The sequence below is a fragment of the Kitasatospora sp. NPDC087271 genome, from assembly GCF_044744605.1.
Classification (GTDB): Bacteria; Actinomycetota; Actinomycetes; order Streptomycetales; family Streptomycetaceae; genus Kitasatospora.
This window is the reverse complement of sequence record NZ_JBIUYQ010000001.1, coordinates 742,388-800,058: the sequence shown is the minus strand read 5'-3', so window position 1 is coordinate 800,058 and position 57,671 is coordinate 742,388. Positions and strand designations below refer to the sequence as shown.

The window sequence follows — 57,671 nt, the reverse complement described above, 5'->3', positions numbered from 1 at the left end:
TTCGCCTCGGGCTTCCTGGAGGCCGGCTACCGGCGCTTCATCGAGCGCCGGCTGCGTGAGGAGTTCGGCTTCGTCGGGACGCCGATCTCGATCTCGGTGCGGGTCCGGGAGAAGCGCAAGAGGAAGTAGGACGTCGTGATCCACCGGCAGTAGTCGGTGGGTGCCGGCAGCAGGTGTGGGCGAGGGCCCCGTCACGGTGGTGGCGGGGCCCTCGTCGCGTGTACGGGGTCGTGCGGGCGCCGTGCGGGCGCCGTGGGGGTGGTGCGCAGGCGGGCGGTTCAGTGGTGGTCGCCGTTGCGGCCCGGGGGGAGGGAGAGCATCTGGCGGTGGCGGCCGCCGGTGGGCGCGGCGGTGGCGACGCCGGTGGCGGTGCCCATGGCCGGGGCGGGGGCCGGGGGCGGCGCGGGCATCGCGTGCGGGATCGGGCCGAGGTAGCCGGCGGCCACCCAGCCCTGGCCGTTGGTGAACTGGGGCGGCGGGGGCGGGGTGTGCTGAGGGGCGCTGGCCGCCGGGGCGGCCTGGCCGAAGCCGTCGCTGGTCGGGGCGGCGGGCTCGGCGTGGGGGTGGGGGGGCGGCTGAGGGGCGTTGTGGCCGGTGTGGCCCATCGCGCCGTGATGGGTGTGGCCGGTGGCGCCGTGATGGGTGTGGTTCGTGGCGCCGTGGCCGGAGTGCCCGGTGGCGCCGTGGTTGGCGGCGTGCCCTGCGGAGTGGCCGTGCTGCTGGCTCGGCATGTACTGCGGCAGGCCGGGCGCCTGTCCCCCGTAGCTGTGGAAGGCCTGGTGCTGGGGCGGGTACGGGCGCGGTTCGCCGAGCACCGGGTAACCGTCGCGGACCGCGAAGCCGGTGAACTTCAGGTCCTCCTCGCCCGAGCGGTCGCCCGGGAGCGCGCGGAACAGCCGCCGGTACTCGGAGTACAGCTCGTCGTAGATCGGCGTCGTCGAGTGCGGGTGCTCCGCGTCGTACGACGGGCGCATGCCGGGGATCGAGCGGGGGGCGGTGGTGGACCGGCCGGGGGACGCGGAGACGTCGTAGCTGTACACACAGGGGCCAACGAGTGAGGGGGCACAGGGATGCGGGGTTGCCGGGGCCCGGCCGGAAGGCGGCTTGTGCCGAGGGGGAGGCCGCCTTCCGGCGGGTGCGGAGCCCGGGCGTGGAGCCCGGGTGCCGGCGGGTTGGGGCGCGGCTGGGGCTGGATGCTGCTGGGGCGGGGGCGCGGCTGGGTCGGGCGCGCGCTGCTGGGGCTGGGGCGCGGCTGGGTCGGGCGCGCGCTGCTGGGGCTGGGTGCCGAGGGGCTCAGGTGCCGGCGAGGGGGAGGGAGGCGGCGACCACCTGGCCCAGTGCCACCGCCCGCTCCAGGGCCTGGCGGAGCAGGTCCTCGCGCGGCTGACGGCCCACCATCCCGGCCGGGACGGCGTACATGGTGACCTCGGAGAGCTGGCTCGCGGCCATCCGCCAGGCGTCGGTGACCTGGAGCGGCTGGTGCGCCTGCCACCAGCCGGTGCTGCCGCCAGCGGCAGCGGGCTGCAGGATCGCGTGCAGTTTGCCCATCGCCACCAGGACCGACCAGCCGCCCAGTTGGTCGGGGGTCTCGTCGAGGTCGGTGATGGCCTGGAAGCCTGCGTCCTGGAGCAGGTCGAGGAACTCGTCCTCGCCCGAGGTGCTGCCGGGGCGCCCGACCGGGCCGGTCGGCTCGACGACCAGCGAGGCGTGCCCGACCTTGCCGTGCAGCACCAGCCCGCAGGTGATGCCGAGGATGGCGGCCTGGCCCGGCGCGCTGGGCTGGGGGGTGGGGGCGGTCGCCGGGGTCGGCGCGGGAATGGGCACCAGCGGGTGCGCGGGCGCGGCCGGGGCGCCGGTCTGGGCCTGGCTGATGCTGCGGACGGCGCCGACCAGTTGCTCCTCGGCCACCGGCACCACCTGGGACGGGATGCAGCGGGCGTGGGCGAAGGCGAGTACGGCGGTCTCCTCGCCGACGAACAGGACGGTGCTGGTGGGCTCCGCGTGGGTGTCGCCGGAGGTGCGGCAGGAAGTGCATTCGTAGCTGTCGGGTGCGCGGTCGCCGCCGAGGAGGCGGTCCGCCTCGTCGTCGCCGATCTCGGACCGGACCTCGTCGCTGACGTCGAGCATGCGCGGCACGGGTTCTCCTCTTGGTGGGTGCGGTTGGCGGTCGGGGGGCGGATACGGGGAGGTCGCCATGACCAACGGGCCCTTGTGTCAGGCGTCACGGGTGGTCGACGAGGCTGACGGGAATTGCCTCTGATCCGACCGCGCCGCGTGTTCTCGTGGTCGCAATGTGTCGATGTCGGTGGCAGGCCTGCCGGAATGAAACCGTGAGGTGAGTCACGCCGCCGTGATGTTTGATCTACGAATCGACGGCTAAAACGGGCATTTCGGGCAAGATTGTGCGGTCATTACCGCCGGTAACCCTTGGCTGAGCTGGGCAGACCGGTGGAGTTTTGGTTTCCCCGCCGACCGGCTCGTAGCTTCATTGGCGGCGCAACGAGCGCCACCCGGGTTCACCCCCGACGCACCGCCCCTCCGGCTTCCCGCCGGATGCGGCAGGTGCCCGCCGACGCGATCGCTCGAACAGGTCGCCGGTGAGCGGCTGGGTGGCCGGGGCGGCAAGCGGCACGTCCGACACGTGCACGGTCGCCCGATGGACGCGGCAAGTGAACGCGGCCCTCTCCAGGGCCTGGTTCCGCATGCCCGCCCGGGGCTTTCGAGAGGAACCCCATGACCTTCCGTCACGAGACCGCCGCTGCCACCACCTCCACGGCCACCAAGCGCAACCGCGTCCGGATGGCTGTCGTGGCGGGCGCCGCTGTCGCGGCCCTGCCGGTGGCCGGCCTCGTCACGGCCACCTCGGCCTCCGCCGCCTCCGTCTCCACCTGGGACTCCGTCGCCCAGTGCGAGAGCGGCGGCAACTGGGCCATCAACACCGGCAACGGTTTCTACGGCGGACTGCAGTTCACCTCCAGCACCTGGGCCGCCTTCGGCGGCACCGCCTACGCCCCGCAGGCCAACCAGGCCACCAAGGCGCAGCAGATCGCCGTCGCCGAGAAGGTCCTCGCCTCGCAGGGCCCGGGCGCCTGGCCCGTGTGCTCCGTCAAGGCCGGCCTGACCAAGGGCGGCGCCCCGGCGGCCGTCGACACCTCGGCCGGTTCGACCACCGGTTCGACCGCCGCCAAGCCGGCTGCCCCGGCCGCCAAGCCGGCGCAGACCCAGGCCCCGAAGGCCGCCGCTGCCCCGAAGGCCGATGTCGCGCCGAAGGCCGCCGCCCCGAAGGCCGCCGCTGCGCCGAAGGCTGACGTCGCGCCGAAGGCCGCGCCGAAGAACGACGCCGCCAAGGGCGCCAAGGGCTGGACCGGCTCGAACGAGGCCAAGCCGGCCAAGGGCGACAGCTACACCGTCAAGTCCGGTGACACCCTGAGCTCGATCGCCGCCGCGCAGGGCCTGGACTGGCACGACCTGTACAAGAACAACGCCAAGGTCATCGGTGGCAACCCCGACCTGATCCTCCCGGGCCAGACCCTGAGCGTCTGATCAGTTGAGCCTCTGAGCCTCTGAGCCTCTGAGCCTCTGAGTAGCTGAGTGTTTGAGCAGCTGAGCGATTGACACCGACTCTCCGGGGTCTGCCGCCTGATGTCGGCTGTCCGACGTCCCCGGCCTGAGCTCGGTTCAGCGGGCCTCCCGGCCCCGGCGCTGTGCTGACACCACGGCCGCTTCTCCGCTGTGCGGGGGAGCGGCCGTCGGCGTTTCCGGTGCTTCTGGCGTCTCTGGTGTTTCTGGCGCGTTCGGCGCGTTCGGAGTGTCGTTGGGGAGGGGCGTGCGGCGACCAGCCTAGGGTCGGCTGCTGTGCTGCCTCCGTGTGACGAGCGTATGTGCCGGGTCGTGCTTCGGCTGGGCGTCGCCGTGGTGCTGCTGGCGGGGTCGGCGGCGATCCCCTGGGAGCGGGCCGGTGCGGCGGTCCGGGTCGCGGACGTCGTGTGGGACGGCCTCGCCGAGTGCGAGAGCGGCGGCGACTGGCAGGCCGACACCGGCAACGGCTACTACGGCGGCCTGCAGATCTGGCCGCCCACCTGGGAGGTCGCCGGAGGCTTGCGCTTCGCCGACCGGCCGGACCATGCGAGCCGCCGGGAGCAGACGACGGTCGGCGAGGAGATCCTCCGACGGCAGGGCTGGGAGGCGTGGCCGGACTGCGCGCGGGAGCTGGGGCTGATCGGCGGATCGCCGGCCCCCGGCGGCAGCCCGACCTCCGGCGGCAGCCCGACCCCCGGTAGCGGTCCGGTCCCCGGTGGCAGCCCGACCCCCGGTGGCAGCCCGACCCCCGGTGGCGGTCCGGGCTCCCGAGACCGGCCGGGTTTCTGAGGCTGGCCGGGTTTGTGAGGCCGGCCGGGCTTCGGCCGTGGCGGTGCGGGAGGATGGTGGGGTGATCCAGGGCGAACTGTTCGGTGACCTGCCCGGTGCCGTCCCGGCCGGCCGGTCGGGGTCCGCTGCCGCGCGCGGGCGCGCCGAGCCCGCCCCCGGTGCCGTCCTCCTCCCCGGCTGGCTGGACGCCGATGCCCAGCTGCGCCTGGTCGCCGCCTGCCGGGAGTGGGCCCGCCCACCGGCCGGCCTGCACGCCGTGCGGATGCCCACCGGCGGAATGATGTCCGTACGGATGGTCAGCCTCGGATGGCACTGGTATCCGTACGGTTATCGGAGGGACGCGGAGGACGGCACGCCCGTCAAGCCGTTCCCGCCCGAACTCGACCGCCTCGCCCGCCGGGCCGTCGCCGACGCCTACGGGACGGACGCCCGGCAGATCGCCGGCGCCGCGTCGTACGAACCCGACATCGCGATCGTCAACCACTACCCGCACGGCGCGAAGATGGGCCTCCACCAGGACCGCGACGAGCGGACCGACGCGCCCGTGGTCTCGCTCTCGCTCGGCGACGCCTGCGTGTTCCGGCTCGGGAACACCGAGACCCGGACCCGCCCGTGGACCGACCTGGAGCTGCGCAGCGGGGACCTGCTGGTGTTCGGCGGCCCGGCCCGGTTCGCTTACCACGGCGTGGTGCGCACGCTGCCCGGCACGGCGGATCCGGCGCTGGGTCTGGTCGGCCGACTCAACATCACCGTGCGGCAGTCGGGGCTGGCGGCGGGGGAGGCCTGAGTCCGGGTGGGCGTTCGTCCGTCCGCCTGGCGGCCGCTCGTCCGCTCTCCCCCTGCTGCTCGCTCACCGCTCGCTTACTCGTTCGAGTGAATCGGGCCCTTCGGCCCGGTGGGCGGGAATGACCCCGGTCGCCGGAGAATTCGAGTGGGTTGGAGAATTCGATCAGGACGGGCACCGGAGCCGGGCGGAAGACCTCCGCCGGGGCCGTGGGCCCGGAGAGGAAGCGCACGCATGGGTACCCCCGTCGACGACCTTGTCGACCTGCTCGACCTGGAGCAGATCGAACTGAACATCTTCCGCGGGCGCAGCCCCGAGGAGGCGCTGCAGCGGACGTTCGGCGGCCAGGTCGCCGGGCAGGCGCTGGTCGCGGCCGGGCGCACGGTGGACGGCGACCGTCCGGTCCACTCGCTGCACGCCTACTTCCTGCGCCCCGGGGTGCCCGGCGTGCCGATCGTCTACCAGGTCGACCGGATCCGCGACGGCCGCTCCTTCACCACGCGCCGGGTGCTCGCCATCCAGGGCGGTCGGCCGATCTTCGCCCTCACCGCCGACTTCCACCGCCCCGAAGAGGGCGGCATCGAGCACCAGCACCCCATACCGGACGTCCCCGCGCCCGAGGACCTGCCCAGCGCTCTGGAGGAGGTCGGCTCCCGACTCGGCGAACTCCCCCCGTTCATCAGTCGCCGCCAGCCCTTCGACATCCGCTACGTCGACCGGCTGCGCTGGACGAAGGAGGAGCTGGCCGGGGTCGAGGCGCGCAGCGGCGTCTGGCTGCGGACGGACGGCCCGCTGCCGGACGACCCGCTGATCCACGTCTGTGCCCTCACCTACGCCAGCGACATGACGCTGCTCGACGCCGTCCGCGCCCCCGTCGAGCCGCTCTGGGGCACCCGGCATTTCGACATGGCCTCGCTGGACCACGCGATGTGGTTCCACCGCCCGTTCCGTACGGACGACTGGCTGCTGTACCAGCAGGAGTCCCCGATCGCCCACGGCGCGCGCGGCCTCGCGCGCGGGCAGATCTTCGACCGGAGCGGGCGGCTGGTGGTGTCGGTGGTGCAGGAGGGGCTGTTCCGGCCGCTGGGCGCCGGCAGCTGACGGGGCGGGCGCGTGGGTGCGTCGCGGCGGCCGGGTGCCGGGCGTCGGGCGTCGGCCGAGCGGGCCGGCCTTCGTCCTGGCGGGCGTCGTGTCCGGGGTGTTGCCGTCGTGACGCCGTGTTGCCGTCCGGTGGCCGCCCTGTGGCGGTTCCGGCAGGCGGGAATGATCCGTCCGGGTGCGCGGCGTTGTGGTGGGTGACCGAGTTGGACGGCCCGAACAGCGGGCCGTCCGAGGACCGCAGTGGGAGGGTGTACCGATGACGGCGACGGCCGCGGAGGACTGGAAGCACTGGAGTGACGGCCGGGCGGCGTCGGTGAGCGCGCCACACGGCCAGCTCGCACTCACCGGCACGCACTGGTTGGAGCCCGAACCCGCCGAGATCGTCGGCCTGCCCGGGCGCTGGTGGGCCGACGCCGAGGGCGTCCGGGTCCGGGCGGCGGCCGCGGACGGCATCACCGTCGGCGGCGCCGACGGCCCGGTCGACGGCGAGGCGCTGCTCCGCCCCGACACCGATCCGGCCGCCGACACCGCCACCCTCGGCGACGTCCTGCTCGTCCCGATCGAGCGCGAGGGCGAGCTCGCCCTGCGGGTCTTCGACCCGGCCGCGCCGCGCCGGACGGCCTTCGCGGGCATCTCCGCCTACCCGTACTCGCCGGACTGGGCCGTCCCCGCCGTCTTCACCCCGTTCGAGCAGGACGGCACTCAGTCCGTGCTCGTCCCCAACGCGGACGGCAAGGAGCGCCCGCTCGCCGTCACCGGACAGATCGCCTTCACCGTCGCCGGCGAGCACCGCGAGCTGACCGTCAGCCGCTCCGGCGACCGCCTCACCGGCGTCATCGCGGACGCGACCAGCGGCATCGACACCTACCGGTTCCGCTTCATCACCCTCCCCGCCCCGGACGCGGACGGCCGCACCGTCCTCGACCTCAACCGGGCCTACCTCCCGCCGTGCGCCTTCGCGGACCACTTCATCTGCCCGTTCCCGCCGCCGGGCAACCGGCTCGACTTCGCGGTGGAGGCAGGGGAGAAGCAGGTCCTGACCAGGTAGGACGGGCCGCTGCCCGGCCCCGGTGCGGGGAGCGGGGAGGCCGGGGCGGACCATGGAGGGTTGTGTCGACCAATCATCCTGCCAATCCCGCCCCGGCATCCGATCCCGCCCCGGCGCCTGCCCCGGCGCCCACCCCTGCCCCGGCGTCCGATGCCGCCCCGGCCACCGCCGCTGTTCCGGCGGAGGAGCCACCCTCCGACGCCTCCTCTCCGCCGGCCGGAACCGAGGCCCTCCCCTGGTACCGGCGGGCCTTCGCCGACCTCAGCCCACTGCGCGACCACCCCGACTACCGCCGGGTCTGGTTCGGGCAGGCGGTCTCCTCCATAGGACAGCAGATGACGGCCGTCGCCGTCTCCGTCCAGGTCTACGACGAGACCGGCTCCGCCTTCGCGACCGGCCTGGTCGGCCTCTTCTCCTTCTTCCCGCTCGTCGCCTTCGGCCTCTACGGCGGCGCGATCGCCGACACCGTCGACCGGCGCAAGCTCGGCCTGATCGGTTCGGCCGGGCTCGCCGCCGTCTCCGCCGTCCTCGCCGTGCAGGCACTGGCGGGCCTCGGCGAGGTCGCCGTCCTCTACGCCGCCGTCGCCGCCCAGGCCGGCTTCTTCGCCCTCAGCTCGCCCGCCCGCTCCGCGATGATCCCCCGGCTGGTCCCCAGCCACCAGCTCCCCGCGGCGAACGCGCTGAACACCGTCAGCATGAACCTCGGCCTCACCGTCGGACCCATGATCGGCGGCGTCCTCATCGGCGCCTACGGAACCCAGGCCGCCTACCTGGTCGACACCGTCGCCTTCGCCGGCACCCTCTACGCGATGTGGCGCCTGCCCGCCATGCGCCCGCTCGGCGACCGCAAGGGCCGCGCCTCCGTCCTCGACGGCCTCCGCTTCCTGCGCGAGCAGCCCAACCTGCGCACCAGCTTCCTCGCCGACCTGGCCGCGATGATCTTCGGCATGCCGCGCGCCCTCTTCCCCGCCATCGCGGTCACCTTCTACGGCGGCGACGCCCGCACCGTCGGCCTCCTGGTCGCCGCCCCCGCCGTCGGCGCCCTCACCGGCGCCCTCTTCTCCGGCTGGGTCGGCCGCATCCACCGCCAGGGCGCCGCCGTCCTCGTAGCCGTCGCCGCCTGGGGCCTCGCCATCGCCGCCTTCGGCGCGCTCCACAACCTCTGGCTCGGCCTCCTCCTGCTCGCGGTCGCCGGCTGCGCCGACACCGTCAGCATGATCTTCCGCAACACGATGATGCAGGTCGCCGCCCCCGACGAGATGCGCGGCCGCCTCCAGGGCATCTTCATCGTCGTCGTCGCCGGCGGCCCCCGCCTCGGCGACTTCGAGTCCGGCGCCGTCGCCGCCCTCACTAACCCCGCCACCTCCGTGATCACCGGCGGCCTCGCCTGCGTCGCCGCCGTCGTCCTCCTCGCCGCCCGCCGCCCCGCCTTCCTCACCTACGACGCCCGCCACCCCACCCCCTGACCCACCCCGACCCGCCCCTGACCCGCCCACCCCCAACCCGGCAGCGAGCACCCCTCCACGTGCTGTATTGTTTTCCACGTCGCCGGGACAACCGGAGACAAGGTCGAGAAGCCCACAGCAGAGCCCCCCAGGCCCCGCTACCGGGCACCGAGACCACGGGACGTGGCGCAGCTTGGTAGCGCACTTGACTGGGGGTCAAGGGGTCGCAGGTTCAAATCCTGTCGTCCCGACTGTGAAGTCGGTTGTGAGAGCCGGTACTTGGGAAACCGAGTGCCGGCTCTTTCTGTTGCCTGGTCAGCTGGTGGTCGCATGGTGGTCTCCGGGCCACATCGGCCAGGTGGCTGAGGGTTCTTCTGTTCGTGTCTGCTGGTGTGCGGGCAGTTGCCGGTGCGGGCGCGGGTTCTGGTGCCAGGGGCGCCGGGCGCGGCAGGTGGGCCGGCCGAGGGCGGCGCGGTCGGCGTTGTTGAGGACCCAGGCGACGGCGTCGACGGCGGCGCGGGCGGCGAGGAGCGTCAGGTCCGTGTAGATGTTCGCGCTGGTGGACAGGGTGCGGTGGCGCAAGGTCTTGGAGATGACGGGCAGGGGGACGCCTGCGGCCGTGGCGAAGCTGGCGGTGAGGTGGCGTAGGTCGTGCAGGGCGATGCGGGGGACGCCGGCCTTGTCGCAGAGCAGGTGGAAGCGGTCGAGGACGCTCTTGGGGTGCAGGGGGCGGCCGTGGCGGTGGAAGACGTAGCCGCCGGCGGGGGTGATCTGGCCGAACGCTCGTGTGCCGGCCCGGTCTTCGAGGGCGTCGACGACGCGGTCGGACAGGGCGACCCACATCCTGCTGCCTTTGGTCTTCGGCGTGGTGAGCAACACCTGGTTGTTGTCGACGACGGAGAGGGTGGAGCGGACGAAGAAGACGCGTTCGGGCAGGTGAACGTCGTCCCAGTGCAGGGCGAGCGCCTCGCCCTTGCGGATGCCGGAGCCGATCATGAGTTCGGCGAGGTCGGCGTAGAGCGGGTCGGTGACGTGGGTGAAGCGCAGGAAGCGGGCGGTCTGCTCCTCGGTCCACAGGTGCCGCGGGGGCGGAGGCCGGGCGGGGCAGGAGCGGCGGTTTGGCGGGGTTGCGGGCCAGGCGTTCGCCGATGACGGCGCTGCCGAGGGCGCTGGAGAGGGTGGCCATGATCCGGTGAACGGTGACCTTGCCGCGGCCGTGTCGCAGCTGGTCGGTGACGAAGGCCCGCAGGTGCTGGCGGGTGAGGTCGTCGAGGGGGATCCGGCCGAGGGCGGGGATGAGGTCCTGTTCGACGTAGGCGCGGTAGCGGGCCATGGTGGTGGGCTTGAGGTGGAGCTCCCGCTCGGCGAGCCAGTCCCTCAGGTAGTCGGCGGTGCTCTGCCGTGGGTCGGTGATGACGCAGAGGGCCAGGCCCTCGTTGAAGCGCTGCAGTGCGATGCGGGCGTGGAGTTCGTCGGGGAAGCCGGCACGGCGGATGGTGCGGCGGTGGCCGTCGACGGGCGGAGTGTCGACGGCGAATGCCCAGGTGCCGTGGTGGGGATCGGTGGCGAGTCGGGGGCAGCGGGTGCCGAGCTGTCGGCGGTGGTCGTCACGGCAGCCGCAGCGCCGGTAGACGCGGCCTCGGTCTCTGCCGGGATTCGGTGAGCAGCGCATGGTGATCGCCTCGAAGGATCGTGCGCGAGTCGTCTTCCTTCCAGTCTGCGTCGGTGGGGCGACCGCCGTGCGATCACCGGCCCGGGAAAATGTGCCTTGATCTGCGGGTCTCCCTTGACTGGCGACAAGGGAGACCCGCGGATGGCCGATCGCCGGTTGCTTCTATGGCCGGTGCAGGCGGTCAGATGAGCCGGTCGCGGTGGGTGGCGGCGGCTTCGCGGACGAGGCGGGCGAAGTCGCCACGGCTGCGGTCCTGCTGCTGCCCGGCCTGTTCGTCGTCGTCCCAGTCCTCCTCATCGCCGAAGTCGTCCTCGTTGTCGAGTTCCTCGTATTCCTCGTGGAGGAGCCAGCAGCCGTGGATGCCGGCGAGGAGGTCTTCGAGGAGGTCGGGGGCGGGGCGTTTGGGATCGAGGGGGGTCAGGCGCAGGCCGGTGTCCTCGGGGTCGGTGTCCGGGCCGGCGTGTTGGGCGAGGTCGTCGTCGATGTCTTGGAGTTGTTCGCGCAGGCCGGCGGGGTCGGGGAGGAGGCCGTCGGCGATGTGGAGGGTGTGGCGTACGAGGCCGGTGACCGCGTCGTACGGGGAGGCGCCGGCTTCGAGGAGGTGGAGGACGAGGGTGGGGGTTTCGTGGGGGAGGGCTTCGATGTTGTCGGCTTCGAAGAGTACGGCGGTGGGGGAGTGTCCGGAGGCTTCGGCGGCGACCTCGGCTGCGGCTGCGAGCCAGTGGGCTGCGGCGACAGCGGCGGCGGTGGGGTCGATCTCGGCGAATAGTGCCGCGGGGCCGAAGGGGTCCTGCTCGAGGAGGCGGTCAGCGGCGGAGACCTGGACGGGGGAGGCGCCTTCGCGGCTGAGGAGGACGGCCTGGCGGGCGCGGCCGGTCAGGCCGCCGAGTTCAGCATTTTCCACGGCGGCGAGCTCGGTGCCGACTTCGGCGAGGACGGCGTCGGTGAGGTCCGCGTTGCCGAGGGCGTGCAGGGCGCGGCCAGCACGGTGGGCGGACTCGACCAAGGGGCTGTATTCGACGTCGAGCATGCCGTCCTGGGGGAGGTTGGGCTGGACGATGGCGCCGGGGACCTCGTCGAAGGATTTGCGTTCCGCCGCGCGGCGCCAGCCCTCGGAGTTGGGATCCTGGGAGGCGGCGGCACTGGCGGGGTGGGTGTAGGTGCGCCACGCCGCCTCGGACAGGTGGGTGAGAGCGCGGGCCAGCCGCATCAGCGCGGCCGTGTCCGCGCCGGCCGGGACGGCGGCGATACGGGTGGCGAGACCGCCCTCGCCCGTTTCCCAGGTCGCGATCAGCTCGTGCCGTTCGGGGTCGATGCTGTAGCGGGTCATGAAGTCGTACCTCCGGTGATCTGCTCGGCAATGCCGCCGGCCATCGAGCCATTCTGACGCATCGCCAGATAGCACCGGGTCGTGCAGCCGACAGGCGCAGACGGCTGCCAGAGAACGAGACCCCGTAGGGGCAGGGGCGTGCTCCTCGACGAGTTCGGCGCCACCATCGACCCGTCGCCGAGACCTTCGAGCCCCACCGCCTGTGCGCCTACCTGCACAGCCTCGCCGCGGCGTACACCACCTTCTACCAGCACTGCCCCGTCCTCAAGGCCCCCAGCCGAGAGGTCATGGAGACCCGGCTGCTGCTGTGCCAGCTCACCGGCCAGACCCTCCGCCAGGGCACGGACCTCCTCGGCATCGGAACGCCGGAGCGGCTGTAGATCTTGGCGATCTTCGGGGTGGACAGGTATCACCTGCCCGCCCTGAAGGACTCGCCTGAGTTTCTCCTCCCTGGGGGCGCTGCCACATGCCACGGCGCATCGTTTCGACATGCCCACCCGGATCGTCCCGCCACCGATTGTGACCAGATGCATTCAGGTCGATCGGTGCCGAGATGAAAGGCGACTCACTGGCTCGACAGGGCCTTGGGCGGCACCGTCGTGCTCAGCCCGAGGCCGAGCATGCGCTGGGACGCCCGGCGCAGCCACTGCGGCGAGTAGCACACCGGACCGCTTCGGCACCACCTGCTGTCGTCGCGGGCTACCGGTCGCAGCACACGGAGCTGTTCTCTTTCCGTACGCTAGCCCTGTCCGACCTCTCCGGTATCGTGCGGGCGAGCCGGGCTCTGCAGCGGAACAACACAAGAAGGTGGCGTGTGAGCGACAAGAATCAGGAGCTGGCTGACCTCATCTGGTCGGTCGCCGACCTGCTACGGGGCGACTACAAGCGCTCCGAGTACGGCAAGGTCATCCTGCCGTTGACGCTGCTGCGCCGCATGGACTGTGTAATGAAGGACACCCGCGAGGCCGTGTGGGCCCGTGCAGAGTCCTTCGCGGGCCAGAACAAGGACGCGATCCTTCGCGCCACCGCCGGCCGTGACTTCTACAACCTCTCGCGGCAGACGTTCGCCACCATCGGCGCGGACCCGGACACGGAGAAGGTTGAGAAGAACCTTAAGGACTTCATCGGTGGCTTCTCCTCAGAGGCCACCGAGATCCTCGACCACTACGCCTTCCATCTGCAGATCGACCGCCTGGCCAAGGCCGGGCTGCTCTACCTTGTGGTCCAGAAATTCGCGGGCATCGACCTCGGCCTTGAGGCCGTGGACAATCACAACATGGGCTACGTCTTCGAGGAGCTGATCCGCAAGTTCGCGGATGCCTCGAACGAGACCGCAGGTGAGCACTTCACTCCGCGTGAGGTCATCGAGCTGATGGTCGAGCTGCTCCTGGCGCCGGACAGCGGGCGCCTCACCGGGGCGGCTCCAGTGATCGATGTTCTCGATCCGGCCTGCGGTACCGGCGGCATGCTCTCGGCGGCTCAGGACCACATCAAGGCTCTCAACCCTGTCGCACGCGTGAACGTCTTCGGGCAAGAGCTGAATGCTGAGTCGTACGCGATCTGCCGATCTGACATGTTGTTGAAGGGGCAGGCTACCTCCAACATCCATTTCGGTAATTCTTTCACCCAGGACGGCCATGAGGGCGAGCAGTTCGAGTACATGCTTGCTAATCCGCCGTTCGGAGTCGAGTGGAAGAAGGTCGAAGAGCAGGTCAAGCAGGAGCACGAGGGCCGTGGCTATGACGGCCGCTTCGGTGCTGGACTGCCGCGAATCAACGACGGCTCGTTCCTCTTCCTGCAGCACATGATCCACAAAATGCGGCCGCTAAAGAAGGACGCCAACGGCGAGGAGATTGGCGGCAGCCGCGTCGCGATCGTCTTCAACGGCTCCCCGCTCTTCACTGGTGGCGCAGGGTCCGGTGAGTCCGAGATTCGCCAGTGGATCATCAGGAACAACTACTTGGAAGCGATCATCGCTCTCCCTGACCAACTCTTCTACAACACTGGGATCTCGACTTACGTCTGGATTGTCACCAACCGCAAACCGAATAACCTTAAGGACCGGATCATCCTCATCGATGCCCGGGATCAGTGGTCCAAGATGCGCAAATCGCTGAGCAATAAGCGCAAGGAGATCACGGAGGACCAGCGCAAGAAGATCTGTGCCTGGTACGGAGAGGCGTATCGTCTCACGCGTTCCGGCGACGGCTCGCAGCACTCCAATCCGGAAAAGGTCAAGGTGTTCGACGCGGACAACTTCGGCTATCAACGCATCACGGTGGACCGGCCGCTCAAATTGCGGTTCGAGGTCTCTGAGGATTCCCTGGACGCGCTGCGGGTAGCCAAAGCGGTGGAGAAGGAGCTCGGAGAAGGTGGGCCGGAGAAGCTGGCTGCCGCGCTCGAGCCGTTGCTGGGCAGCAGGTGGAAGACCAAGTCTGAGGCGTGGATTGCCCTGGGTGCAGCAATGGACCAGGCCGGCATCACCTGGCCGATGGCCAAGCCATTTGACAAGGCGATGCGTGATGCTGTTGGTGTCCCCGATTCGGAAGGCGAGACCCAATTCGTCAAGAAAGGTCAGCCTGAGCCAGACCCTGACTTGCGGAGTACCGAGAATGTCCCTTTGCGCGAGGACATCGACGCGTATTTCGAGCGCGAGGTGAAGAAGCACGTCGAGGATGCGTGGATCGCAGAGTCCAAAGACCCCAAGGCGAAGGAAATTGTACGTTCCCGCGTAGGCTATGAGATTCCGTTTACGCGGCATTTCTATGTATACCAGCCGCCGAGGCCACTCGAGGTAATCAGCACCGAACTCAAGGCCCTCGAGGTAGAGATTCAGAGGCTTTTGGGGGCGGTGACTCAGTGACATCTGATCTAATCGCACCATGGCTGTCGGAATCTCGCTGGCCAACAGTCCCCATCCGCTTCGTTGCAAGGCTCGGCACCGGTCACACGCCGAGCCGTACCGTGCCAGCCTACTGGGAAACCTGCACAATTCCGTGGATCACGCTTGCAGATGTCTGGCAGCTCCGCAGTGGCGCCGTTAATGTGATTTTGGAAACCAAAGAGAAGATTAGCTATCTCGGTTTGGCTAACTCTGCCGCAGTCAGGCATCGTGCGGGTACGGTGATTCTGTCTCGCACGGCATCGGTCGGATTTTCCGCGATTATGGGTACCGACATGGCGACCACTCAGGACTTTGTCACTTGGACGTGCGGCCCCGATTTGGAGCCGCGGTTTCTGCTGCACGCACTTCGTGCCATGTCGCCGGACTTGAAGCGTGTGGCGGCTGGATCGACGCACAAAACTATCTATATGCCTGACATCGAGCAACTGCGAGTACCGCTTCCGCCGGTAGACGAGCAGCGCCGCATTGCCGACTTCCTGGACTCTGAGACTGCATATCTCGATAAACTCAGGGACCTGCGTCAGAGTCAACTCAATAAGCTGGACGAGTGGTACAGGGCCGAAATTTCTGAGGCAACTACTCCTGGCATCTCCTCGCCTGGAGGCCGGAACTCGTTGTGGCCGTGGCTTCCCGCATCAATCTCTACTATTGGGCTCGGCTACTTGGCTCGAGTCCAATCCGGGGTGGCGGTACATGGCGCACGGAAAGCGACCCCGAATGATGCCGAGTACCCCTACCTTCGTGTCGCGAATGTGCAGGGCGAGAAAGTAGACCTGGCAGAGATTAAGACAATCACCATTTCTGCGGACCTGGCTCGGCGAGCGACGCTTCGAGCTGGCGATGTTGTGATGACAGAAGCCAATGGGAATCCAGATAATCTAGGCAGGGGTGCTGTCTGGAACGGTGAAATCCCCAGAATGGTGCATCAGAATCACATCTTTGCTATTCGTGTCGATCGGCGAAAGTTGATCCCGGCGTATCTATCGGCTTTGCTTGCTTCTAATCATGGGCGTCGCTACTTCCGCTTCACTTCTTCGCAGGTCGGAATCGCCACCACCAGCAGTACAAAGGTCATGAGCTTTCCCGTGCCAAAAATCGGACTTGCCGAACAACAAGCAGTCGTTGACCGGTGCGAAGGGGCGCGCTCAACAACGACTACTGCGGAGGATGCTCTGACCCGCCAACTGAGTCTGCTCGCCGAGCACCGTCAGGCCCTCATCACCGCTGCGGTAACTGGTCAATTCGACGTTACTTCAGCCCGCAAAGCGGTCGTTGTGTAGGCCACTTTATGCGGTACTCCTGACCTGCACCGCGTAACGACCCGCTACCCGCCGACCATAGATGGAGCCTCCATATGACCACCATCTTTCCCCGCGCGCACGAGGCCCACACCGAGGCCGCGTTCGAGGACGCTGTCGAGGCTGCCCTGATCCGTGGCAAATGGGAGCGGAGCCTGGCCAAGAAATACAGTCACGAACTCGCTATCGAGACCTCGGAGTTGGCGCAGTTCCTGAACGACTCTCAGCCGGAGGCATGGGGACGGTTGATGGACATATATGGGGAGGCGGAAAAGTACGCGATCCAGCGGTTCGCCGCGTACGTGGCTAAGCAGATAGATGAGCGTGGGCTGCTGGACGTGCTGCGTCATGGAGTGGTCCAGCGTAACGTCAAGCTGCGGCTGGCGTACTTCCGGCCTGCCCACACTCTGGCCGTGGGGGCACTGGACGAGTACGACGCGAACCGGCTCACCGTGGCGCGGCAGTTCCACTACTCCGGTGCGGATCCGACGAAATCCCTGGATCTTGCGTTCTTCGTGAACGGACTGCCCGTCGCGTCGGCCGAGTTGAAGAACGCGCTAACCGGAAAGTCGGTCGAGGACGCGAAGAGGCAGTACCGTACTAACCGCAACCCGAACGAGTTGTTCTTCGCCCGTCGCACGTTGGTGCACTTCGCGATTGATCCGGACCTGGTGTTCCTGACGACGCGGATTGCCGGAGCGAAGACCCGGTTCCTCCCATTCAACATGGGCACCGGCGGACCGGGTAACCTCGGTGGCGCGGGTAATCCGCCCGCTGCCGCCGAGGCGGAGTACGCGGTCTCGTACCTATTCGAGCAGGTCATGCACCGCGACAACTGGATCGACCTCCTGCACCGTTACCTGCACGTCGAGGACGAAGCCGCGAAGGCCGGCAAGGCCCCTCGTTACCGGCCCGGTTCCGCGCACAAGCAGCCGCTGATTTTTCCGCGGTTCCACCAGTGGCACGCAGTGCGGAAGATGACCGAGCACGCGGCCACGCACGGGGCAGGTGAGAACTACCTGATCCAGCACTCCGCGGGGTCGGGCAAGTCCAACACGATCGCCTGGCTCGCCCACCGCCTGGCCTCTTTGCACACTCCCGAAGATCCCGCGCTCCTGGATCCGGCTGCTGCCCAGGCCAAGGGCCTTGGGCCCAACGCGCAGGTATTCGACAAGGTCGTGGTCATCACCGACCGGCGAGTACTGGACAAGCAGCTCCAGGACACCATTTACCAGTTCGACCACACCCCAGGCGTGGTCCTGCGCGTCGACGACGATTCCCAGCAGCTCGCGGACGCGCTGATCGGGACGACGGCCCGCATCGTGATCACGACATTGCAGAAATTCCCGTTCATCCTGGACAAGGCAACCGGACTTGGCCGCGAGCGCCGCTACGCGATCATCATCGACGAAGCGCACTCCTCTCAGGGCGGCAAGGGCACTGACGCGCTCAAGCGGATGCTGGGCAAGCTGGGCGAGGGCACGATCGACGAGGACGGCGATCCGCTGACCGCAGCCGCGCTCGCCCGCGGCAAGCAGCCCAACCTGTCCTTCTTCGCATTCACCGCGACCCCGAAGGACAAGACCCTCAAGCTTTTCGGCACCGAGTCGCGCGAGAGCGGGCAGATGGAGCCGTTCCACATCTACTCGATGCGGCAGGCCATCGAGGAGGGCTTCATCCTCGACGTGCTCGGTACCTACGTCACCTACGGCACGTACTTCAAGCTGCAGCAGGCCGCCGCGGACGAGGCCGAGCGACAGGTGGATCCGCGGAAGGCGAAAGCGAAGCTGGTGCGGGCGGCTCTGATGTCCGAGGCGTCCCTGGAGTCTCGGGCGAAGATCATCGTGGAGCACTTCCGTGCCCACACCGTGGACAGGCTCGGCGGCAGGGCCCGCGCCATGGTCGTCACCCCCGGCCGCGAGCACGCGGTGCGCCTCTACCAGGCAATCCGCGCCTACGTGGAGCGCTGCGGCTACACCGACTGTGGCACTTTGGTGGCCTTCTCCGGGATCCTCACCCTGGACGAGATCGAATACACCGAGGCGAAGCTGAACGGTTTCGCGGAGGGCAAGCTGCCCGAAGCCTTCGCCTACACCCGCCTGGACGACCCCAAGCCGCCGTCCGTGCCCCGGCCCGAGTACCGAATCCTGGTCGTCGCAGACAAGTACCAGACCGGATTCGACCAGCCGCTACTGACGACGATGTACGTCGACAAGCTGCTGGCCGGACTCGCCGCAGTGCAGACGCTGTCCCGGCTGAACCGCACGCATCCGCTCAAGTCGGCCGAGGACTTGTTCGTGATGGACTTCGCCAACAAGCCGGCGGTGATCGAGGAGGCGTTCCAGCAGTACTACGAGGCGTCGATCTCCGAACCGACCGACCCGGACTTCCTGTTCAACCGGTACGACGAGGTGATGGCCTACCGGCTGCTGATCGAAGCGGAGATGGATGCCTTCGTCACGGCCTACTTCGCCGCGTTCAAGAACGGCACTGCCACCGATGCCGCGGTCTCCAAGGCCCACGCGAAACTGCACACCTACACCCAGCCGGCCGTGGACCGGTTCAACGCGCTGGCCGATGACGAACCCGACGCCGCACAGGAGTTCCGACGCGCGCTGGACTCCTACGTTAAGGCGTACGGCTGGCTCTCCCACGTCATCGGTTTCGAGAACGAGGACCTGGAGCGCCTCTACCAGTACGGGAGGTTCCTGGTACGCCGCCTAAGGCTCCCGGTCGGCTCGGCGAGCGCGGACATAGGCGAAGCCACCCCCAGCCACATGAACGTCCGCAAGACCGGCACGGCCGACCTCATCCTCAAAGCGGAAGGCGCTCAGCTACTGCCCGGCCTGGTCCCGCAGCCCGCCGGCGCTGGGCTGGAGGTCGAGGAAAAGTCCCTCGCCGAGGTCATCGAGTCGGTCAACGACGAGTACGGCATCGGCCTGTCCACGACCGACCAGATTCTTCTCGGTCAACTGATCGTCGCCGTCTCGGAAGATCCGGACCTGAAGCGGATCGGCCTTCACAACGACGAAGAGACCTTCCGCCGTGAGGTCAACAAGGACATGGACCGCATCGTCATCGACCAGGCCAGGTCCAACGACGCCCTGCTCGTGCGGTACTACGACGATCCGCTTGTCAACAAGATCTTCAAGCAGGTTGCCACCCAGCAGGCGTACGGACTCATCCGCCGCCCCGTTCGCCGCGAAGCGGAGCGTCGGGCCACCGAAGAGCGAGCCGCAGCGATCAAGTCCGGTGAAGCGCGAGCCACCCGTCCGGCCGATGCATAATCTGTACCAACAGTTCCACGTCACGTTGAACTCCGGTGCTGCGCGGGCGCCGTGGCCGAAAGGATCGCTGCAGTGCCGCAGGATGGGTTCCACGATGCGCCGACCGAAGAAGCAGGCAGGCAACCGTCCCGCGTGATCGCGGGACGGTACTGGCTCGACCGCCCGATCGGCGCCGGCGGCATGGGCGAGGTCTGGCACGCCTATGACGAGCGCCTCGACCGCCGCGTCGCGGTCAAGATGATGCTTACCGACACCCGCGGCCTGCCCGGCATCGCCGGCTTCGGCGCGGCCGAGATGCTGGCCACCCGCCGCGACCGCTTCCTGCGTGAAGTCCGTACTACCGCTGCCTTGGAACACCTCGGCATCCCGGCCATCTATGACACCGGCATAGACGAGACCACACACCAGCTGTACGTGGTCATGCAGCTGCTGCGCGGGCGCGAAGTGCAGACCTTAATCGATGACACGGAATACGACGTCTCACCGCTGGCCATCTCCTGGGCCGCGGCGGCAGGCGTACAGATCGCTTCCGTGCTGGATGAGGTGCACCGCAACGACGTCGTCCACCGCGACATCAAGCCGTCCAACCTTATGGTCACCTCCGACGGCGTCATCAAGGTCCTCGACTTCGGTGTCGCCGCCCTGCGCGGTGCGGGCAACCACCCCCGCCTGACCCAGGAAGGCATGACGGTCGGCACCCCGCCCTACATGTCGCCCGAGCAGAGCCTGGCCAACGAGGTCGGACCGGCCTCCGACATCTACGCCCTGGCGTGCGTGATGTACGAACTCCTCACTGGCCGCCCCCCGTTCACGGCCGACGCCAACGGCTCCCACGCCTGGCACCACGTGCGCTCCACCCCACCGCCGATCCGCACCCGGCGCCCGGACATCCCCGAGGAGCTCGAGGACCTCCTGTTGGGGATGCTGGACAAGGAACCCGAACGCCGCCTGGAGGCATTCCAGGTGTACGACGCACTGCTGCCGTGGGTCTACAAGCAGGACCTCGCCGGTGCCGCTCAGACCGAGTTCGACCCGCGCCAGCCTTTCCGCCGTCCCTTCAGCGGACCGCCCAAGCGCACCATCCTGACCGGGTACACCCCGACCCTGATGATTCCGGCCGAACCGAGCCCTGCGCCCGAGACGCCCCCCACGCCGCTGAGCGACGCTGAAGCCAACGAGGTTGCGGACCGGGCAGCGCAGCTCGCCCAGGCCCGCCAGTTCGTCCAGGCTGCCGACCTCCTTGCCGACGCCATCCGCCGCGCCCAGGACAGCGTCCTGCACGACGACCTCACGTTCTCCCTGGCCCAGGTCCGATTCCTTGCCGGCGCCTACCGTGAGGCTGCCGGCCTCTTCGACGAGGTCGGTGCCGCCTGGACTGCGCGCTATGGCACCAACGACGAGCAGGCGCTGCTCTGCCGCTACTACGCGGCCCAGTGCCGCATGGCCCTCGGTGAGTCCACCGCAGCGATCGAGGCATTCCGTGCCTACACCGCCCACGCCCCCGAGCCCGCCGACGCGGCGGCCGTCGACCGTCACCTCGATGCTCTGGCCAACCTCGCGCGCCTCCACGCTGCCCGCGAACGCTTCCCCGAAGCCCGTCGCGCAGCCGCGGCCCTGCGTGAGGCAACCAAGCGCCTGCGCGGCCCCGACGCCCCGGACCTCGCCGACATCGACGGATTCGTGAAGCGCCTCAGTCGCTTCACGGACTGATGATGACCAAGCGGGATATCTCGTCCAAGGCTGGCAGAGAGGACGCCGAGCCGAGTCACGCTTTCGAGAGCGGCTGCGCGTAGGCGCGGCCCCGCGGGTGACACTGACGCCGAGGCTGACCCAGCACCGGAGAGAAGGACCAGCAGCATGTCATCCGTCGCATTTACGCTCGTGAGTACGCATGCGAGCGGTGACGAGCAATGCGGCCAGGGGGGTTAAGGAATGGCTGTCTACAAGTACGGCTTCGTCTATGTCATGGTGAATCCGGCGATGCCGGATCTCGTCAAGATCGGCTGGTCCGAGCACCTTCCCGAGGACAGGGCCGAGGGGCTGTCGAAGACGGCTGTACCGTTCCCCTTTCAGGTCGCCTATCGAGCAAAGACCTTGCGGCACAGAGAAGTCGAGAGGCAGGCCCATAGGCTTCTGGCCGCCGCCCGTGTCGCACCGAACCGGGAGTTCTTCCGGGTCTCCGTCGAGGACGCGGTTGGGGCGGTTCGACTTGCTCAGGAGCAGGTGACGGGGATCGACTCCTGGACGTCCTCTCCGGAGCGTCATCTTGTAGGCCGCGGAGATCGTGTCGTCCTGCCGTTGAAATCCGGCCAGGTCTTCGTGCTCACCGCCTATCCCGAGTTCCTGAGCACAGAGCCCCACGTTCTCGACATCTGGCAGGCTCACACAGACGGAGACGTGCTTGAGATCGATGGCGCTGATCACCCCGGGCACGTAGCCGGTCTCAGCGACGGCGACCCCGGCGGCGACGAGGACCCCGTGCCGTTCCTCGACCGTTCCGGCGAAGTCCAAAACGGGACACTGATCGGACGCGAGCGCCTTGTCTCGGGCGATCGACTGATCTGGCTCGCGGACACCGAGGACCCGGCCCACTGCGCCTGCGTGGTGTTCGAGGCCGACAGTGCCTGTCAGATTGCCTGCCGCACATGGAATCCACAGTCGAACCCCTTCGGCGTGCCCCTTCTCCTGAACGACCTCGTTCGTGATCCCTCTCCTGCAATGGTGGAGGCGGCGAAGAAGGTACTCGATCTACGTAGGCCACGGACCTGGGCTCCTCGCAGCCCGGATCCGGACGGGGACTGGGCCATTGCTGCGACACTCCCACAGCCGCCCGAGTACTGGTTGCCGCAGCTACTGAAGCGGCGTCCGCAAACGTGACCATGCGGAGCTGGCAGGCGCTCGGCAGGCCACCGGCACCGCCACTGCCCCTGAGGGCCTGGTTCTCGCACTCCTGATCGCTCCCGAGGACGGGCACCTGGGCCGACTCGCAGAGAGGGAGATGACCACGGCACCATTCGGGCGGCAGTTCGGGATCCTGCCGCGACAAGCTTCGCATCACCAGTCGGACGAGACCGACTGGTGTCGAGTCGGCAGGCCGAGTGCGGAGGACGACACTCTCAGCCGCCTTGTCGGTGCCCTCATCTAGGCTCGCAAGCCGAGACCGATAGGGGAGTTACGTGCTCGACTGTGCTCTGACCGCAGACGTTCCGCTCGGCCCGTTCGAGGGCACGCCCGTCACCGTCCATTCGGCCAAGGGCAAGAACGTCAAGCTCCATGCCTCGGCGACGTGCACCCAGCTGCGTGCCCGTGACATTACGACGGCCGAGGTCCCGTTGAACGCGGAGACGATCGGCCGGATGTGCTCGCGCTGCGCGCAGTGGGGCGCGTGGGTGCGCCCGGAAACCGGGCTGGGTGTCTTCCTCAAGGAACTCGGCGGGATCGGCCTGCTGTACCAGCTGCGATCTCACACCGGGCCGGACGAGGACACCTGGTGGGATGAGAACGAGGTCCAAGCCGCCGCCGACCTGTTGCGCACCGAGCCCGCAGTCGACCCTGACAGCGAGGAAGCGGACGGCGACGACGAAGCGGCGCGCGAGGATGCCGAGCACGTGCGGGATAGCGTGTTCTCCGCCTGGCGGGATGCGGCGAAGAGCCTGTACCAGGCCCAGACCGCTGCCGCGATGTTCCCCTGGCTCGCCGACTGGGCGGAGCCGAAGCTGGCCGCGAAGAAGCAGTACCTGGAGACGCTGCGTGTGCAGGCAGCAAGGTTCGTCGACCCGGACGGACTCCTGACCGGCGCGGCAGCGGCACTCCTGGACGAGCCGGAACTGCCCGCCGACGATCCGGCGCTGACGGCGATCGGCACGCGAGAGGAGATCAACAGGGGGCTGAAGGCACTGTGGCGGGACTGGCAGCGCAAGGCCGAAGCTGGCTGGGGCCGGCCGAGTGAGCGCTCGTACATCTCCTGCATGCTCACCCAGGGTATGCGCTCCAACCGCAAGGGCTACGCACAGGCATGTTCCGCCGCTGACGGGCTGGTCGCGTCCTGGGAGGACCTGGCGTGTGCCGCGGCTGCCGGGGCCGGGCCCGCGCCGACCTTGCTGGTGACCGCGCACCTGTCGGACGTCGCCGACGACTCCTCGCACCGGTACGAGCGGGGATTCCTCAGCGAACTCGACAACTGGACCACCGGCGTTCTCGTCACCTACCTCGCCACCGCCGACTGGGGCCAGCGCACCCTCACCCTGCAGGTCCCGCCCCTCATCGCCGACCGACTCCTTGACTCCCGCTCCTCCCTCCTCGACTGCGAACTCCACACCATCGCCACGACCGAAACGACGACCGGTACCGAGGTCGAAACGGCCGTAGCCCACATCAGGCCAGGGATCTTCGACGACACCCCCGTCCGTGACCGCCAGCCGTTCGCCGCCGACCACCTGCGCGCGCTGCGCGCCGTCTCGGCGGGCGACGACCAGCCGTATCTGGTCTTCTCTCCGGACACAGGGCCGGAGGTATTGCCACTGGCGGTCGTCGAGAGGCGGCTGACCGCCGGGTGGCGGGGAACCATCATCGCCGGAGCCTCGGACCTGCCGGCGAGCGTCATCGAACCGTGGATCCAGGAAATCGGGCCTCGTCCCGACGAAGACGAAGAGGAGAGCGTCTGGCCCGCCCCCGTCCGCGACCCGCACGATCCGCGGTTCGGAGAGGACCTCGGTCTCGCAGACGGCGCCCGCACCACCGCTCGGCTGAGGTACCGAAGGGAGAACCCCGAGCAGGAGCTACGGTGCCTGGCCATGGCACGCGGCGCGGCGGACTTGCGCACTCTCGACGGCGGCCCCGACCGCGACGGTCGCCGCCGCACCGTGTCCAGCGCGGTGTGGCACGGCCTGCTGGTCAGCGCCCGCCGTCTTCGCCTCCAACCGTTCGAGCAGCCCGGCACCGACCGGTGGCACCGCGGCAGCGGAATTCCGTTGGACGTCCTCGCCGACGTGCAGGTCTACACAACCGATGCCGATCCTGGCTGGCAGCGCAAGGGCCACTCGCCGTTCTGCTCACACTCCGGAGAACGCGGCGTCACCGAGCACGACGACCTGCTGCGCATCGCGGACCTCCTCGCCCGCGACGACTTCGACTGGTGCAGCAAGTGCGACGGCTTCGCGGTACGGCGACTGACCGATACCCAGCTGTCCTACTACCGGGCGGCCCACCGCCTCCACGACGTCGCCCAGAAGCTCGACCGGGACTCGGGCACCACGCACGGGACAGACGGGGAGGCGCTGGCCGCTCAGCTGAGCGAGCTGTCCGACTGGCACCCGATCGGCGAGAAGTACTGGGACGCCCCGGAGTCGTGGCGCTGGAGCGAGATCATCCGCGACCTCCGACGGCGCCTCGAGGCGGCCCGCCGCCAGACCCCCTGACGAAGAGCCCGACTGCACGGGGTGTCCTGGGGGCGACTCTGCCGCTCGCAGGACACCGCCGTTGCCCTGTTCACGGTTTGCCCGACCGGACGCGGCCTGGTCGAGCGCCTGGGAGGGCGCGAGAACGGCCTCGTCGGGGTCTCTGTGGTAATCGTGCTGGCCTGAGAAAGTGTTGGGTAACTGGGTGGTCACTCGCTCTTGAGGTCGTCGGCGAGGCGGCGGGCTGCTTCGGTCTCGATGGGGCCGTGCGGTTCGATCTGCTCGCCGGCGAGGCGGGCGGCCATGAGGCGGATCATCGCGACCTTGATCATCGCTTCGGCGTGCGCGGTCTTGCGCTCGTAGTCGCGTGCCAACCGTCTGCACCGTCCCAGCCAGGAGAATGTCCGCTCGACCACCCACCTGCGGGGCAGCACCTGGAAGCCTTTCACATCGGCGTTGCGAGGCACCGCGACGATCTCCAGGCCCTCGCGCTCGGCCGCCCAAGCCGACGAGGCCGGCGTCGATCGCGTTGACGTAGCCCCCGTCCACCCACACCAGCCCGACCAGCGGAAACACGTCGCGGACGTCGGCCAGGACCAGCTTCGCCCCGGCGCGCTCCTGGACCGAGGCCGAATGCACGACCGCGCGCAGCACGAGCCCGCCGGTGTCCACGAGCAGGTGCCGCTTACGCCCCCGCACCCGCTTGCCCGCGTCGTAGCCGACGGCCTGCCCGCCCTGATGACTGCGCACGGACTGCGAGTCCAGCACAGCGGCCGACGGCTGCGGATCCCGGCCGTCGGCCACCCGCACCCGCTCGCGCAGCGCGTCGTGGACCCGGTCCCAGGTGCCGTCCGCCGCCCAGGCCCGGAACCAGCGGTACGCCGCGTCCCACGGCGCGAGATCGTGCGGCACCAGCCTCCACGCACAACCCGTGACCAGCACATACAGCACGGTGTCCACGATCAGCCGACGCGGGAACTTCAACGGCCGCCCACCCCGACGCGGATCCCGCACCGGCAGCAGCGGCTCGATCACCAGCCACTGAGCATCCGTCAACGACGAGGCATAGAACGGCTTGCACGAACAGGCACACATGGAGGTGATCTTCGCGGTCGACACGACCACGAAGATCACCCACCCAGCCTCACACCACGCAGTTGATCAATTACCCAACACTTTCTGAGCCGGGCGGCCGATCGTGCGTAGCGTGGTCAAGGGCAGCAGGCAGCGCGTTGACTGCCGGCTGGCGATCCCTGTGTTTCTTGACGCGGTGATTCCATGATGGTGTCATTGAATCGTGCTGTACTCGCTGCCTGAACTCGAAGATGCCGACCGGGTTGTCCTCGCGGAGATTGAGGACATGCGGGATCGGCTGCGCCTGCATCTGCGCACGCCCCGGCGATGGGAGGGGCAGCTGCGGCGCAACCTGACCGCGCGGGCGATCGCCGGGTCGAACACGATCGAGGGCTACGCGGCGAGCGTGTCGGACGTCGAGGACATCATGGTCGGCGAGGCCCCGATCGAGGCGAGCGACACCGTCGCGGTCGAGATCGAGGGCTATCGGCAGGCGATGACCTACATCCAGCGCCTGGCCGAGGCCGGTGAGGACTTCGCGTACAGCAAGGGGCTGCTCAACGCGCTGCACTTCATGATGCAGGGCCACCACCTGGTCAAGCGCCCCGGCTGGTGGCGCACCGGTCCGGTGTACGTCACGTCGGCCGAGGACCCCACCATCGCGGCCTACACCGCGCCGGACGCCGGCCTGGTCCCGGTGCTCACCGGTGAGCTGGTGGAGTGGCTGAACGATGGCGACCTCGACGTGCCCGGACTCGTACGGGCGTCGATGGCGCACCTCAACCTGGTCGCGATCCACCCGTGGTCGGACGGCAACGGACGGATGTCCCGCGCCCTGCACACCCTGGTCCTCGCCCGCGAGGGGATCATGGCGCCGGAGTTCTCCAGCATCGAGGAGTGGCTCGGCCGGGCCCGCAACACCTACCGCTACTACGACGTCCTCGGTGAGGTCGGCGGCCCCGTCTGGACCCCCGAGCGCGACACCCTCCGGTGGGTTCGGTTCTGCCTGCGGGCCCACCACCAGCAGGCCCAGAGCGTCGAGCGGCAGATGAGCAGCACCCGCGAGATCTGGACCGCCCTCGACGAAGCCGTCGAGCAGCGCGGCTGGCCCGACCGCATGATCTACGCCCTCTACCCCGCGGCCATGGGCAACCGCGTGCGGAGGGCCACGTACCAGGCCGACGCCGAACTGAGTGAGCAGCAGGCCCAGCGCGACATCCGCGAGCTCGTCCGTGCCGGCTGGCTCGCCGCGAAGGGTGAGGCCCAGGGCCGTCACTACCTCGCCGGCCCGGACCTCCCCGAGGAGATCACGCGCGGAGTCCGTGAGCCCTGGCCGTTGCGTGACCCCTACGTGTGACCCGGCAGGGCGGAGGTTGAGCTGCCTCACCAGCCGGGCCTTTCCCACGCCCCGCCGCCCGCCATCACCGGCGCTCGGTTGCCATGTTGCCAGTGTGTCTCGGCGCAGCCCGGGACTGTCACCGGGAACCGGGTGGCTTGGGCCACGCCGTTCCGTCTGCGGCAGCCGTGAGGATGTCTCCGAGGCGAAGCCAGGCGTTGGGGCCGGAGTTGCTGATCGGGCTGTCGGCGAATCGCTGCCAGGCATGGAGGTCGTCGCCGAGCGCTGCTTCGACCAAGGCGATCACGGTGGGGTGCGTGCTGTTGTAGCGGTGACCGCGGGCCTTCAGTGCCGTCCAGGCGGGCAGGGCCAGAACGGCCTCGTCGGGACAGTCGGGCAGGGCGAGGACCTCCCGGGCCCACGCCTCCCGGTTGGTGGGGTTGCCGCCGAGTCTGAGGCGCAGGTCGCGGGTGAGCGTGTGGACGGCGTGCTGCGGATCGGAGTGGCGGGCGAGGACCGAGGCGAACGGCGGATCGCTGCGGTGGCCGTGCCAGGCGAAGGACAGCAGTGCCTTCTCCACGAGCGCGTCGTCACCGGCGTGCCGGTCCAGGTACGCGTCGAGCACCTCCGCGGTGACGGCGGACAAGCTCCGGACTGTGACTTCCTCGGGGTTGCCGAGGGCCGTGCGACGGGTCGCGGGCGGCTGCGGGGCGGGGTCGGCGACGATCCGCGTGATCGCGTCCAGGAGTTTGTCGAACTGCCTCCGGTCCTCCTGGGACTTGTAGTCGTACGACTGTGGACCGGACCGGACCGGCCGCGGCGGGCGGCGCGGATCACCAGCCGGACAGTTGCTTCGGCGGCCGGTGTGAGCTCGGGCAGGTGGACCAGCATGTCGCGAACCCAGCGCAGGTCGGACGCCGTGCTGATCCCGTAGAGGTCCTTCGGCTTCCAGGTCCGCAGGGCCTGCACGGCCGTTTCGGCGAAGTGCCGCCCCAAGTCGGCGAGTTCGTCCGAATGGCTTCGCCAGGTATGGGGATCGTCGTAGGCGGGTTTGGCCTCGGTGGGGTTCAGGATGAGGCGCCACCGTTCGTCGGCCGCGTGGCTCACCCAGGAGACGGCGGAATCGGCGCCCCAGTCGGTGTCGAAGCCGTCGTCCCGTAGGTACAGGAACTCGATGTCCCTTCGATCGCTCTCGTCCAGGGCGGAGAGCTCGGTGGCGAAGTGCTGCCGGGCCTCCTCCTTCGAGGAACCGTCCTGGAGGAAGCAGCAGATCAGGGTCGTGAGCATGGCGGCGCCGAACCTGGAGAGGTCATCCAGCGCGATCTGCCTAAGGAGCTTCGGCTCGACCGTCCACGGCACGCTGCCGAGCAGTTGGTCGCGGATGACCCGGTTCGCCGTGGTGCCGGTGGTCATGGCGATGAGCTGGGGGTGCCGGTCGGAGTGCTGTTCGAGCACGGCAGACCACATGCGGCCCCACGCGTCGAACGCTGCCCTGATCCGGTCGGACCAGGCACCGGAATCCTCGCCCTCCAGACGCGCGCGGTCGGGGCCGTCGGGCAGGAGAGCGACGGCGGCTTCGAACACGGCGTCGTGGAGGCGTCCCGTACGCAGAACCACCTGTGCGGGCGTCGGTTCCTTGAGTAGTTCGGGCGTCGTGTGCGGTGGTTGCGGTACCCGCCTGCGCAGTTCGTCGGCGACGGCCGCGCAGAGGTCGGCCGGCCGGTCGGCGGTGCCGAGGGAGCCGAGCCGGCGGTCGGAGCAGCGGCGCAACGCGTCGGCTCGCAGAGCCGGATCGCAGTCGGGGTGGATGAGCGCGAGGACCACCAGCGACGTCGACCCGGTGAGGTACTCGCTCTCGCTCTGCCGCAGCCCGTTCGCCACCGCGGCCTCCAGCAGCCAAGTGGGTGCCGAATCCCAGTACGGCTTGGCGAGTAGCGCCGCGAGGAGCGGCCCGCCCTGCTGGCTGTCGGCGACGCCGCGAGTCTGTTCGGCTGCCATCCGGGCCGCCGCGGACCCGGGCTCGGCACCGGCCGCGACAGTGGCCAGGAACTCCACAGGCAGCCTGGTCTTTTCGGTGGCCATTCCCTGCTTCCCTCTCCCCGGTGACTCGTCAAAGCCCATCCTGCTCCATCGGTCGGACAATCCGGGAACGAGCGACCAGACGAGGGGCAGGACTGTCACGGCTTCACTGGGGACAGCTCCTCGGTGACTCGGGTACGGTGTCGGACAGGATCAGGTCCGGACCGCTGACGGCATCGGCGGAACCAGCCTCGGCCGATGCACTTTTCCACCGTCCGGAGGCGCGTCAGCAGCGTGCCCACCAGCGGAACTCCACTCTCCTTCGCGTGCCCGTGTCGGGACACGCCTTCCACCGCACCGGAGTTCCCCGCATGCCCGAGCACCATCTCAACGCCGCACCCCGCGACTTCCACTGCGAACACACCCCCAGCAAGAGCCGCGTCCTCGCACTCCTCTCCCACGACGACGGCCCCGACTCGCTCCAGGCCGTCCTCACCTGCCGCGACCCCCAACTCGCCCACCGCGCAGCCGAACTGTTGCGCCGGAGCCTGCGCCGGGCGCCCGGCGCTCTGCCTGCAGAGTCCATCGACGGCCTGTGCGGGCAGTTGCCGGACGCCCCGGCGTCCTCGCTCCGACAGGCCGTGGCCCACATAGCCGCCAGCACCTGGCCGGCCATCGCCGGAACACACATCACCTGGCCCGAAGAGGCCGAGGTCGAGGAGCCGGGCCAGCACGACGGCACCGGCAGCGAGGACGGCGGCGACAACGACGAAGCCTCGGAACCCGACGGCCCCGCACCAGGCGAGCTGCGGCTTCGTGACCTGCCGGGCCACGTCGTTCGAATCACCACGCTCCGCGAGTTCCACGTCCGCGACTGGCAGGCCCTGCTGGACGCGGCCGGCGAGCAGGGCTGGGAGCCGATGCCCGCCTACCAGCTCGATGACGGTGACCCGCACGACGTGGTCGGCGCGGTCATGTGGCTTGCAGAGCCGCCCGCCGACGTCGACGGGGCGGACAGCCTCACCGACCACAGCCAGGGCTCGCTGCTCCAGCGGAGCAACGGCGACGAAGTAGCCGCCTGGAGCACGGAACCCGTCGTAGCGGACTTCGGCCCCGGCCGACAAGACGCCAAGACCGAGCAGCCCGCCGAGAGCGGCCCCGGCAAGGAACTCCCCGACTTCGCCACGCTCTTCGCCGTGGAGACCCCACACTGCGAGGACCCGGAGTGCGAGGACGAGCGCTGCCTGTGGCAGCTGACCCCCCGCACGGCCGACATCCTCCACACCGCCCTGTCACTCCTGGCCGACGAGGCGTACGAGGACGCGGAGGAACTCGGCGACGGACGCCTCGTACCGGATGAGCACGAAGGCAACTGGGGCGTGTTCCCGCGCCTGCCGAAACTGACCTTCGCCACCGACCTCCAGTGGCGCCGCCGCTTCGCCCGAGCCGCCGACGACCTCGCCGACGACCTCGTACACGGCCGCTGGCCGCGGCCGACCTGCACAGCCGAGGAACTCGCCCTGCACCTCGCCATCGCCGACGCCGGCGACAGCGCCGACGAGATCGAGGGCGACCCCGACGACACCGAGCACAGCACCCTGCCGGTCCACCGCGACGACTACGACTTCGACGCCTGCACGGACATGTTCTTCCAGGACACCGACGTCCTCATGCTCTACAGCGCCCGCTTCGACGGCATCGAGGACCCCGATGGCGACGCCAACCGCCAGCTGGGGGTGGGCGACCTGCGCGCGCAGGCATGGTTCGAGCCGTTCGGGAACGTCAAGGTACGCGACCCCCATCGCGGATTCCGGCGCTGAATGGCCGGGTCCGAATAGGGCGGCGGGCCGAGGTGCGCAAGTATCTCCGCCCGCTGCCAGCGGCGGGCGGAGGAGCTGTCAGGGACTTCCCGGTTTCGATACGATGCTCGGCCCCTTCCCGGCGTGGCGGCGCAGGGCGGTGGAGCGGCGTCCGAGCCTCGCGCTGGGCCTTGGGACCGTTTTGGGATCAGCCGGTTTGGCCGCTTGTGGACACATGCGGACGTCTCTGGCCGTTATCACAGCTGGGCCCCCGTCCGCCCGCATGAACCACGCGAGCAGCGCTCGCAAGCTAACTCTGCTGCTTGGAAGCCAAGTTGATCGCCTGCTCGGGGCTCGTCGAGCAGGCGGCCGGTCGGCACGCTAGCGCTGCACACCAGGCTCCGTCAGCGCTCCTCCTGCCGGTCCGTTCCGAAAGGCCCCGGGCGTCGGCTTCACCGAAAGACTCCAGGATCTGGCGACACGACCATGATCACCCGAAAAGATGAACTTCGGTCATGTGGGCCGATCCCTCTTGTGCGACATCTGCGCAGGTCAAGTGGCATTTCAGCCGACTCGCTGGTGAGGCTTTCACCTACCCGCTCCTGCGCGGCGTCGTCGAAATTCGTACATGATCCTCCCCAGCACATCAGTGCGCTCTGTCAAGGACACTCGGTAAAGTGTGATGGAGGGATGTGGCGGTGTACGACGCTGCCTTGGGCCAGCAGAGGATGAAAATCCTCTCCGCAGCCATCCGCGCAGGTTACGCATGGACGGTTCGGCATCGCGAACCACGTGCCTGGCGGGAAATCATGAGCATGGCCGGGGTGGTCAACGCCCTGTGCCCCCAGCAGGAAATCCTGACGCCGGCTGAATTCGTCAGGTCGCTTTCCTGCCCTCTGGGAAAGCTGGCACCGGATGTCTTCGACGGTGATCCGCTGGGACAGTTGACCGTCCTGGAGTGGGACGAGCTCAGTGACGACGTCTGGTCCGACGGGTGCACGTCCGTCATGGAACTCCTGCAGAAGGGCGACAGGGGCCGTGGCTGGCTGCCGAGTTGGGCTTGGATGCGCCAAGAGGGCGTGGAGAACGAGGCGTTCGCGGGGATCCGAGAAGGAGCCAACGAACACTCGTACCGGGCCCGTCGCCGGTTCGTTGTCGAAAATCCGGCCGGCGGTGCAGGGGAGATCCTCGACTTGTGTGCGGAGACCGGCATCGACCCACCTGTCCTGTACGTCGATTTGCCGGCCGACCGCGTGTACGGCGGGCGTTGGTGGTGGGCCTGCCCGAAATGCCGGTGGCCAATGCGGGTGGACGGCCACCGGGTGCGGTGCACCTACCTGTACCACCAGGCTCACTACACAGTGCGTTCCGAACCACTCACGGGTGGCCGTCCCCAATTGCTCCGCAGAGACTCCCAGGTGCCACGGCCCCCAGGAGCGCGCGAACGACGGCAACAGGGGCCGGACCGCACGGTATGCGTCGACTTCGCGGTATGGCGGTTCATCGTCGTACCAGGTGTCGAGGAGCTCGCGCTGTACCGCCGCTGGCACGGCAAGCCGCTGTTGGACGTCACGCTGTGGCCCGGGCTGGACATCTACGACCTGGAATTCGCCGTCGAGTCCCTGGGCTGGACTTTGTCGATCGACCTCAAGGATGTGGCGAGCGCTACGGCCCTGGCCGAGAAGGTTCGTCAGAAACCACTCGCCGCCAACACCATCGTGCTGCCCGATCACCGCGGTCCCGGGCAGAAAGCGGAGCTGCAGAAACTTCTGCCCGGATACACCGTCTGGCTCGTCGAGGACGTGAACAAAGAGATCAGCAAGCAGTTGGCTCGAGCGAGGCGACAGACGAAATGACCGACCCCTCTTCTCAGCGGACTGAGCGCGAGGAGCGCGGGCTGCCCCGGCTCATCGCCTGTGCCCTGGCCTGCTCACTGGCCCATTTCCCACCGCCAGACGGCGGCAGCGTCGACGCGGCCCATTTCCTGCTCAGCGGAAAGTACGACCTCTGGCCCGGATACCGGGAACTGCCTTTCGATGACCAGCGGCGCCTGGCACGGCTACTGCGGCACCGGCACAACGCCCTCGCGGACAAGGCGGTCTTCCAGGACCGCGTTGCTGACCAGTTCGCCCAGGACAGGGTGCCCGGTATGCGCCTCGAACCCGATGGGCGGCACGTCCGGTTCCACCACGGTGTTGCACCGCGGGAGTTCGCCGATCGGCTGTTGGACGAACTCGACCGTGTCGCCGAGGAGGCGTTCCGCCCCCAGCCCATCGCCAAGGTCGGCGAGCACACCCACAACCTGCAGGTGCCGATGGCCGGTGGACTCACCACGCCGGCGCTGGCCACCTACACCTTCCTGGCCGAACACGTCCCCGCGCACCGCCCGCCCGCAGCCGTCCTACGGACGTCTCCCGATCTCCCCCACGTCGCTCTCGACATTCAGGGCTTCCTCGCCCTGAACCGTACCCTCGACAAGGAAACCGGCTCGGCCTACCGAGAGGGAGCACTGGGTCCGTTCTTCTCCCGGATGCGGGACCGGAGCGGCCGGGCGGTGGGGGAGGAGCTGGTTCTACGGGCGGGGGACATCCAGGTCTTCAGCGCGCCGACCGGGTCCGGAAAGAGCGTCATGATGGCCGGCATCGCGGCCTGGGCCGTCCAGCAGGGCCACACTCTTGCACTGGTCGTCAGCACCAACGCGGACGTGCTGAAACTGACCCGGCAGATCGAGGAGGAACTGGTTGCGGCCGACCTTCTCAAGGGGTCCCGGTCGACACCGGAACAGGTGGTCGTACCGCTGATGTCACCCGACGGGCTGGTGCGCGAGTTGGAGCGCACCATTCGCAACTCCACGGACACCGCGTACGTGGACTGGGTGTTCGAACGGCTCGGCTACTCCTGCCAGCTCCCGGTCCTGGCGGCGGTCGACGACGAAGTGGACGCCTGGACCCCCGGCGGGGAACCTTGCCGCAGACTCGCACCGGTACGGCCGCCGCGCCAGAACGAGTACCGCACGATGCCCGAGCCCAAGGTGTGCCCCTTCCGGCACAAGTGCGGCAAGTTCCGCCTGACGCGCGCGGCCACTACCGCGAGCGTCCTCGTCACCACCCACTCCAACCTGCACGCGGGCAACGTCCACATTCCGCTGGAGTCGGAGGACGGCCTCGTGAGCGAGCACGTCTCCGTCGAGGAGTTCGTGCTCCGGCGCTGTCAGATCGTCCTCATCGACGAACTCGACGCCTTCCAGTCCACCGTGTTCGAGCGCAACGGCCGGAACCTGGTGCTGGCCTGGGGCGACCGGCCGCACGACCGACCGCTGATCGAGCTGGACAACCAACTCGTCGCAGCCTTCCACCGGCTGCCCGCGGCACTGGAGGAACGGGCCCGAAAGAACGTCTCGGAGAGCCGCGCGCTCGCCGAGACCTACACCATGCACCTCGCCCGCGGTGACCTGGGACAGACTGACCGCCTCTCCGAAGGAACTGCGTCCCGTCCGAACCGCCGACGACGCGGTGACGCCGCCCGCCGGTGGATCGTGCCGACCAAGTGGGACTCCTGGCTCGCGGCGAAGCTCGCCCCGTTCCTCGACAACGATCCCCAACAGATCGGCGCCGCAGAACCCGTCCGGACTGGCATCAGTCACACCTTCACCCTGGAGACGGTGTGGGATCCCGCCATCGACACCCACCTGTTGCCCGACCACCTGCAGAGCTTCGCTGGGATCCTCCGCAGTGTCACCAGCAAGCAGCACGAGGCGGGCTCCCTCGACCACGCCAGGGACCGCCTCGACGGCCTGCTGAGGACCTGGGTGCCCGCACCGAAGACCCGGCTCGACGTGGTCGACCGCCTCGTCCGGCGGATGTTCCTCGTCCCGCTCCGCGACCTGCTGCACCGTTTCGTCTACGACGCGCCCCAGCTCAAGCTGGCCGGCGTGGCGGCTGCAGAGGAGATCGCCTCCGCCCTGGGCGGTTACGACCATTGGCGCGCCGTCCCGCACGGTCCGCTCGGCCGTCAGGTCTTCGCCTTCACCGAGGACGTCAACCCGCTCGCCCCGCAGGACACCAGGTTGAGTGCCGTGGCCTTCGGTGGGGACCCGCACCGGTACCTCCTCGACCTCGGGCAGAACACGGCGCTGGCGCACTCCGGCCACCGCCGGATCGTGCTCGGGCTGTCCGCCACCGCCTACGTACCCGGCGCGCACCGTCATTACGTCCACACCAGGCCCACCTACGTCGTCCCCGACGACGGCGAACCGATCGAAGTCGACCTCAGGCCTGTCCCGGGGATCGGGTCGGAAGAACTCCTGCGGATTTCCGGGCTCTCGGGCACGAAACGGCGTGAAGCGACCCACGAGCTCGGCGCCAAACTGTGGAGCGAACTGAAGCGGGAGCTCGATCAACTCGCCTCCGCGGGCAATCCGGTCGGGATCCAGGACGCCATCCTGCTCGCGACCACCTCCTACATCAGCTGCCTGGACCTCGCCGACGGCCTCACCTCGGCGGGCGCCCCGCCCGGCCTCGTCGTCGTAGCCGTCCGTCCCGACCCCGAGCGCGTTGCCGACGCTGAGGGGCCGTACCGTCCGTGGACCGAGATCCCCGCCGACCGCCTGGAGGACTTCGGCGCGATGGCGGGCGCCCGGATCCTTGTCGCCCCGCTGCAACGGGCCGAGCGAAGTCTGAACATCCTGTCCCCGGGTGAGCGTCGGTCCCGCGTCGGGGCCATCTGGCTTGCCGTCCGGCCTATGTCCATCGTCGACGAACCCAGCGAACTGCTCGCCCACATCGGCGCCCGGACCTTCGACGAGCACCGGCCGCACGACCTCCCGTGGAAGGCGCTGGAGGGCGCAGAGCAGACCGCGAGTGGTTACTTCAACGAACTCCTGGCCAGTGAGCGGTACTTCCGGGCGCTCCCGTCCCGTGCCAAGATCGCGGTCGCCGCGGAACTCGTCGCCTCCCTCACCCAACTCGTGGGACGTGCCCGTCGCGGCGGCACACCGGGCAGGCTCCGCCTGGTCGACGCGGCCTTCATCGACACCAGCGGGAACTCCGACCTGCCGTCCATCCTGCGTGCGCTTCGCAGCAAGTGGATCGCCAGCGGGGAATTCGACACCGTCGTCAACACCAACCGTGCGGCGCTGGAGGGGTTCTTCACCTTCGCCGATCAGCAGCACCGCCGCCGATCGAACCTGGACACCGAATGCTGAACACCCTCGCCTTCACCATGGATCCGAAGAAGCTGGGCAAGGTCGTGCTGTACGCGCTCAGCGAGGACTTCGCCCAGGCCTGGAGCCTGCTGCCCAGCTACCGCGACCACGAGGGCGCTAAGCCCGTCCGTCCGGCGTACGCCTCGCTGGCCACCGCGCTGTCCGCCGTGACCAACCAACCGGTCGTCATCATGCCCGACACCCTCGGCAAGCCGGACGACGAGACCCGCACCCCGACGATGCTCGCCACCACCAAGATCATCGAACCTCGGCTCCTGAGCCGTGCCGTCCGTGCCTGGGAACGCCACATCCGCAAGGACGACGATGCCAACACCCTGGCGCCGCTGCTCGACCAGTGCACACCGACCCGGGCGAACCTGACCTCCTTCATCGACCATGCCGCCACAGGCCGACCCCGAGCACCTCAGTGGTTCTTCCGCGTCGCCGCCTGGAACATCGCTGCCGAGCTCGCACGCCACCCCCTGCCCCTTCCGCTCCCACACCGTCCCTCTCCCGCAGCACCACCCGAGGAGGGCGGTCCGGCAGGCGAACCGTGCGGCCAGCAGCCCGAGCCGCCGGTTGGTGCCGAGGGCGACCAGCCAGTCAAACAGCCGCAGTTGACGTGGCTGATGGACACCAACGGCAGCCTGCTCGGCTGGAACCACCTACTGACCAACACCGCCGGCCGGCGCCAGACCGAGGGCGTGGCCATGCACAAACTCGACTTCCGCGTCATCACACTGCCGGGCGAGCCCCTCATCACCGTCCACGTCCTGCCCACGTTCAGCCGTCTCGCCACCCACTGGGCGGGCACTCGGACCGCGTTCGTCCACCGCGGCACCAAGACCATCCTCCGGGTCCCCGTGGGCCATCGCCGCACGGAAGAGGGCTGGGAGCCGTACATCCGCGGTTTCGCCGCCCGGGTCGTCGGGAATTGCGACTTGAAACCCGTCACCCTGTGCGACAACAAGGGACTGAGCCACAAGAACCGACCTGTCCGCGTACTGATCCCGGGGCCGACCGAACATCCGCTCGGCAAGGGCACCGGCACCCGCTTCAACCTCGCTCTCGCCCGCCACATCGACACCGTCCTGGGCGCCAAGCTCGGCCTGCGGCAGGTGCCGTACGTCCGGACGGAACACCAGGTCGCCCGCAATGCCAAGGGCCCGGTCCAGCGCGAGGACCTCGACCACGCCCTCGCAGGCACCGGACACGACCACATCCGCATCGTCGCCCTCTACGACCACGAACACACCCGCCGACGCATGATCGACGCCCTCGTCCCCTACACGGACTCCCCCGACCTCGTGGACGACTGGGAGGACGAGAGCGACTGCAAACTCACCGCGTGCACCAGCGTGTGGTTCCGACGACTGCCGGCCCTGGTCGCCACCAGTCGCCCCGATTGGAACCGTGAACTCGCCTTCCTCGACGCTCTTCCTGGCCCCGCCCTCAACGGAGTGTGGGTCGAGACCGTGTGGAATCCCAAGAAGAGCAGCCGCCGGGACCGCGGCGCGGACTACGACCCCAAGCGGGACCTGCGTCGGCACTTCCACCAGCGCGGGATGGTCTCCCAGTTCATCGCGTTCAAGGAACCCCCCAAGGCCAAGGAGGAAGTTCCCGGGGAAACCGCCACCACGGTGCCCGCCGCCGAACCGGAACTCCTCGACTTCGTACCCGGGCTCGCCACCGAAACCCCAGAAACCGAGACGGCGGACTCGGACCGGACCGAAGCGGACAAGTCTGGCCATTCACGAGGCCCCCGCCTGGACTTCCCTGCAGTCAACGGACTCCGCGACCTGCTGCTCCGACTCGGGGCAGTCGACCGGAGACTGGCGGATGCAGTACCGCTGGACCACCCCGCTGTGCTCGTCGGGCTGCACCTTCGGCAGCAGCGAACCAGCACCCGCACCATCGGCTCCGCCGACCAGACCCAGATGGTCGAGGTGCTGACCGCCCTCCACACCCACCCCGACCCCACCGTGCCGTGGCGATTGGAGATGTACAGCCGTCGCCAGCACGCCTGGCTCCCGATCGCCGAGGCGGAATCCACCTTCGGATCCGGTCCGATCGGCGTAGCCGGTCACGCCAGGCACGAGGACGGCGCCCAGCTCGTCCGCGAGGAGATCCGCTCCGCGCTGCGCGTCCTGCCGGGCGTGGCCCCCGTCGTGATCTTCACCGACGCCGAAGCCTGCCGAACCATCTGGCCCGGTCTCCAGAACGCCCGCCTCGGCACCGGCCCGCTCCCCGGCGACAGCCTCCGCGAGGACGGCCGCGCGGCAGCGGACGTCTGCATCAACACCTCGTACGGCGAAGTCCCCACCCCCGTCGACCGTGTCGGCAGGCGACGCCCGGATCCGCACAAACCCGCTGCCCCCGACGAATGGCTGTACCGGCGCACCACTACCGCCGGAGTCACCAGTTGGTACCTCGCCCAGGCATCACGCACCTACAACGGTTTCGGGCAGACCGGCACCAACGGAAGCCAGCACACCCGTTTCACCATCCCCGAAGCGCTGAAAGCACAACTGCTGGCCAAGGACTGGAGCAGCTTCACCGCCATCCAGATCACGGTTCCCGCTGCCGGACCCTACGTTCCAGAAACCCTGGCGGCCCTGACGGCCGCGCTGTGCCACCAGTCCCTGGCCTGGGACTCCCGCACCCGCCACCCGGTCGCCCTCCACATCGCCGGTAGCGTGGACCGGAACCATGCCGAGTACCGCGGAGCCACACTCGCCGAAGAGAACCCGGGCTCGGAGGAGCAACAAGACAGCTGACGTGGCCTTGCCGTTGCCCGCGCGGCGGATAACGGCATCCTGCCGGGGGCTGCCTCGATCGTTTCCCCGACGCCGAGAGGCTCGCGGACAACAGCCGCCTGCTGCCCCGACACGCTCGACGACGACATATTCGCCTGGCTCACTGTGGCCATCTTCGAGAGGAATCCCTGCGGCGTGATGCCCGGCTGGCGGTCTCAGCGGCGGTCACCCTGCCGGACTGGGCAGCACAGGACTCGCTCGAACTCCTCCAGCCGGACCCGGCGTAGGGCGCGGCCGAGGAGGCTCGCTCCGGCGACTCGAATCTCGCCGATCCTCGGCCGGGCACGAGGGCCTGATGCGAGGGAGCCGAATGGCTCACGCCGCATGTCCGAGGCCGGGACCAGTCGCGGGGTCGGCCGGGCTCGCCACGTGGGCGTCCGCCCGGTCGAGGACGGAGGCGAGCGCTGTGACGGCTTCGTCGGCAGAATCCTTGAGGAGGTGGCCGCAGAGGGCCAGCGTGACGCCCGCAACCCCGGCCCGGTGGCCTGTGCCAGGCAGCAGAACGGCTCTGGCCAGCGGGTTCGACACCAGCAGTGTCCGCGGAGGAAGGTAGGGGATTGGCGGCGTCCGCCAGGTGGCGGCCGGCGCGAGGCCCGGCCCGGTGGCGAGGAGCGGCAGTGAGCGATCGAAGCGCTATCGAGTGGACGGAAGCGACCTGGAATCCGACCACCGGCTGCGACCGCGTCTCCGCCGGCTGCGACAACTGCTACGCCCTGACCCTGGCCAAGCGCCTGAAGGCGATGGGCGCCGCCAAATACCAGACGGACGGTGACTCGCGAACGTCCGGCCCCGGCTTCGGACTTGCGCTGCACCCGGACACCCTCGACATCCCGAGGCGCTGGCACAGCCCCCGGGTCGTGTTCGTGAACTCCATGAGCGACCTCTTCCACGCCCGGGTGCCGCTGCCATTCGTCCGGGACGTGTTCCAGGTCATCGCCGACACCCCCCAGCACACCTACCAGGTACTGACGAAGCGATCCCTTCGGCTGCGCCGGGTCGCCGACCGGCTGGAGTGGCCGGACAACCTCTGGATGGGGGTGTCGGTCGAGGACGAGAGTCAGTTCGGTCGCCTCGACGACTTGCGAGCCGTCCCGGCCGCGGTCCGGTTCCTCTCGCTGGAGCCGCTGCTCGGACCGCTGCCGGGCCTGGAGCTCGACGGCATCGGATGGGTGATCGCCGGCGGCGAGTCCGGCCCTCACCACCGTCCGATGGACCCCGCATGGGTCACCGGAATCCGCGACGCCTGCCAGACGGCCGGCGTGCCGTTCTTCTTCAAACAGTGGGGCGGTCGCAACCCTAAGGCCCGCGGCCGCGACCTCAACGGCCGGACCTGGGACGAGATGCCCGCACGAGACCCGATCTCCGTCTCCTGACCCAGTGCGCCGTGCACACCCCCTGGTCGCACCGTGACGATTGTGTGATCCTGCCACCGGCAGCGACGGCTCACCGTACCGGGGAGACACATGGCGGCACCGAAGGACGTCATCTGGCCACGCGATCCGCACACCGCAGCCAAGCACGCCCTGCTGCGGCGCTACCTCCAAGCCTGGGCACCGATCATGCTCAGCCACAACGAAGTCGTCACCTACGCCGAAGGGTTCGCAGGCCCCGGCATCTACCGGGACGGCGAGCCAGGCTCACCCGTCATCGCCCACCAGGTCTTCTCCCGAGCGCTTCGGCGCAGCCCCCAGAGGGTGAAGATGGTGCTGGTCGAGGAGGACAGCCGGCGCAAGACCGAGCTGGAACACCGCATCGCGGCAGCCGTCGACTCGTCCGGCGTCCGAGGCGACCGGCTCGACGTACACATCGCCCAGGGCCAGTGCCACCCCGACCTGCTGCAACAACTGGACCGCACCGGCAGTCTCCACCACCCCATGTTCGTCCTCCTCGACGGCTTCGGCGGCCCGGACGTCCCCTTCCCCCTGCTGCAACGGATCGCCACCCAACGGCGCAGCGAGGTGATGGTCACCTTCCAACCCGCCTTCCTCGTACGGTTCTCCGAGAAGGCCGAGCGCCACCGCTCAGCCGGGGACGCCTTCTTCGGCGGCACCCAGTGGCACGGCGTCTTCCAGCAGCCGTCCTCCCGGAAAGCCGCCTACCTGCGCGACCGCTACCGCGAATCCCTCGGACGCGCCGGCTTCCAGCACACCCTCGTCTTCGAGATGATCGACGAAGCGGGCCACCTCCTCTACCTGATCTTCGGCACCCGCCACGAACGAGGCGTGGAGAAGATGAAAGAGGCCATGTGGGTCGTCGACACCACCTCCGGCGTCCGCTACCGCGACCCCAAGGACCCCAACCAGCAGGCCCTCGACCTCGAACTCGAACCGGACACCGGACCGCTGCGCCGCATCCTGCTCGACCACCTGAGCACCGTGGCGACAGCCCGCAGCGTCGACCAGCTCAAGAAGTTCGCCCTCCTGGAGACCGTCTACCGCCCGACCCAGGTTATACCGCTCCTCAATCGGATGCGTGACCAGGAGGAGATCAACGTCTCCCCGGGTCGGATCACCGGCACCAGTACCGTCAGCGCCTTGCGCCAAGGCGCGTTGTTCTGACGCATCGAGGAAGCGGCAAGCTTTGCCCCCCAAGCGGGTGCCGACGCTGTGAAGCCCCCAGGGCGATCCCAGTGCCTGGCGGCGCCTCGCCTCGCTGCCGCACGAGCTACGTCGCCGCGCGACCAAAGCAAGGGCCACGGAGACCAGGCCCTCGTACCCGGCCGATCAGCGGCCGGGTACGAGGGCCTGACACCTGCCCGCTCACGCCGCCTTGCGAAAGTGGTGGTCGACCGATGAAGCGGGCTGGTCGGCCACCTCGGCGTCCGCCCGGTCGAGCGCGGAGGCGAGCGCTGTGACGGCTTCGTCGGCGGAGTCCTTGAGGAGGTGGCCGTAGAGGTTGATGGTGATGGCGAGGGTGGAGTGGCGCAGGGTCTTGGAGACGACGGCGACGGGGACGTTCTCGGCGATCATGATGCTGGCAGCGGTGTGGCGCAGGTCGTGCAGCCCGATCCTGGGGAGGTCGAGTTCGGCGGCGCGCTTGCGGAGCTGGTCGAGGACCCACTGCGGGCGAAGCGGCGAGCCGTCCGGGTTGGCGAAGACGAGGCCCTCCAGGCGCCCTTCGGGGTGGGCAGCCATCTGGATCGCGGCCTGGCGGTGAAGGGCGGCCATGGCTCTGGGGGAGAGGCTGATCCAGGCGCGGCTGGCCTCGGTCTTGGGCTCGCGGAAGAGGAGGCCGTTGTTGTTGACGGCCGCGAGGGTCCAGCGCACGTAGAGCTTGTGGTCCATGAGGTGCACGTCCGACCAGTGCAGGGCCAGGATCTCGCCGCGGCGCATGCCGGTGCCGAGCATGACCTCGAACAAGTCGCCCAGACGGTCGGCGTAGTGCTCCGCGTTGTGGCGCAGGAACGCCGCGGCCTCGTCCGGGGTCCAGCAGGTGCGTTCCGCCGCGCGGGGCTTGGGCGGAACACTGTGCTTGGCAGGGTTGTAGCGCAGCCGCCACGTGCGCACCGCGTGGTTCAGCGCGTTGCGCAGCGTCGAGACCACCCGGTAGACCGTGACCCGCCCGCGGCCGACCTTGCGCTGCGCGGCCACCCAGGCGCCGACGTGCTTCGGCCGGAGATCGGGCAGCCGGCACTGGCCGAAGGCGGGGATGAGATCCCGCTCGACGCAGTCCTCGTACCCGGCGTAGGTGTTCGGCGCGAGCACCTCCTTCTTCGCCGCTAGCCACTCCCGCAGGAAGCTCGCCACCGTCGTACGCCGGTCCTCGTAGACGCCCCGCAGCTCATCGTTCAGCACCGCCTTCATCTCCCGGGCCGCCTCGGCGCGGGTGGCGAACCCGCCACGCCGGCGGGTCTTCCGATTCCCGTCCTCCGGGGCAAGGTCGACGCAGTACGTCCACTTCCCGTGCTTCAGATCCCCGGCCAGCCGCGGACACCACGGCCCCAACTGCTTCCCCGATCCGTCCGAACAACCACACCGCCGGTACACCCGACCCCGCTGCGCACGCTGTCCCATGAGCTTCCCCTTCTCTCGGACTGGGTGGTGCCTCTGGGACAAGAGTGGCTGCTGTGTCGGGTGTGGCGGCAGGGCGCGCGGGGCGGAGCGCGAAACATTCAGAACCACACGGCGAAGACACGCTCAAGACGACACACCGCCCGGAAGATCACCATCCGTACCCAGTGGGTAAGCGACCATGATCCGCCAGCAGGAGCTGGACCAGCGAGCCGACCAGCGCCGTCGACACAGCGGCTGCAGGGCGCGGACGGCGGTGCCTGCTGAAGGGCCGACAGATCTCGGTCACCGGCAGTAGCTACGGCCGGGTCGCTGGCCCTGGGACCACTTTGGGACCACACCCGATGAACGCCCATGAACGCTGATTGGCGAAAACGGACACTTGTGCACGAAGTAAACAGTGAGCCACTGTCAGCTCCGCGCCGCACTGCCCTCGCCGAAATCCTCCAACTCACTTTCACCTCAAGGTAGTTGAGCAACAAAAAAGCCGAGACCTCAAGGCCTCGGCTGCCGACAATAGTTGAACCCCTTGACTGGGGGTCAAGGGGTCGCAGGTTCAAATCCTGTCGTCCCGACAGTGATGTCGGAAGGTCGTTGGCCGGGAGGAATCCCAGGCCAGCGGCCTTTTTGTTGATGGGGCGACAGGTGGCGGGCGGCCGCTCCGTTTCCCTTTTGCGATCTTGCCAGGGTCTAAGCTTGTCGTTTTACCTCCGGTGATCGACTTGAGGTTGTTCGAGCTGGTCACCCACATGGGGATTTGCCGGACAAGGCGACGACCTCCATCTCACGCTGTGTGATGTCGAGTCGCACAGCAGAGCCGGAGGTCGTCGGTGTCGATTGTGGTCCCTGAAGCCGTTCGCCGGCGGGCAATCTCGGAACTGTCCTCCTTTCGAATGGACTTGTACGCCGCGATGCCCCGCCGGGCGGACACACTGTTTGAGCTCTCGGATGCCTTGCTGTACGCCGATGGTCCGGTCCGCGCCCTAGTCGAGCTGGCCCTGGCACCGGAGCACCGGCGCTCGCGCGCTTCCCTCTACGCCGCCTTGAACCGGGGAGACCTCGACGCTGATCGTCTTCGGTCCGGGATCGCGGCCCGAAGCGTGCCCCGCGGCCCTGGCGGACGATCGTGCTCGCCGTCGACGTGTCCGCCTGGCTGCGGCCGGACGCCAACACCAGCGACGGCCGTTCCTTCTGCCACACCTACGGCCGGCGCGAGAATACGCACGATATGGTGCCGGGCTGGCCCTACTCCTTCGTCGCAGCCCTGGAGTCGGGCTCGACCTCGTGGATGGCCCTGCTGGACGCCAAGCGGCTGGAACCCGGCGCGGACACTGCGGCCGTCACCGCCGACCAACTGCGAGAGGTCCTGCGCGGCATCTTCAGCGCCGGGCACTGGAAGATCAGCGACCCTCCGGTGCTGATCGTGGCGGACGCCGGCTACGACGGCCCGCCCCTGGCCTACCTCCTGCGGGATCTGCCCGTCCAGATCGTGGTGCGCCTACGCTCGGACCGCGTCTTCTTCCAGCCCGTCCCCGCCGACCACCGGGTAGACCTCAAGGGCGGTCAACCACCGCGCCACGGCGCCCGGTTCGCCCTATCCGACACCGCCACCTGGTACGACCCCAACACCGAGGCCGAGCACACCACCCGACGCTACGGCACCGCCCGCATCCGAGCATGGCACCGCCTGCACCCGCGCATCTGGCGACGCTCCGCCTGGGACGACCACGGCGGCCAACCCCCCATCGTCGGACGGACCCTGATCCGCCTCGACGTCGACCACCTGCCCTCCGGCGGCACCCCGAAGCCGGTCTGGCTGTGGTATTCCGACCCCACACCCTGCGACACGGACACCGACACCGCCTGGCACGCGTTCCTGCGGCGCTTCGACCCTGGAGCACACTTTCCGCTTCCTCAAGCAAACCCTGGGCTGGATCCGTCCCCGCCTCGCGAACCCGCCGCGGCCGACCGCTGGACCCACCTGGTCCTGGCCGCCCACACCCAGCTCCGCCTCGCCAGAACCCTGGCCATCGACCTTCGCGGCCCCTGGGAACGGCCTCAGCCCGCCCAACGCCTCACCCCAGACCGGGTCCGACGCGGGTTCCGCAACCTCCGCACAACCCTGCCCTGCCCAGCAGCCGTTGCAAGACCCTCCCGCCCCAGTGCCGGGCGTCCACCCGGCCGGCCCAACCGGCGCCGAGCCCCCATCTACGACGTCGGACTCGCCCTGGTCAGCAACCACTAACGAACAGACAGGCGAGAGCCCGAACGCCGCAGAAGATGATCACCGGAGGTAAAACGACAAGCTAAGAAGCCGTTGTCTTTCCGAGAATGGCGGGTTCGTTTTTGCTGGTCAGGCATAGGGGCGGTGTCTCGGGGGCAGGGACGAGGTGGCGTGTCGTCTCTTCGGTGGAGGTTCCGGGATGCCGTCGGTGATGGGGTTGCTGGAGGAGCGTGAACGCGCGGCTCGGCAGCGGGTGGAGGCTCTTCAGGTCGAGCTCCGGGAGGCGGAAGTCGTGTGGGAGCGGTTCGTGATCGCCCGTGAGACGGTGGGCGAGGTGCTTGGGGACTCTCGCGCGGGCGAGGAGGTGCCGCCGGTTGTGGTAACCGACGAGCGGCCGGTGCAGGCCGCGGTGGCGGTGCCCGGTTCGGTGGTGCCGCACTGGCGGAACGGGCTCGCTCCCACGGTCCTGGCGCCGGACTACCAGCGGATCATGGACGTCCTGGCTGGTGGGAACGGGTCGCGCGAGGAAGCGATGGACTGTCGCCAACCCGCGGCGGCACTCGGGCTGGAGCCGGTCCCGGTGAAGGTGGAAGGGGTGCGGTCGAAGGCGAAGCGCCTGGCCGCACGGGGCTGGCTGGCCGAGGAACGCCCGGGACTGTTCAGCGTGCCCGCCGGACGAGGCGGCGACTCATGACCATGCTCATCGACCGGCGGATTACCGCCTCCGAGCTGTCGGCTCGTGACTCTGTCGGGGATCTTGGTGTTCGGCTGCGGGTGATCATGGTGGTGCGTCAGTCTCGCGGTGCACGATGACCGCGAGATTTCCGAGGAGTGCGAGATGTCGGTCCGTCCCCGTCCGGGTTCCGAGGTCCCGGAGTTGACGGCGAGGATGGCGCGGGCCAGCAATCCCGGTGGTACGACGGTGATGTGGGTGCGCGACCGTCTCGACGGCCTGTGGCAGGACGAGGACTTCGCCGACTGGTATCCACGGGACGGCCGGTCCGGGCTCTCGCCGGCCCAGTTGGCCACGGTGAGCGTGCCGCAGTTCCTGCTGGGCCTGTCCGGCCGTGATGCCGCCGAGGCCGTGCGCTGCCGCATCGACTTCGAATACGCGCTCGGCCTCGACCTCGACGACCCCGGCTTCCACCACAGGGCGCTCAGTGACTTCCGCGACCGCCTGCTCCAGGACGGCCGGGTGGACCGCCTCCTCGACCTCGACCTGATCCGGCTGAGAGAGGCCGGCCTGGTCCGCGAGCACACCACCCAGCGCACCGACTCCACCCACGTCCTGGCCACCGTCCGGGACCTGACCCGCCTCGAACTGGTCACCGAGGCTGTGCGCGCGGCCCTGGAAGAACTCGCCCGTACCGCCGACCACGCGCTGGACGGCCTGGTCGGCGAGGACTGGGGCCGCCACTACGGCCGACCGGTGCGCCTGGGCAAGAACCCCACTCGGCCCAAGACCAGGATCAACACCACCGGCGAAGACGCCCGCCGCCTGCTCGAACACCTCAGCCGCAACCACCCGTCCCTGCTCGGCAGGCCCCAAGTCCAGATCCTGCGGCAGATCCTGGTGCAGAACTACTACTGGGATCCCGCGGGGCGCCTGCGGTGGCGCGACGAGGACGACGGCAGCGGCCTGCCGCCCTCGGCTCACCGGATCGTCTCGCCCTACGACCCGACGGCCCGCTACGCGCGCCGCGGGCAGGTCACTCGCTGGACGGGGTTCCTCGCCCACGTGACCGAGACCTGCTCCGGCGACGGCCCCAACGTGATCACCGACGTGACCACCATGCCCGCCACCAGCGCCGACACCGAGGTCCTGCCCGGCATCCACACCCGCCTGGAGCGCCGGAGCCTGCTGCCCGACCAACACCTGGTCGACGGCGTCTACACCTCCCTGCCCCACCTGGAACAGGCCCAGCGTGAACACCGTGTCACCGTCGTCGGACCACTGCCGGGCAACCCCGCCCGCCAGCACCGCCGCGGCGAGGGCTTCGCCCGCGACGACTTCCGCATCGACTTCGACCGGAAGGAGGTCGCCTGCCCACAGGGGCAGACCAGCGCCGGCTGGCACGGCCCCTACCCGACCTCCTCACCGACCGCCGCCCCGCTGATCGTGGCCCGCTTCACCAAAAGCCAGTGCCAGCCCTGCCCGGTCCGGGCCCAGCGCACCAGCTCCCGCGACGCCCAGCGCACCGTGGGCTTCCCTCCGCGCGAGCTGCTCGAACTGCAGTTGCGCAACCGCGCCGACCAGCAGGATCCGGCCTGGCACAAGCGATATGCGGTCCGCTCCGGTATCGAGGGCACCATCTGCGAGTTCGCCCACGGCCACGGCGCGCGCCACTGCCGCTACCGTGGGCAGACCAAGGCGCACCTGCAGCACGTACTCACCGCCATCGCCGTCAACATCGAACGCCTCAGCAAACAGACCCCCGACGAAAGCACGCCTCCACGACCGCCGGCAGCCTTCCAGGACCACCTCGACCAGCGGGGCATCCCGCGCCTACGTTCCTGGCGAGCCGTCAGCTAACACGGCAGCGACCAAGATCCCCGACAGAGTCAAGCTGAGAGATGCCGTTCGCTGGACACACACCCTCCGAGCTGCGCTAGCGTCCGAGCCGGACAGAGCCGACCTGATGGTGGGGTGCAATGCGGGAATTATTATGGGGTAGCGATCGACAGTTGACCGCGATCAGCCGTTCCGGACTCTCAGTCCCTGCCCGGCAGGCTGTCATTGATCACCAGGTCGAGGCCGGTCGGACAGTGCTTGATTTCGGTTGCGGTCGAGGCGGTGACGTACGCGTACTTCGGTCCATGCATTTCGACGTCACCGGATGGGATCCGTACTACTTTCCCCAAAGCAGGCAGGATCCTGCTGATGTCGTACTCATGACCTATGTCCTCAATGTCATTGAGGACGCCGAGGAGCGCCGAAAGGCATTGGCGCGTGCATGGCACTTGGCCGGGCATGTGCTCGTGGTGTCCACCAGACTGGTGTGGGAACGGAACAAGGTCTCAGGAAGCTGTGCCGCTGATGGGGTGCTGACCAGCAGAGGGACGTTCCAGCGTCTTTTTGCCCCCAGCGAGTTGCGTGAACTCGTCCAGGAGGTTACTGGCGTCCGCTGCGTTTCTGCCGCGCCTGGAGTCGTCTACGCGTTCAAGGACGATGTCGCCCGGATCGCGTTCCTCGCTCGCAGGGTTGTCCCTGAAGCCGGGTGGCTGGTCTCCGAGGACATGGCGTCGGCGATTGCTTCCGTAGTTGACTTTGCTGAGCGCCGGGGACGGCTGCCGCGGCTGGAGGAGATGCCTGTTGCCTTGGTGGAGCTGCTAGCCCACCTGCAGTCCACGGAGCTTCAGCGCGTTGTCAAGCGGTCGGCGGACCCAGAGAAGATCGCTGAGGGAATCAAGCGCACCACGTTGAGCACCCTGCTCTTTCTTGCTGTGGAACTTTTCAACGGGCGAGGGCCGTTCGGCGGCCTCCCACTGTCCGTCCAGTTGGACATTCGTAGGTGCTTCTCCTCCTATCAGGAGGCGTGCAAGCGCGCGGACCGCTTGTTGTTGAAGCTACGGGACGATGCCTATGTCCGTGGCGCGATGCGGGCCTCTGCGGTCGGCAAGCTGACCCCCACAGCGCTCTACGTGCACCGAAGGGCGGTTGACCGGATGCCCACAGTGCTGCGTCTGTACGAGCACTGCGCGGCGATTGCCGCAGGGCGGCCGCAGGAGTGGACCCTGATTAAGTTGAACCACCATGGCCGAGCTGTGAGCTGGCTGGACTACCCGGGCTTCGATGCTGACCCTCATCCTCGGTTGCGCTCGTCCTATTCAGTCGAGATGAGCGGCTTGGAGGCAACTTACGTATCCTACGAGGAGTCTGAGGACCGCCCCTTGTTGCATCGCAAACATGAGTTCTTGGCAGCCGACGACCCTGATGTCCCCAAGTACCGTCGCCTAACCGATGCCGAGATCCGTGCCGGACTCTATGAACAGCCCTATCTGATCGGTACGGAGAAGGGTTGGAAGGCGGAACTGGAGCGGTGCGCGCGCGAGTTGCGCGGGCACCGTCTCGTCCGCTCGACCGTGGTGTCTTCGGCCAGGCAGCCGGCGCCGGACGCCGCGATCACGCCTGGAACTGGCTGACGGCGGCGGCCAGCAAGGCCGGATCGAACCCGTCCGTCTGTCCCGGGAACCAGGACAGACGCAACCCGTTCGCGACGCTCTCCTCCGGCAGGCCCATAGCGGTCAGCACGTGGCTCGGCGTGTACGAGGCACTGGTGCAGGCGGACCCGGTGGCGACGGCGGCGACCTGTTGCAACCGTACGATCAGAGCTTCGGAGTTCACTCCGTCGAACGTGAGGTTGAGGATGTGCGGCACGCCCACCGCCGGGTCGCCGTTGATGCGGTAACGGGTACCGGAGAGTCCTGCCAGCAGCTTCTCGCGGAACTCCTGAACTTCGGAGAGCCACTGGAGACGCCCTGTACGGAAGATCTCCTCCGCCTTGGCCAGTCCCATGATCAAGGGGACCGGCAGGGTTCCCGGACGCAGGCCCATCTCCTGGCCGCCCCCGAACATCAGCGGCTGCACCGGAATGTCGTCCCAGCGGCGCCGACGGAGCAGCAGGGCCCCGATGCCCTTGGGTGCGCCGATCTTGTGGCCGCTGATGCTGATCAGGTCGATGGGGGCGGTGAGGTCCTCGGGGAGCTTAGCGAAGCCCTGTGCGGCGTCCACGTGGAAGTAGGTGGGGGTGCTGCGCAGGAGTTGTGCCAGCTCGGCGACAGGCTGGATCACTCCCGTCTCGTTATTCACGTGCATCAGGGAGACCAGCAAGGTGTCCGGGCGCAGTCGCTCGCGGACGGCTTCGGTGCTGACTTGGCCGGATCGGTCGGGCTTGAGGAAGTCGACCTCGAACCCGCGCTCCCGCAGGTGCTCCAGCGGTTCCAGGACCGCCTTGTGTTCGATGGCCGAGCTGATGATGTGGCGGCGGCCACTCTTCTCGCCGTACGAGGCCAGCCCTAGGAGGGCGATATTGTTGCTCTCCGTGGCCCCACTGGTGAAGATCAGCTCCTCGGCCGACGCCCCGAGCTGAGTGGCAAGTTGGGTTCGGGCTTGTTGCACCGCCTTCTTCGCGCGCATGCCGTACTCGTGGGTACGGCTGCCCGCGTTCCCGAACTCCTTGGTCATCCAGTGGAGCACTACCTCGGCGACACGGGGGTCGACGCGGGTCGTCGCAGCTGCATCCAGGTACGGGACGGACATCGTCACCTTCCTCCTCAGAATGTGGGCAGGTACGTCACTCAGATAACGTACGATACCGCTGTGACTGATCATAGAGTGGCACGCGCGGCGGGAGAGGCTACGTCCGTGGGCTTTGAGTACGTCTTCCCCTCTATCCGGGGGGTGCAGGCGGGGCGCGAGTTCTTCGTCTCGATGTGTCCACTTCGGTTGATCCCAAAGATCTTTCTCTTCGACGACGATGAGATTCCGCCGGAGGTCCGGGCCCAGAGGGTTCTCAACAAGGGCCGCCTGCCTGCGCTCACCCGCTACATCGTGGACAATCCGGACGACTACGTGTTCAGTGCGCTGACCGCGTCCATCGACGGCAACATCGTCTTTGAGGGCATCGCCGATCAGGGGACCGGCATGCGGGCGGGGCAGATTCGGGTGCCAATGGCAGCTCGCTTCCTGATCAACGACGGACAGCACCGTCGGGCGGCCATCGAGTTGGCCCTCAAGGAGAACCCTGACCTGGGTGACGAGACGATCGCCGTGGTGTTCTTCCATGACGCTGGCCTCGCCCGCTCCCAACAGATGTTCGCCGACCTGAACCGTCACGCAGTGCGGCCGTCTCGTTCCATCGGGGTGTTGTACGACCAGCGTGACGACCTGGCGAACCTCACGCGGCTGCTCGCGCTGAGGTCGCCGGTTTTCAAGCAACACGTCGAGATGGAGAGCAGCACGCTCTCCGCCCGCTCGCGGAAGCTCTTCACCCTCAGCGCGCTGCACTCGGGCAACCAAGCGTTGCTGCAGGGCCTGGAGATGGAACGGGACAAGGCGGCCGCACTTGCGCAGTCTTACTGGGAACACGTCGACACCCTGATCCCGGAGTGGGCCATGGTGCGTGAGCGCAGCCTTACCGCGCCAGAGGTGCGGCGGGACTACATCCACAGTCACGGCATCGCGCTGCACGCGCTAGGCAAGATCGGCAACGCACTTCTGCGCGACTCGACCACTCCCGCGGAATGGCAGAAGCGGTTGAAGAAGCTGTCCTCGGTGGACTGGGGACGGAGCAATCCCGATTGGGAGGGCCGGGCGATCATCGGTGGCCGGGTTTCCAAGAGCCACAACCAAGTGTTGCTCACGGTCAATTATCTGCGCCAGACGATCGGGCTGAGGCTCAGCCCTGAGGAGCAGCGCGCTGAAGACGCATACCAGCGAGGAGACGCATGAGTACCCCCACTGCGGACGCCAACCTGCTGTTCGCCGGCAGGCACCTCGACGAGGTCGTGGCCGAGCTCACGGCCGAGATTCGTGAGTTGTACACCGCAGATGAAGTTCCCTGGGTAGTCGGCTACAGCGGCGGCAAGGACTCCACCGCGGTCCTTCAGCTGGTGTGGTTGGCGCTGCGCGATCTTCCGGCGGAGCGACGCACCAAGCCGGTTTACGTGATCAGCACGGACACCCTGGTTGAGAACCCGGTCGTCGCCGCATGGGTGGTTCAGTCGTTGGACACCATGCATGCCGCCGCGTCCGCCCAGGAGCTTCCGATTGAGCCGAACCGGCTCACTCCCGAGGTCAATGACACCTTCTGGGTGAACCTCATCGGTCGTGGCTATCCTGCGCCGCGCCCGAAGTTCCGTTGGTGTACCGAGCGGATGAAGATCAGGCCTTCCAACAAGTTCATCCGGAGCGTCGTCCGCCGTCACGGCGAGGCGATTCTGGTGTTGGGGATTCGCAAGCAGGAGAGCCAGGCGCGCGCTCGTGCTATGGCCAAGCACGAGAAGCGGCGTGTCCAGGAACGGCTCTCACCCAACGGCAACCTGCCGAACTCCCTGGTGTACAGCCCCATCGAGGACTGGTCCAGCCAGGAAGTGTGGGCGTTCCTGCGACAGGTGGACAACCCGTGGGGACACCCGAACGTGGATCTGCAGGCGATGTACATGAGTGCCACCGACGATCAAGAGTGCCCGCTGGTCGTCGACAACTCCACGCCGTCCTGCGGGGACAGCCGTTTTGGCTGCTGGACCTGCACGCTGGTGGAGCAGGACAAGTCGATGGCGGCCATGGTCAACAACGTTGCCGAGCGCAAGTGGATGCGTCCGCTCCTGGAGCTACGGGACAAGCTGGACGTGACCGGCGAGGAGGAGCACAAGCTCCGGGACTTCCGCAAGATGAACGGCAGTGTCCAGCTCATTGAGGACCGCATCGTCCACGGCCCTTACACCCAGAGCGCTCGCGAGACCTGGCTCCGTGACCTGCTGGAAGCCCAGACGTGGGTGCGTGCCAATGCTCCCGAGAGCGTCCGCAACATCGAGCTGATCACGATGGAGGAACTGCACGAGATCCGCCGTCTGTGGGTCTTCGAAAAGCACGAGGTCGAGGACTCCCTGCCGAAGATCTACAAGGAGAAGACCGGCGAGGACTTCCCGGGTCGCCCGCTGGACGAGCACCTAGCCCTCGGGGCCAGTGAGATTGACCTCCTGCGCAAGGCCTGTGAAGGGGACGACCTGCTGTTCACCACCGCGCGGGAGCTCCTGGAGGTGGAACGCAGGTTCCGCACCATGACCCGCCGGTCCGGTCTATTCGAGGCACTGGAGAAGACGGTGCGGCGTGGGTACTTCGATGACAAGGACGATGCCCACGCCTTCGCCTTGAAGAAGAAGAAGCTGCGCGACGAGATCGCCGGCCGTCTGCCGCTGACTGAGGACGAAGAGGACGCCGATGCTCCTGCGTAACATCACCCTGCACGATTTCGGCGCCTACCGTGGAAAGCAGTCCCTGGACCTGGCGACCAGCCCGGGGCGGCCGATCGTGCTCATTGGAGGCATGAACGGCGCGGGCAAGACCACCCTGCTTGACGCGCTGCAGCTAGTGCTCTACGGACCGCGTGCGCGTTGCAGTGGCCGGGGCAACCGCTCGTACGACACCTACCTGCGCGAGTGCATCAACCGCCAGGCGGACCCCGCCATCGGAGCGGAGATCGAGCTGGAGTTCTCGATCATCGTCGATGGTGAGGAGAGGATCTACAAGGTCTTCCGCAAGTGGTCGGTCAGCGGCAAGAGCCTGAACGAGTACGTCAACGTGCTGGTGAACGGCAAGTGGGACAAGGGAATCAGCGAGGGCTGGGCCGACGAGGTGGAGGACCTCCTCCCGCTCGAGATTGGCTCCCTGTTCTTCTTCGACGGGGAGAAGATCGAATCCCTTGCGGATCCCGAGCGCGCTTCGGCCGTGATCGAGTCCGCGATCCAGTCCCTGCTCGGTCTGAACACCGTCCAGCAGCTGCGCACTGACCTGCTGGCCCTCCAGCGCAGGCAGAAGCTGACTGGTGAGGAGCAGGAGACTGTCGCCCAGATCCGCGAGCTGGAGGAGCGTCATGCCGCCCTCCAGCAGGAGGTGGAGGCGATGCACGCGGTGGCTGCGGGGCTGCGTCCTCAGCTCGATGTCGCGAAGCTGACTCTGGAGAACGCCGAGTACTCCTTCCAGAAGGATGGGGGTGAACTCTACGAACGCCGCCGCGAACTGGAGGAACGACGGAAGGACCTCGCCAAGGCCCAGGCGGCGACCGAGGAGTCGTTGGTCGCACTGGTCGCGGGAGCGTTGCCGCTGTTGCTGGTCGGTGAGCAACTCACCGCAGTCCACAAGCAGGCGGCCGTCGAGCAGCACGCGGAGGAGTCCGGCCAGATCATCGACCTCCTGGCCGTTCGCGACCTCGACATCATCGCCCGGCTCGACAAGGTGCTTCCGGCGACGGAACTCAAGGAGCTGCGTACCCACCTGGAAGCGGACCGCCGTGACCGGGAGTCCGCCGTGACCGTCGAGCGGACGCTTGCGCTCACCTCGGACGGCCATCGGCAACTGGCTGGACTCGACCAGGTGCTCGCGAATGAGCAGGACCGTGCACGAGAGCTGCTCGCCCAGGCCGCTGATCGAGCAGCTGCTCTTGAGGCGCTTGACCGCCAACTGGCCGGGGTTCCGGACGAGAAGCTCATCGCCGTTCGGATCGAGGAGCGGGCGCAGGCACTGCGCCGAGTGCACCAGTTGGAGGCCGAGTTGGCGAGTGCCCACGAGGCGCATGCTGCCAGCAAGGGCCGTCGCGACGCGCTGAAGGCGGAGCTGGAGCGTGCCCACGAAGCTCGGGTGAAGACCTTGGTCCGAGCCGAAGAGGTCGCCCGCATCATTGCGCACTGCGACAAGCAGCGCGCCGTGCTGGAGAAGTTCGGTGTTGCGCTACTCAATCGGCACATCAGTCGGCTAGAGGTCGCCGTCCTCGACAGCTTCACCAAGCTTATGCGGAAGAAGGGCCTCGTCCGTGACCTGCGCATCGACACCCATCGGTTCCAGCTCACCCTCATTGGGGCGGACGACGAGCCCCTCGATCCCGGGCGCCTGAGCGCGGGGGAGCGTCAGCTCCTGGCCGTCTCTCTGGTCTGGGGACTGGCGCGCGTCGCTGGCAACTGGTTGCCCAGCGTCATCGACACCCCACTCGGGCGTCTGGACAGCCGGCACCGCGAGCACCTCGTGGACCGGTACTTCCCTCATGCGAGTCACCAGGTTCTGCTGCTGTCGACGGATCAGGAGATCGACGAGCACTTGCTGAAGCGGCTCAAGCCGTCCATCGCCCAGACCTTCACCCTCGTTCACGACGACACCACGTTCACCACCTCGGTAGAGCCGGGCTACTGGTGGACTTCCGGAGCAGCGCATGTCGCTTGAGACCATCCGCCTCTCACAGCCGGCCCGTGACCAGCTGGTACGCCTCAAGCGCACCACAGGGATCAAGAACTGGAACGTCTTGTGCCGTTGGGCGTTGGCCGTCTCGCTGCGTGAGCCCTCGACGCCGCTGGTCAAGGAGATCGTTACCGACTCGAACGTCGAGATGTCCTGGCGGACCTTCGCGGGAATGTACGGAGACGTCTACCTCGCACTTCTCCGGCAGCGCTGCGCCGTGGACGGGGAGCCGTTGACCGACGAGTCCCTCAGCAAGGCACTCACGGTTCACCTTCACCGCGGAATCGGGTACCTGGCCGGCAACAAGGAGATTCGCACCATTCGGGAGCTGGTCGGTTCAGCCTGCGAATAGGGCTTCCGAGTAGCTGTGGCGAGGCGGGGAACCTGGCGCACTACGCCAGGTTCCCCGCCTCGCCGCAGCAGTACCAAATGGTGGCATTTTGTCTGATTTGGCATAATTTGTATTTATTTTCTACACCTTGTGGATTTATTGGCTGATCCCTGGCGTGGGTCACCCTTGGTCGAAATCCGAGAACCGGCCGGTCGTGCGGGTCACACCCCCTACGCTAATTCTTCACAGGATGTGGGATCATTGCATCCGAGGCGGTGGGTTGCGCCCAGGGGGGCGGGAATGCCACTGTTGGAAAGCTGGTATAAGATCCCTTCAATCGATTGCGTTGAGTAATCGATTGACTCCTTTTGGTTCGCGGGCCTGTGTGCTCGTTCGCCCGGTCCTTCCGGGCGGAGTCATGAACGATGACGTGTTTGGTGAAGCGCCTGCCGTTCACCGCTGCGCCGGCAGGCGGGCTGCTGACACGGCTGCATGCGCCGACCCCTGGGAGGCAAGGGAAAGATGTTCGGTAGCAGCGTCAGGCTCACGTTCCGTGACTTCGTACAGGGGACGTGGGGAACCTTCAGCACCCCTGCCGGCCGTGTGGACTACATCATGACCAAGGCGCGCCTGGGTGAGGAGTCCGACGAACCCGAACGTCTGCTGACCCGGAACCTCGTGCCCGTGCGAGAGGTCATGGAAGCCGGTGACCTGGACTTCGACCAACTGCTGCAGCGTGATCTGGACGACCATCGCGTTGCCGTGAAGCTGATTCCCTACCTGCTAGACCGCAAGGCCACGGGACCCGCCTTCTTCCCCCCGATCGTCGCGGTCCTCCTGCCCTTCCGGAGCAAGAAGCCGACCGAGTTCCCCACTCTTGGTGGGCCGGAGATCGTCGAGGAAGCGGGAGGCCAGGCGAAGTGGCTGCAGGAGCGGGCTGGGAACGCCTTCCAGGTCGATCGCTTGGTCGGACACGATGGCCAGCCTCATTCCGCGAACGTCGGCCGGCTGTGGTGGAACCAGATCGAGTCGCGGTTGGTCGTTCTGGATGGCCAGCACCGGGCCATGGCGCTCCTGGCCGTGGAACGCACGAAGACTAATGGATGGCAAGGCTCGTCCGGTGCGCGTTACCGGTCGTTCTACGAGAACCAGGTCAAGCAGGTGCTGCAGCGAGTCGGTGACCTCGACCTGGCCGGCATTGAGGTTCCGGTGACGGTGTGCTGGTTCCCCGAGGAGACGGGTGAACGGAGTAACCCGCACGCGGCTGCCCGCAAGCTGTTCGTGGACGTCAACAAGGAAGCGCGTCCTCCGTCGAAGTCGCGGATCATCCTGCTCTCCGACGCTGAGCTGAGCAACGTCCTCACACGCCGGGTCCTGAACGAATTGCGGGACGACAGCAGCGGAACATTGCTGCCCATCTACGCGGTGGAGTACGACAACCCGGACGCCAACACCACGCAGCCCGCCCGTTGGTCGGTGCTCACTAACATCCACCTCCTGAAGAGTGCCGTCGATCGGTGCGTCTTCGGCCCGGGCAAGTACCTACAGAAGGTCGACCAGAAGATCAGCGGCCGGACTAGCCTCGTCGAGCAGGACCGCTTCATGGCGGAGGAACAGCTCGATCTCGCCAGTGTCTTTCCGGATCAGGTGAAGGAGGGCGGCTTCACCTACACCTGGGACGAGATCGGCAACCGCAACTTCCCTCTCGGCCACGTTGATGCGATCAGCGACCGCTTCGCGAAGACTTGGGGTAGGGCGCTGATCACCCTGCTGTCGCTCACCGCTCCGTACGCCGCTCACGCCCGAGCGCTGACGCAGACCAAGGACGAGTGGCACATCAGCGACACCAGCGTGACCCTCGCCCACGACGCCCTCTTCTCCGGGGTGGGTGTGTTCTGGACCCTGCGTGACAGCTACGAGCACTACAAGGAGCGCAAGCAGGCTCAGCAGCCCGTGACCCGGACCGGAGTGATCGACGCCTGGGAGGCGCTGGGCGCCCGGAAGGAGAGCTTCGAATCCAACCGGGCCCGCGCCTACCTGGGGTCAGCCAAGACGGCCGATCTGGAAAAGGCCAATGCGGCCTACGCCGTGTTCAACACCCATGCTTGCCAGCTAGGCATGGCGATGACGCTCGGTTCGCTGTGGGAGCTGCGCAAGCAGCAGCCCTGTGGCGCAGATCTGGAGCAGTTGCCCGAATTCTCAGAGGCGCTCGTCGCCGCCTGGAACGCCTACTTCGCGCTGGAGCACGGCAAGAAGAAGGACCGGCGTCTGGTCTT

Annotated in this window: 38 protein-coding genes, 1 tRNA gene and 3 pseudogenes (2 of these 42 running past the window's edge); 31 read left to right on the top strand and 11 right to left on the bottom strand. The window is 68.1% G+C overall.

Annotated elements, in window-relative coordinates:
- On the top strand, positions 1 to 129 hold the 3' portion of the coding sequence (gene der, locus ACIO9K_RS03100; RefSeq protein WP_363587005.1) for a ribosome biogenesis GTPase Der. It extends 1,326 nt beyond the left edge of the window; 129 of the gene's 1,455 nt are visible here — the last part of the coding sequence; the start codon falls outside the window, past its left edge; it ends in the stop codon at positions 127 to 129.
- Between the two features lie 149 nt (positions 130 to 278).
- On the opposite strand, the gene ACIO9K_RS03095 is transcribed toward der, so the two are convergent.
- Positions 279 to 1,040 (bottom strand): hypothetical protein, encoded by a 762-nt coding sequence (locus ACIO9K_RS03095; protein ID WP_400326547.1) that lies wholly within the window; start codon positions 1,038 to 1,040, stop codon positions 279 to 281.
- A gap of 253 nt (positions 1,041 to 1,293) precedes the next feature.
- On the bottom strand, positions 1,294 to 2,127 hold the full coding sequence (locus ACIO9K_RS03090) for a hypothetical protein (protein ID WP_363587031.1): 834 nt from the start codon (positions 2,125 to 2,127) through the stop codon (positions 1,294 to 1,296).
- A gap of 606 nt (positions 2,128 to 2,733) precedes the next feature.
- On the opposite strand from ACIO9K_RS03090, the gene ACIO9K_RS03085 reads away from it, so the two are divergent.
- The 7 genes from ACIO9K_RS03085 (at position 2,734) to ACIO9K_RS03055 (ending at position 8,997) form a co-directional block, all read left to right on the top strand.
- Positions 2,734 to 3,543 carry a transglycosylase family protein gene (locus ACIO9K_RS03085; RefSeq protein ID WP_400326544.1) on the top strand — a complete coding sequence of 270 codons (810 nt, stop codon included), beginning with the start codon at positions 2,734 to 2,736 and terminating at the stop codon, positions 3,541 to 3,543.
- A gap of 348 nt (positions 3,544 to 3,891) precedes the next feature.
- A complete protein-coding gene (locus ACIO9K_RS03080) occupies positions 3,892 to 4,368 on the top strand; it encodes a transglycosylase family protein (protein ID WP_400326541.1) in 477 nt (158 codons plus the stop codon).
- Positions 4,369 to 4,456: 88 nt separating this feature from the next.
- Positions 4,457 to 5,155: an alpha-ketoglutarate-dependent dioxygenase AlkB gene (locus ACIO9K_RS03075; RefSeq protein WP_363624210.1), complete on the top strand. Its 699-nt coding sequence runs from the start codon at positions 4,457 to 4,459 to the stop codon at positions 5,153 to 5,155.
- Between the two features lie 231 nt (positions 5,156 to 5,386).
- Positions 5,387 to 6,253 carry an acyl-CoA thioesterase II gene (locus tag ACIO9K_RS03070; protein WP_363624138.1) on the top strand — a complete coding sequence of 289 codons (867 nt, stop codon included), beginning with the start codon at positions 5,387 to 5,389 and terminating at the stop codon, positions 6,251 to 6,253.
- 256 nt (positions 6,254 to 6,509) lie between these two features.
- Positions 6,510 to 7,301: a DUF1684 domain-containing protein gene (locus ACIO9K_RS03065; RefSeq protein ID WP_400326538.1), complete on the top strand. Its 792-nt coding sequence runs from the start codon at positions 6,510 to 6,512 to the stop codon at positions 7,299 to 7,301.
- 62 nt (positions 7,302 to 7,363) lie between these two features.
- Positions 7,364 to 8,767, top strand: coding sequence for an MFS transporter (locus ACIO9K_RS03060; RefSeq protein ID WP_400326535.1), 1,404 nt, complete (start codon positions 7,364 to 7,366; stop codon positions 8,765 to 8,767).
- Between the two features lie 156 nt (positions 8,768 to 8,923).
- Positions 8,924 to 8,997: transfer RNA gene (locus ACIO9K_RS03055), tRNA-Pro, on the top strand.
- Positions 8,998 to 9,061: 64 nt separating this feature from the next.
- On the opposite strand, the gene ACIO9K_RS03050 is transcribed toward ACIO9K_RS03055, so the two are convergent.
- The 3 genes and pseudogenes from ACIO9K_RS03050 to ACIO9K_RS03040 form a co-directional block, all read right to left on the bottom strand.
- Positions 9,062 to 9,793: a site-specific integrase gene (locus ACIO9K_RS03050; protein ID WP_400326671.1), complete on the bottom strand. Its 732-nt coding sequence runs from the start codon at positions 9,791 to 9,793 to the stop codon at positions 9,062 to 9,064.
- 130 nt (positions 9,794 to 9,923) lie between these two features.
- A pseudogene (locus tag ACIO9K_RS03045) lies at positions 9,924 to 10,079 on the bottom strand (site-specific integrase); the annotation flags it as partial.
- Positions 10,080 to 10,599: 520 nt separating this feature from the next.
- Positions 10,600 to 11,748 (bottom strand): hypothetical protein, encoded by a 1,149-nt coding sequence (locus tag ACIO9K_RS03040; RefSeq protein WP_400326532.1) that lies wholly within the window; start codon positions 11,746 to 11,748, stop codon positions 10,600 to 10,602.
- 200 nt (positions 11,749 to 11,948) lie between these two features.
- Here ACIO9K_RS03040 and ACIO9K_RS03035 point away from each other — a divergent pair, with 200 nt between their 5' ends.
- The gene (locus tag ACIO9K_RS03035) at positions 11,949 to 12,128 is read left to right on the top strand and encodes a DALR anticodon-binding domain-containing protein (RefSeq protein ID WP_400326668.1); all 180 of its coding nucleotides are present in this window, start codon (positions 11,949 to 11,951) and stop codon (positions 12,126 to 12,128) included.
- A 185-nt stretch (positions 12,129 to 12,313) separates the two neighbouring features.
- On the opposite strand, the gene ACIO9K_RS03030 is transcribed toward ACIO9K_RS03035, so the two are convergent.
- Positions 12,314 to 12,463, bottom strand: a complete 150-nt coding sequence (locus tag ACIO9K_RS03030; RefSeq protein ID WP_400326529.1) for a hypothetical protein — start codon at positions 12,461 to 12,463, stop codon at positions 12,314 to 12,316.
- A 99-nt stretch (positions 12,464 to 12,562) separates the two neighbouring features.
- Between ACIO9K_RS03030 and ACIO9K_RS03025 the strand changes: the two genes are divergently transcribed.
- From ACIO9K_RS03025 to ACIO9K_RS03000, 6 genes are all read left to right on the top strand, one after another.
- Positions 12,563 to 14,611: an N-6 DNA methylase gene (locus tag ACIO9K_RS03025; RefSeq protein ID WP_400326526.1), complete on the top strand. Its 2,049-nt coding sequence runs from the start codon at positions 12,563 to 12,565 to the stop codon at positions 14,609 to 14,611.
- A complete protein-coding gene (locus ACIO9K_RS03020) occupies positions 14,608 to 15,933 on the top strand; it encodes a restriction endonuclease subunit S (RefSeq protein ID WP_400326523.1) in 1,326 nt (441 codons plus the stop codon). The genes ACIO9K_RS03025 and ACIO9K_RS03020 overlap by 4 nt, the downstream gene beginning before the upstream one ends.
- Before the next feature lie 74 nt (positions 15,934 to 16,007).
- Positions 16,008 to 19,238 (top strand): type I restriction endonuclease subunit R, encoded by a 3,231-nt coding sequence (locus ACIO9K_RS03015; protein WP_400326520.1) that lies wholly within the window; start codon positions 16,008 to 16,010, stop codon positions 19,236 to 19,238.
- 72 nt (positions 19,239 to 19,310) lie between these two features.
- Positions 19,311 to 20,948: a protein kinase gene (locus tag ACIO9K_RS03010; RefSeq protein ID WP_400326517.1), complete on the top strand. Its 1,638-nt coding sequence runs from the start codon at positions 19,311 to 19,313 to the stop codon at positions 20,946 to 20,948.
- 222 nt (positions 20,949 to 21,170) lie between these two features.
- Entirely contained in the window at positions 21,171 to 22,115 is a 945-nt protein-coding gene (locus ACIO9K_RS03005; protein WP_400326514.1) for a GIY-YIG nuclease family protein, read from the top strand.
- Between the two features lie 299 nt (positions 22,116 to 22,414).
- The gene (locus ACIO9K_RS03000; protein WP_400326511.1) at positions 22,415 to 24,655 is read left to right on the top strand and encodes a hypothetical protein; all 2,241 of its coding nucleotides are present in this window, start codon (positions 22,415 to 22,417) and stop codon (positions 24,653 to 24,655) included.
- A 188-nt stretch (positions 24,656 to 24,843) separates the two neighbouring features.
- Here the strand turns inward: ACIO9K_RS03000 and ACIO9K_RS02995 are convergent.
- Positions 24,844 to 25,729, bottom strand: a protein-coding gene (locus ACIO9K_RS02995) for an IS5 family transposase (RefSeq protein ID WP_400326665.1) whose coding sequence is annotated in 2 segments (ribosomal slippage) — positions 24,844 to 25,137 and positions 25,139 to 25,729 — 885 coding nt in all. Because the reading frame shifts where the segments join, the coding sequence is not laid out codon by codon here.
- 265 nt (positions 25,730 to 25,994) lie between these two features.
- On the opposite strand from ACIO9K_RS02995, the gene ACIO9K_RS02990 reads away from it, so the two are divergent.
- The gene (locus ACIO9K_RS02990; RefSeq protein WP_400326508.1) at positions 25,995 to 27,065 is read left to right on the top strand and encodes a Fic family protein; all 1,071 of its coding nucleotides are present in this window, start codon (positions 25,995 to 25,997) and stop codon (positions 27,063 to 27,065) included.
- A gap of 118 nt (positions 27,066 to 27,183) precedes the next feature.
- Here ACIO9K_RS02990 and ACIO9K_RS02985 read toward each other — a convergent pair whose 3' ends face one another.
- Entirely contained in the window at positions 27,184 to 27,690 is a 507-nt protein-coding gene (locus ACIO9K_RS02985; RefSeq protein WP_400326505.1) for a hypothetical protein, read from the bottom strand.
- A gap of 1,744 nt (positions 27,691 to 29,434) precedes the next feature.
- Here ACIO9K_RS02985 and ACIO9K_RS02980 point away from each other — a divergent pair.
- The 6 genes from ACIO9K_RS02980 to ACIO9K_RS02955 all read left to right on the top strand — a co-directional run bounded on the left by ACIO9K_RS02980 (position 29,435) and on the right by ACIO9K_RS02955 (position 41,439).
- Positions 29,435 to 30,883 carry a hypothetical protein gene (locus ACIO9K_RS02980; RefSeq protein WP_400326502.1) on the top strand — a complete coding sequence of 483 codons (1,449 nt, stop codon included), beginning with the start codon at positions 29,435 to 29,437 and terminating at the stop codon, positions 30,881 to 30,883.
- Between the two features lie 671 nt (positions 30,884 to 31,554).
- Positions 31,555 to 32,718: a hypothetical protein gene (locus ACIO9K_RS02975; protein WP_400326499.1), complete on the top strand. Its 1,164-nt coding sequence runs from the start codon at positions 31,555 to 31,557 to the stop codon at positions 32,716 to 32,718.
- On the top strand, positions 32,715 to 36,065 hold the full coding sequence (locus tag ACIO9K_RS02970) for a hypothetical protein (RefSeq protein WP_400326496.1): 3,351 nt from the start codon (positions 32,715 to 32,717) through the stop codon (positions 36,063 to 36,065). Before ACIO9K_RS02975 ends, ACIO9K_RS02970 begins: the two co-directional genes overlap by 4 nt.
- Positions 36,059 to 38,842, top strand: a complete 2,784-nt coding sequence (locus ACIO9K_RS02965; protein WP_400326493.1) for an RNaseH domain-containing protein — start codon at positions 36,059 to 36,061, stop codon at positions 38,840 to 38,842. The genes ACIO9K_RS02970 and ACIO9K_RS02965 overlap by 7 nt, the downstream gene beginning before the upstream one ends.
- A 656-nt stretch (positions 38,843 to 39,498) precedes the next feature.
- A complete protein-coding gene (locus ACIO9K_RS02960; protein ID WP_400326490.1) occupies positions 39,499 to 40,254 on the top strand; it encodes a DUF5131 family protein in 756 nt (251 codons plus the stop codon).
- Between the two features lie 90 nt (positions 40,255 to 40,344).
- Positions 40,345 to 41,439: a three-Cys-motif partner protein TcmP gene (locus ACIO9K_RS02955; protein ID WP_400326487.1), complete on the top strand. Its 1,095-nt coding sequence runs from the start codon at positions 40,345 to 40,347 to the stop codon at positions 41,437 to 41,439.
- Between the two features lie 201 nt (positions 41,440 to 41,640).
- Here ACIO9K_RS02955 and xerC read toward each other — a convergent pair whose 3' ends face one another.
- The gene (gene xerC, locus ACIO9K_RS02950; RefSeq protein WP_400326663.1) at positions 41,641 to 42,675 is read right to left on the bottom strand and encodes a tyrosine recombinase XerC; all 1,035 of its coding nucleotides are present in this window, start codon (positions 42,673 to 42,675) and stop codon (positions 41,641 to 41,643) included.
- 3 nt (positions 42,676 to 42,678) lie between these two features.
- Positions 42,679 to 42,894 (bottom strand): annotated as a pseudogene (locus ACIO9K_RS02945) (Arm DNA-binding domain-containing protein); the annotation flags it as partial.
- 827 nt (positions 42,895 to 43,721) lie between these two features.
- On the opposite strand from ACIO9K_RS02945, the pseudogene ACIO9K_RS02940 reads away from it, so the two are divergent.
- The 4 genes and pseudogenes from ACIO9K_RS02940 (at position 43,722) to ACIO9K_RS02925 (ending at position 49,258) form a co-directional block, all read left to right on the top strand.
- Positions 43,722 to 45,136: pseudogene (locus ACIO9K_RS02940) on the top strand (NF041680 family putative transposase).
- A 178-nt stretch (positions 45,137 to 45,314) separates the two neighbouring features.
- Entirely contained in the window at positions 45,315 to 45,809 is a 495-nt protein-coding gene (locus ACIO9K_RS02935) for a hypothetical protein (protein ID WP_400326485.1), read from the top strand.
- 144 nt (positions 45,810 to 45,953) lie between these two features.
- Positions 45,954 to 47,648 carry an IS1182 family transposase gene (locus ACIO9K_RS02930; protein ID WP_400326482.1) on the top strand — a complete coding sequence of 565 codons (1,695 nt, stop codon included), beginning with the start codon at positions 45,954 to 45,956 and terminating at the stop codon, positions 47,646 to 47,648.
- A 119-nt stretch (positions 47,649 to 47,767) separates the two neighbouring features.
- Positions 47,768 to 49,258, top strand: a complete 1,491-nt coding sequence (locus tag ACIO9K_RS02925; RefSeq protein WP_400326479.1) for a DNA phosphorothioation-associated putative methyltransferase — start codon at positions 47,768 to 47,770, stop codon at positions 49,256 to 49,258.
- Here ACIO9K_RS02925 and dndA read toward each other — a convergent pair.
- Positions 49,239 to 50,375 carry a cysteine desulfurase DndA gene (dndA, locus tag ACIO9K_RS02920; RefSeq protein WP_400326660.1) on the bottom strand — a complete coding sequence of 379 codons (1,137 nt, stop codon included), beginning with the start codon at positions 50,373 to 50,375 and terminating at the stop codon, positions 49,239 to 49,241. The two genes, ACIO9K_RS02925 and dndA, sit on opposite strands and share 20 nt — an antisense overlap.
- A gap of 105 nt (positions 50,376 to 50,480) precedes the next feature.
- On the opposite strand from dndA, the gene dndB reads away from it, so the two are divergent.
- The 5 genes from dndB to ACIO9K_RS02895 form a co-directional block, all read left to right on the top strand.
- The gene (gene dndB, locus ACIO9K_RS02915) at positions 50,481 to 51,566 is read left to right on the top strand and encodes a DNA sulfur modification protein DndB (RefSeq protein ID WP_400326476.1); all 1,086 of its coding nucleotides are present in this window, start codon (positions 50,481 to 50,483) and stop codon (positions 51,564 to 51,566) included.
- On the top strand, positions 51,563 to 53,071 hold the full coding sequence (gene dndC, locus ACIO9K_RS02910) for a DNA phosphorothioation system sulfurtransferase DndC (RefSeq protein WP_400326473.1): 1,509 nt from the start codon (positions 51,563 to 51,565) through the stop codon (positions 53,069 to 53,071). The genes dndB and dndC overlap by 4 nt, the downstream gene beginning before the upstream one ends.
- Complete coding sequence (gene dndD / locus ACIO9K_RS02905; protein WP_400326470.1) at positions 53,058 to 55,049, top strand: DNA sulfur modification protein DndD; 1,992 nt, start codon at positions 53,058 to 53,060, stop codon at positions 55,047 to 55,049. Before dndC ends, dndD begins: the two co-directional genes overlap by 14 nt.
- The gene (gene dndE / locus ACIO9K_RS02900) at positions 55,039 to 55,416 is read left to right on the top strand and encodes a DNA sulfur modification protein DndE (RefSeq protein WP_400326467.1); all 378 of its coding nucleotides are present in this window, start codon (positions 55,039 to 55,041) and stop codon (positions 55,414 to 55,416) included. The genes dndD and dndE overlap by 11 nt, the downstream gene beginning before the upstream one ends.
- A 594-nt stretch (positions 55,417 to 56,010) precedes the next feature.
- Positions 56,011 to 57,671, top strand: partial view of a hypothetical protein gene (locus ACIO9K_RS02895; RefSeq protein WP_400326464.1) — the 5' portion only. The gene runs 496 nt beyond the window's last position; only the first 1,661 of its 2,157 coding nucleotides appear in the window; the start codon lies at positions 56,011 to 56,013; the stop codon falls past the right edge of the window.

Bases quoted from the DNA above. Each gene is read 5' to 3' on its own strand.
- ACIO9K_RS03090 (WP_363587031.1), bottom strand. From the start codon at position 2,127: ATGCTCGACGTCAGCGACGAGGTCCGGTCCGAGATCGGCGACGACGAG.
- ACIO9K_RS03085 (WP_400326544.1), top strand. From the start codon at position 2,734: ATGACCTTCCGTCACGAGACCGCCGCTGCCACCACCTCCACGGCCACC.
- ACIO9K_RS03070 (WP_363624138.1), top strand. From the start codon at position 5,387: ATGGGTACCCCCGTCGACGACCTTGTCGACCTGCTCGACCTGGAGCAG.
- ACIO9K_RS03065 (WP_400326538.1), top strand. From the start codon at position 6,510: ATGACGGCGACGGCCGCGGAGGACTGGAAGCACTGGAGTGACGGCCGG.
- ACIO9K_RS03040 (WP_400326532.1), bottom strand. From the start codon at position 11,748: ATGACCCGCTACAGCATCGACCCCGAACGGCACGAGCTGATCGCGACC.
- ACIO9K_RS03015 (WP_400326520.1), top strand. From the start codon at position 16,008: ATGACCACCATCTTTCCCCGCGCGCACGAGGCCCACACCGAGGCCGCG.
- ACIO9K_RS03005 (WP_400326514.1), top strand. From the start codon at position 21,171: ATGGCTGTCTACAAGTACGGCTTCGTCTATGTCATGGTGAATCCGGCG.
- ACIO9K_RS02990 (WP_400326508.1), top strand. From the start codon at position 25,995: ATGCGGGATCGGCTGCGCCTGCATCTGCGCACGCCCCGGCGATGGGAG.
- ACIO9K_RS02980 (WP_400326502.1), top strand. From the start codon at position 29,435: ATGCCCGAGCACCATCTCAACGCCGCACCCCGCGACTTCCACTGCGAA.
- ACIO9K_RS02970 (WP_400326496.1), top strand. From the start codon at position 32,715: ATGACCGACCCCTCTTCTCAGCGGACTGAGCGCGAGGAGCGCGGGCTG.
- ACIO9K_RS02965 (WP_400326493.1), top strand. From the start codon at position 36,059: ATGCTGAACACCCTCGCCTTCACCATGGATCCGAAGAAGCTGGGCAAG.
- ACIO9K_RS02955 (WP_400326487.1), top strand. From the start codon at position 40,345: ATGGCGGCACCGAAGGACGTCATCTGGCCACGCGATCCGCACACCGCA.
- ACIO9K_RS02935 (WP_400326485.1), top strand. From the start codon at position 45,315: ATGCCGTCGGTGATGGGGTTGCTGGAGGAGCGTGAACGCGCGGCTCGG.
- ACIO9K_RS02930 (WP_400326482.1), top strand. From the start codon at position 45,954: ATGTCGGTCCGTCCCCGTCCGGGTTCCGAGGTCCCGGAGTTGACGGCG.
- ACIO9K_RS02925 (WP_400326479.1), top strand. From the start codon at position 47,768: ATGCGGGAATTATTATGGGGTAGCGATCGACAGTTGACCGCGATCAGC.
- dndA (WP_400326660.1), bottom strand. From the start codon at position 50,375: ATGTCCGTCCCGTACCTGGATGCAGCTGCGACGACCCGCGTCGACCCC.
- dndC (WP_400326473.1), top strand. From the start codon at position 51,563: ATGAGTACCCCCACTGCGGACGCCAACCTGCTGTTCGCCGGCAGGCAC.
- dndD (WP_400326470.1), top strand. From the start codon at position 53,058: ATGCTCCTGCGTAACATCACCCTGCACGATTTCGGCGCCTACCGTGGA.
- dndE (WP_400326467.1), top strand. From the start codon at position 55,039: ATGTCGCTTGAGACCATCCGCCTCTCACAGCCGGCCCGTGACCAGCTG.